We start from the raw sequence: 57,535 nt of genomic DNA on the forward strand, positions 1-57,535 counted from the left end.
CGAAAAGATGCACGGCATTTTTTAGATGCAAGCCACTGATTCTGTGCGATATTGGTGATTATGAAATCTCCAGAACCATTGCAGAATCAACAAAAACCAGCTGAGTCGAAGCCGCTGACGCCGCTGCAGCTGGCGGATTGTAAAACGGGTTTTTCTGGTGGCGCCGCGGGCATGATTTGTGCGCCGCCGTCTGGCGGACATGTGCGCATTGTTGGTGATGCTCAGCACTCCTACTGCTACCACGTGATGAGTCGCACGGCGGGCGGAGATTACCTGTTTGGCGACCAAGAAAAAGAAGCGTTTTTGCGCATCATGTGGCGCATGGCGCGCTTTTCAGGCATAAAGATCCTGACTTATTGTTTGATGGATAACCATTTCCACCTGCTCATTCGCGTGCCTAGCAGGGTGAAATTCAATGCCAAATTTGAAGCCTACGAGTCACACGGTCGGCCAGATGAAAGACCATCGCAAACTAAGCTACAAGGGGAAGAGCGGCTGATCGACCACCTGCGGACGCTGTATAGCAAAGCGTACATCAGCCAGCTACGAGCCGAGCTGGCTCACATGCGCGCCAATGGCATGGAGCGCTATGCTGATGAGCAACTAACTAAATACAAAGAGCGTTTTTGTAACTTAGAAAAATTCGTTAAAGAACTTAAAGAGCGCTACAGCCGATGGTATAACAAAACTCACGGAAGGCGCGGAGCGTTGTGGATGGGGCGCTACAAAAGCGTGTTGGTAGAGTCGACTAACAAACCCGCCGAGCACGAAACCGGTGAAGATTTCACCGCCCTGCATGCTATCGCCGCCTACATCGATCTTAATCCAGTTAGGGCGGGCATCGTTAGCGATCCCAAAGACTACCGCTGGTGCGGTTACGCCGCCGCGCTAGCTGGCAGCAAACGCTGTCGCTACGGGCTCTGCGAGGTGATGCGCGTGGCACAAACTAGCTGGCACAAAAACGCCCATCGCTACCGACTCTGGCTGATAGAAGACGCTGCCGTGACTGATGAAAATGCCAAATCTCAGCTAGAAAATGAACGTGCTAGAGGGGGCAAAATCTCACCCGCCGAGCTGCTACGACACAAAATAAAATACTTCACCGACGGCGTCGCCATCGGCGGCAAAGCCTTCATCAACAATCAATTCAGAACTCACCGCAAAAAATTTGGCAAGAAACGCAAGCAAGGCGCAAAGCCTATCACCTCAGCTGGCCAGCCAGCTAAAACTCCCGCCCAGCTGTACAGTCTCAGACACTTCCATGAGGAAGCCTAAGCAACCGCACTAATTCAAATTCTTGATATCCAGATAACGATAACGCTGCAATTCATCGCGCAGTGTTTTCACCTTCTCAGGGTTTTCATCTGCTAGATTATACTTTTCGGAAACGTCTTGTTGGAGATTAAATAACTCTACATTATCGAGGTGAGTAAATTTATGTTTCTCGGCTTTCTTCATGTACTGTTCCACCATTCTATCTGAGTGTAACAATAGCTTCCAATCCCCCTTGCGGATTCCTACCAACTCGCCCATGAGAGAAAAATAAAGCATGCTATCACGTGGCGATTTCACATCAGCGTCGCCACTCCACAGCGCACTGATATCATAACCATCCAGCTCACGGTCGCTTGGCAAAGTAGCTCCTATCAGCTTTGCAAAAGTAGTATATAAATCTAGGGTTGAAGCCATCTCATCGCAGACTTTTCCAGAAGCCACAATGCCTGGCCCCCACATCACCGTGGGCATACGCATGCCGCCCTCCCATTGGTAAGACTTGCCATCTCTCAGCGGGCCAGCCGTACCCACTTCTTCCGGAGAGCCAGCATAAATCCATGGGCCATTATCCGAGGTGTAAACTAACAAGGTATTCTGATCCACACCAGTGTCGCGCAATGCTTTGAGAATTTCACCCGTGCTCCAGTCGATCTCCTGAATCGTGTCGCCATATGGGCCGTGCGCAGATTTACCAGCGAAGCGCTCGGACAACTCGATAGGCAAATGCGGCATACAATGAGCCACGTATAAGAAAAATGGCTGTTCACTGTTAGCCTTGATGAAATCAACCGCTTTTTCGGTGAACCGCTGCGTCCACAATGTCTGATCAGCTGGAAATTCTATCACCTCGTCCCCCTGCATCAGCACGCCACGGTTTTCAGCGCCCCATCTTTTCTCCAAGAAATCCTCCTTCGTCCGACCATTCCTAAGCACCATATTGCTAGAAACTTTAAGGTGTGAGCTCATCACCATGTCATTGCTATAGGGGGCGCCATAGAAATAATCAAACCCACGATCTAACGGAAGATTTCCCTCGCTATGACCTAGATGCCACTTACCCACCATGCCTGTGGTATATCCCACTTCTTTAAACAAATCGGGCAAGGTCTTGATTCCAGCAGGCAGTCCATGCTCATGGTCTGGGAAAACTACCCCCTTGGAAAATCCAACTCTAGCAGGATATGATCCCGTCATCAACGATGCACGAGATGGCGTACACACAGACGCCGTCACATAGAACTGAGTGAACTTCATTCCCTCAGCAGCCAGCCCATCTATCACCGGCGTTTTGATCGTCTGAGAGCCAAAGCACCCTAGGTCGCCATAACCTTGATCATCAGCCAGAATAATCACCACATTAGGCCTTTTGCTTGCAGCCGCAATTGTCGTCATCAAACTAGCCAAGACGGCGCTCACTATCCATTTATTTATATAATTCCTCATTATCTAGGTTACTACTAAGCTAGTTAACTTCGAGCCGTATTGTGACATACTTCCCCTCACATAATACGAACCGTAGCCCCATCTTTAGCAGCTTCATTCATATTTATTATTAATACAGAACACATCAAATATGTATCGTTTTGTAATAAACCCCACTAATGGCTCCCCTGAAAGCTAGCTATTATCCCGTCGTTACACGAATAGCCACTGTCGTTTCGTAAAAATCACGGCCTAAAAATGCCGTCCATTGAAATTAAACTTGCGTAATCGCGCAGCTCGGACTAAACACTTGTTTGAAACATTTTTCACGCATCTCTTACACAGGTAACTCAATTAGAAAAACATATAAAACAGCCATGCAAACTAACAAAATATCATTATCGAGTTTAGCCATAAGCCTAGCCACTTTTGCTACTCTATCCATGGGGGCTCATGCAGCTGTGACTCTGCAGATTACAGAATACACCAGCTCAGCCATAACATTCACCGTTAGCGGTACTTTAGACGCAGATTCAGAAGGAGCAAGGAGGTCCGGCTTGTTGATTATAGCTCCCTCAGTCGATCTAGGCACACAGTGGTACACTGGCAGCCTGGTCCTTGATACAAATTCTCTCACAGTTGATGGCGTTTTGAGGGATCCTCAAGGATTCGATAATGGGGGAGAAACTGGTGATTCTATTTACTGGAGTGGACAGACGGGCGATAACGGAATTCTCACCTCAGGAACCGTCCTTTCAGGATCAGCCCGTTTGACTGGAACTATAGATGACTCGTTTGATATCTCAGACTTCAGCCTATACTCTGGTCTGAGTTCACTCAAAACACCAAATAGGCTCGAAGCCGTTGCTACTCCTGAACCGACGTCAGCATTACTTCTATGCTTTGGCGCAATTAGCCTTCTAGGAATACGCCGTAAAGCAAGCTGATACCATCTGAGCATCAGGCTTAGGAGATTTGTGTTTAGTTGCTTACCCCAGCTCGAAAAGACTCCTAGCTGTAAGCGAATTAGGTTCAAGGTAGATACGCATCTATATCCATCCTTACCAGTTCAATAATCAAGACCTTGGCGACGGCAATACTGCCAGCAACTAATATTCATCATTCCCATATCTAGTAAGACAGATCAACGAGAAGCATAGGCCAGACAGTCAACTACCCTCAGTCAGCAACTGAGGATTTATAGCCCGCTCGAAATTCATGCAAAATTGGCTTTGGCAATTGACCATCCGTTCCCTACCATCAGCCGCCACATGACTAGCGACTTTCTCGTTATTGGTACAGGCATTGCAGGCTTATCGTTTGCACTGCGCGCAGCTGAGCACGGCACCGTGAATATTATCACCAAGGGCGCCGCGCTGGAATCCAATACAGCTTGGGCTCAAGGGGGCATCGCCTCCGTACTTCCTGAGCCGATGCGTGAGCTGGGCGATACGATAGAAAAACACATTGCCGACTCGCTCGATGCTGGAGCAGGTCTGTGTAAAGAGCCGATCGTGCGCACCATCGTAGAGGAAGGAGCCGCCACCATCGAGGAGCTGGTAGAGAATGGCGTAAAATTTGACCGCACCGGTGATCGCTACTCGTTAGGCAAAGAAGGTGGCCATACACAGCGCAGGATTTTGCACTCTAAGGACATGACAGGCATCGCCATTGTTACCGCCTTGCTAGAGCGCGCCAAAGAACACGCCAACATCCAGCTGATGGAAGATCATTTTGCCATCGACCTCATCACCACCACCAAGCTGGGGTTAGTGACTGACGGTCGTGTGCTCGGCGCCTACGTTTTGAAAAAAGAATCTGGTGAGGTGGAAATTTTCCGCTCAGACCGCGTGGTACTGGCCACTGGTGGTTGTGGTAAAACCTACCTGTACACCACCAACCCAGACAGCTCAACCGGCGACGGCCTAGCAATGGCATGGCGCGCTGGCGCTAACATCTCCAACATGGAATTCATCCAATTCCATCCCACTTGCTTTTACAACCCAACAGCCACTGGAGCGGAGGCCAGATCATTCCTCGTCTCTGAAGCCGTACGCGGTGAAGGTGGCGTGCTGGTAGATGCCAATGGCAAAGAATTCATGCACCAATACGACGAGCGCGGGTCACTAGCACCGCGTGATATCGTCGCTCGAGCCATCGACCACGAAATCAAAAAAACCGGTGCTGACTGCGTCTATCTAGACATCACTCACAAGCCAAAAGGATTTGTCGCTGAGCGATTCCCACACATTTACAATACGCTACTGCGCTACGGCCACGACGCCGAGGTAGATCCAATCCCAGTAGTGCCTGCGGCTCATTACCAATGTGGCGGTGTGGTCACCGACGTCAACGGCCTCACTAACATCCGCGGTCTAGCTGCAGTGGGCGAAGTCGCACACACAGGCCTACATGGAGCTAACCGTCTAGCATCCAACTCCTTGCTAGAAGCCCACGTGCTCGCCCGCCGCGCGCTCAAGCGCATGATGGTCCTCTATCCACCTGAGAAAGAATCACCCAGCACACCAGACATCCCAGAGTGGGAACACGGCACCCGTGCTGCTCCAGACGAACAAGTCGTCATCCACCACAACTGGGATGAAATCCGCCGCATCATGCAGGACTACGCATCCATCGTGCGTACCGACAATCGCCTGCAGCGCGCCGCCATTCGCCTACACAACCTGCGCCGCGAAGTGCGCGAATTCTACTGGGGCCACCGTGTCACTCCGGATATTTTAGAATTGCGCAATCTCGTCACAGCTGCTTCTCTCATAGTCGATTGCGCTATCCAGCGCCAAGAATCACGCGGCATTCACTACACCTTGGACTACCCCAACAAGAAGTCTCGCTTCATGAAAGACACAGTGATGCGTCGGTTCTAATCGGATCACAATCTAGTCATGTTCAAGGGAATCATTGCATTGGTATTTTTCACACTCACACTAGCAGGCGCGCACGCCCAGCTAGACGCAGCCGCCATTGCCAGTGGCCCATCACTCACCGGTAAACCTCGCGTTTCCGCTGGCGGTCCGAGGGTAAGCGCCCCATCAGGTGCCCATCCGGCGAACCCATTCACCCGCTACCGCTACCCGTGGAAAAAGAACATCACCGCCACCATTTTCTGGATTGGTGAAAAACCCACCGCACGAAACCCCACGCCTAACTGCGCCAGCTCGTGGGATACCAAATGGGCCATCAACTACGGCGGCTACGACGACCCAAACCCAGCCGCCCGCATCAACTACCGGCCCAAAGCATTCACCCCCAAGCTCAACCCATTCTACATCGCGCTACCGTACAACGACCGCATCAACTGGAAAGAACACAAACCAGAAGCGTCAAAAGTCATCCCGTGGTTCAAGGCCATGAACCCAAAGCCAGGCAAAACCGTGCTCAAAGGACGCTGGCTGCAAATCGTGCACAACAACCGCGTCTGTTATGCCCAATGGGAAGATTGTGGACCATTCCTCACCGACGACTGGCGCTACGTCTTTGGCAATAGCCAGCCAGCCAACCCACATAATAGCCAAGCCGGCATCGACATCTCCCCAGCCGTACGCGATTACCTAAAAATCCGCTCCGGCGACAAAGTCCACTGGCGGTTCATCCACTTCAAAGACGTGCCTCACGGACCATGGGCGCTCTACGGTACTAACAACCCGTTCATCCACCCTGAGCAAGACCCAGACCTACGCGCCCAGCAACGCTACATGCGCTACCTGCGCGAGGTCAGAGATGGTAAACGGTAAGGTTTTCCGTCGCGGAAAAACCCAGAAATACCCACTTTCCAGCTGGCTCGCCTAGCCAGAAATCCCTGTAAATATAAGGGTTCCAGCCAGCTAGTGATTTCATGCTAGGTAAAAATGTCTGGCATTTTTTTTCTAAAAAACCAGCTAGAAAATTACCAGCTAACTCAGTAGCTCTGCCGAAGGCTTTTGGACTGCGAAGATCCTTCTCCGCTTTCGCGAGCTGGCTGGACTGCCTCGCTACATGCGCTACATGCGCGAGGTCAGAGATGGTAAACGGTAAGGTTTTCCGTCGCGGAAAAACCCGGAAACACCCACTTTCCAGCTGGCTCACCTAACCAGAAATCCCTTTAAATATATGGGTTCCAGCCAGCTAGTGATTTCATGCCAGGCAAAAATGCCTGGCATTTTTTTTTGAAAACCAGCTAGAAAATTACCCGCTAACTCGGCAGCTCTGCCGAAGGCTTTCGGACTGCGGAGATCCTTCTCCGCTTTTGCTAGCTGGATGGACTGCACCGGTTGCTGCCCTCCTGCTGACTGGAGTTCGGCACTTTCTAGCCCCCTTTCAGGGCGCGATCGGCTAGCTCTACCTCCCCATGGCTGAAGCCATGGGCTTTGTTCTTTGTCGCTTTCAGCGCCTGAGCAGCTTGTGCTGGCCAGCTAGATCTGGAAAACAAACAGCCCCCCCAGCTAGACAAACCCCTAACCAGTTAGCAAAAAGCAGCTGGAGAAATAGACAGCTACACGTCAATATCAGCGACTTGAAACAAGCAGCTAAAGAAAAAAGCCAGTACGCTGCGCCATCAAAACTCTAGCTGAAGCGGAGGCATCTAGAAATCTCACTCCTCGTTGCTAGCTATGATTTCCGCCAATAATTCCATCTGCTGATAGGTGATTGGACTGCCCTCAGGTCTACTCGCAAAGGGATCATCATCCGCTCGGGTATCTGCTGGTATGCTTTCGTATAATTCCACCAAGCTGGCTGGATCCTGAGCTCTGAGCCAATCACTAGCAGAAGAGGAAGTCATTCCTGATAGATTCACTAATCCTTCATGCATGCGCAGGTAAGCGATCTGCTGGAGGCGTGGGTCTTGAATTTGCTCAGCAACCTCAGGATTAAGGTCACAGCTAGATCGCATGCCCTGAGGGGTCGCCATGGCGAGCAAGTACTCATCCTGGTAGGATACCTCAATATGATCTGCCACCCACTGAATGGCTGCAGAGGCATCTTGCTTTGCATATTCATTTAATCCAATGCTGAGGTAGTTTTTTTGAGACTGCTGGTCATCAGCCTTCGCCAGCATATGCGCTAATCCAACAGGCGGATCACTTATCATCAAGTGGTAGCCGTACGCAGAATCAAAAGCCTGCTTCATCTCGGCACCCAGATTTTCCGCAATAGGCGCGAGCATCTCCAGCTGTTCTCTGCTGAGAGCCTGTTCAGAATTGCACTCTAAGACAACTTCGAGTACTTTTTGTTGGAAATACAAATCTTCCACTTGCCCTAGATTTTCTATCCAATTGTCTTTCATCTGTGGATTCCTGTGCCAGCCATTAAACATGACCTCATGATACAATTTGCGGCGCTCAGATTGGCTCAGTTCATTAACTAAAGAGATACCCTTATCTGGGTCTTTGATAATAAGGGCAGATGCCAGATTAGCCTTTGTTATTATGTCAGAGAACCAGTCTTTTCGAGCTTCTGGATAGTTAGACGACCATATCCAAGCGGCTTCGGGATCATCGCTCCACCACGTGCGAAATACATCACTTCTAGATAACTTATGCTGCATTGCAGCATAACAAGCGGCCTCGGGATCAACCTTAACCCAGCGCTCCAATAGAAACCCTATCATTTGAAGGTCGGGTTCATGCTCAGCTAGCATCACATCCAGAACTTGTTGAAATTCAGCCGAACTCATACCCTCAGTCATCGCCATCACGCGCGCATTGCGCCTCAAATACTGGTGACCATCTTGGGATTTTGGCAGACGCGTTAGCCAGTTACCTAGCTGCTTCACATGGCTCGGCTTAGCCGCAGCGTCCACAGGCAAAACAGACACCGAGCGCATCTGGCTATCTAAAACCCTCTCCGCTGGATGACTGGATGGCTTTCCAGCCAGCTGGAAACCTATCAATACTCCAACAACTGCGAGGCTAAGCGCTATAAGCGACGATTGGTATTTCACGGTTGTCCCTCCTCGCCAAGTAAGCTTTGCAAGTCAGCCTCTTGCCGGCTCAACCATTGCTCGGCCCCTCTGGGTGATTCTTTAACAAATTGCTGGTAATGTTTCCGGTAAAGTTTCTGCTGTAGAACCGGGTCGTCAATGCGCTCTAGCAAGTGCATACTAAACCCAACATCTCCGCGGTTCAGCTGTTCTTTGATTATATTGACTTCATCCAACTTATCACCGTATTGATCCAGCATCACCATCGCCTCGTCAGGGCTGGAATTCAGCAATGTTACCACTGATATCATAAGTCCATATCCAGCTTGCTCACCAGCTTCCAGCGCAGCCAGCTCTGACTTCATTCCTTCCGCTGATACTAGCCAACTCGATCTGTCAAATTCATCATATAGTATCGAGGATTTTTGCGAACTAGCGCTCACACAAAAATCGTCATCTAATTGCTCAAATGGAGCTAGAAAACTCTCGAACTCGCCCTCAGGCATCAGCCCTGCGGCAACCTCTAGCAACTCCTCAACCTCAGTATCATCGTCATGGCTAAGGATCATTTTTTGCAGTTCTTCGCGGCGCAAAAAAATAGCTGATCTCATCGTCCTTTGCAGATCACTACTTGATTCTGGCTGTTTTAGGCAACGTTGGATGGCTCTAGTCAGATCAGAGTGTACAAGGCCCTCCAAAAGCTCATGATGCAATCTTTCTGCCATTTGTTGAGATAAATTTCCCTGAGCGCATGACTGTATGTACCAAGCTTCCGCCGCATCAAAGTCGTTCTGCGCCCACATATTCATTACTCTATCAGGCCAAATCGATAGATCAACTTGGCTATGAACGAGTGCGTGATGAAATGCCGCTGATGGGTCGATCTCAGCCCATGAACTATACGGCTGAAGCCAAAAGTTAGCACTACAGTTTTTTATCGGCCCGCTAGCTAGCTGGGCCATCAAGGCATCCATTGTTAGCTGGAATTCAGCCGCATTCAGCCCCTCAAATATCATAAGCTGATAGATCATCAGCTCGTTTGTATCGGCCATCGGCTGGGTGGGATTATATTCACTGTAGAGAGCCATGAGCTCGTCCACCGCGAGCTGCACTTTTTGCTCTGAGCTGAGGCCAGATTTTGACAAATGCTGCCAATACTGCCGCGTCACATCCTGAGCGGAGCTGCTCCTTTTTCGCTTGCTTGGTTTTGCTAGCTGCTGGGCATCGCCAGCTAGATTTGATTCAGCCATCTCGCCACCGCGCTGGCTATTCCCTAACCCATAGCCGAGCGCCAAACCACCACAGCTGGCTGCCAGATAGATCCACTTTGCTAGACTCATGGAGAAATAATTAGATTCTTTGTTAGTTCGTGTAAAGCTCGGAACACCCGATTCAAACCTTTGCTCACGAAGATACTTAATTCCACTTGCGCGGTGAGCGATCTGTCGCACCTTGGCGCATGTCAGATTATCCACGAACCTTTTCACACATAGGCATTTCCGTTCCCGATCTCGATGCAGCTGTTAAATTCTACGCTGAAGTGATGGGCTGGTACACCATCATGCCGCCGACCGAAGTGGTGAGCGACGATTCCGCCATTGGCGTGATGTGCGACGACGTCTTTGGCAAAGGCTGGGGGAAATTCCGCATTGCCCACCTGTCCACAGGTGATCGCATTGGCGTCGAGCTGTTTGAGTTTGCTAACAAAGAACCAGCTGAGAATAATTTCCCCTACCAGAAAACGGGCCTGTTTCACTTCTGCGTGCAAGATCCAAACGTCGAAGAGTTAGTTGAAAAAATTGAAGCGGCTGGCGGCAAACGTCGCATGCCTGAACCACGCTATTATTACCCTGGCGAAAAACCTTACCGCATGATTTACGTGGAAGATCCCTTTGGTGTGGTCTTTGAAATCTACAGCCACAGCTACGAACTCCACTACTCAAGCGGAGCCTATCAAGGGTGAAGATTGAAGAGAAAAGAGTGAAAACCAGCTAGCTGAAACCCGGCTAGACAACTCCCAGCTAACTCGGCAGCTCTGCCGAAGGCTTTCGGACTGCGGAGATCCTTCTCCGCTTTCTCTAGCTGGCCCGACTTCTGCGCTTTCTGGCCCCCTTTCAGGGCGCGATCGGCTAGCTCTACCATCCCATGGCTGAAGCCATGGGCTTTGTTCTTGGACGCTTTCAGCGCCTGATCTAGTTCAGGAAACCCGGCGGGACAACCGTTAGGTACATACAAACCAGCTAGGCGAACCCCACCCAGCCAGAGATTAGTTAGAAAAGAAACTATCTACCTGCTACCTGCTGATGACATTGGGCAAAGAAATGAATCTTGCAGCTTGGCGGAGAATTTCATTTATTAGAGATCGTTTCCTATTTCTATCATGCCTGCTCCGCAAAATACCATCGCGCTCGTATACGATTACGACCAAACTCTGAGTCCTAGCTACATGCAGGACGACGTCTTGTTCCCGCAGTTTGGCATCGATCCAAAGTCGTTTTGGGAAAAATGCAATGCCCTGTGCACAGAGGACAACTGGGACGGCGAGCTAGCGTACATGCACACTCTGCTGCACTACCTCGATATGGATCAGGTGAGCAATGCGCGGCTCACCGAGCTGGGCGCTAACCTGAAGTTTTTCCCCGGCGTGGAAGCGTATTTTGAAGAAATAGAAAATGCCGTGCTGCGAGACCACCATCGTGCGGCGGACATTCACCTCGAGCACTACATTGTGTCCTCCGGGCTGAAGGCGCTGCTAGATGGCTCCAAGCTAACAAAATACACTAAGGCGATTTACGGTTGTGAGTTTGGCGAAAATGCTCACGGTCAGATTGCCTATCCAAAACGCACGATTTCCCACACCACCAAAACCCAGTATCTATTTCGCATCAACAAGGGGATGCTGAGCTACGACCAGGACGTTAATGATCACATGCCATCGAGCCTGCGGCCGATTCCATTTGAAAACATGATCTACGTGGGTGACGGTCCAACAGATGTGCCCTGCTTTACGGTGATGAAAAAGACAGGAGGTCGCGCGATCGCCGTCTACAACCCGGATGATCCGTCACGAGCTAGTTTCAAAAAATGCTATCAGCTCTGTGCGCATGCCGACCGCGTCAAACACATCGCGCCAGCTGACTACCGCTGCGGCAGCCACCTTCGATTGATCATCGAGCAGATGATAGGCGAGGTGGCGGACCGCATGCTGCGGCTACAAAAAGACGAAAAAGATCAAGGCACTGTATCTGCGCCAAAATTCTAGTTTCCAACAGCCGCGTATTCTGTTCTGCTTCTGGGCATGAGGAATTTCCATTTTATCGGCATTTGTGGCACCGCCATGGGCTCAGTAGCTGCAGCCATGCAGGCCAAGGGCTATCGCATTACAGGCTCAGACGAAAACGTTTACCCGCCGATGTCGACATTCCTCGAGAGCCAGGGCGTCACCATCACGCCCGGCTACAAGGCGGAGAATATTCCAGCTGACGCCGAGGTCATTGTGATTGGCAATGCCATCAGCCGCGGCAACGAAGAAGCGGAGGCGGCGCTCGACCGCAAGCTGCTCTACGTCTCTCTACCAGAAGTGCTAAAAGAACATTTCCTCAGAGGCAAACGCAATCTCGTGGTGGCTGGCACTCACGGCAAAACCACCACCTCATCGATGCTCGCGTGGTTGCTGAAATCAGCTGGTGTGGATCCTAGCCATATGATTGGTGGCATTCCTAAAAACCTCGGCAAAGGGGCCATCTTCACCGATTCTGAATTCACCGTGTTAGAGGGTGACGAATACGACACCGCCTTCTTTGATAAACGATCCAAATTCCTCCACTACTTGCCGGAGGTGGTAGTCATCAACAACATCGAATTTGACCACGCTGATATTTATAACAACATCGACGAGATCAAACTAACATTCTCGCGTTTACTCAAAGTAGTGCCGCGCAATGGCATTGCCTTTGTCAATGGTGACGATGCTAACTGCCTCGATGTTATCAAAGATGCTCCAGCTCCGGTGCAGACAGTTGGCTTCGCTAACAACTGCGACATCCAAATCACCGACATCGACTATCAGAGCGGTTTCAGCGCATTCACGCTAGCTGGCGAGCGCTATCAGATTCCCATGACCGGTGAGTTCAACGTGCGCAATGCTGCCATGGCTGCCTGCGCGGCTAAATTCTCTGGCTTCAGCGTGGAGCAAATCCGCGACGGGCTAGCTAGCTTTGACGGCATCGCCCGCCGTCAGGAGCTCAAAGGTGAAGTCAATGGCATCAAGGTGATAGACGACTTTGCCCATCACCCGACTGCCATCAAACTCGCGGTGCAGAGCTTGCGTCAAAAATACCCAGACTCACGACTGTGGGTCGTTTTTGAGCCGCGCTCAAATACCACGCGCCGCAAAGTTTTCCAAAACGAGCTGGCTGATTGTCTATCAGCTGCTGACCTCGCGGTGGTTTCCGCAGTGCCTGATCCGGAGAAATTTGCCGCTGACGACAGGCTCGATCCAGCCCTACTGATAGAAACAGTGGCCGCATCTGGCACTCCAGCATGGCACGGGCAAGACGTCGACCACATCATCGACATCATCAGCGCGGAAGCGCAAAGCGGTGATGCCATCGCCATCCTCAGCAATGGTGGATTTGGCGGCATCCACAACAAGCTGCTAGAAAGACTCAAGCAGATCCAGCTGGCTGCCAAATAGCTAGCTGGCTGACGCCACCAGCGAGCTAAAGCATTGTCTCAACGACAATGCCAAGCTCAAGCTGTGCCTATTTTGAGAAATACAAGCAGCTGCTGGCGAGGGCTTTCATCTTCTCTCACCTTTCACGTCCTCACAGCTGGGCAGCCGTGGCTTGCTGTCTGCTAGTCTATCTAATGACTGCTCAAACTCAGGTCGTTTCACACCTTCTCACTAAATCGATTTTATCCTCGCTGAGCAAAATGCCACCACGGCTAGCAAAGCTATAGTTTACGGAAAATCTTTTCAGCTCTTAAGTCAATCTCCCCTAACGGGGATATCCCTTTAGGACACACACCATCAATGATATACATTGACAGCTGAATGAAAAACCGTTTTAAACGATAGGTAGCACCAAGTTACTCTCAATTCCCATGAAACTAATACCCTACTCAATATGTCTAAGTCTATTAGGCATCCAACTAAGTCCCGCAGCCATTGTTTGGCCATCATCTGACGACGGCTGGATAGCGGTTACAGATTCTAACGGCGACTACTACGGCGATCCTGACGACATCAATCCCGCCTCATTAAATATGATAGGCGATGAAGATACGCCGATGCTCTTCTGGCAATACCAACATATGGACAGCGCTGAAATGGAAGACGACCAAATCATCTTTCGTCTGCGCGTTGAAGACATTGCCAAGAACCCCCAATTTACCTGGCAAATTCTGTTCAACACCAAGAGCGAAACAGGCATCGACTTTGTACTAGAATTAAACTTATCCGGTAGTAGTGACGGCATTTATTTAGCCCAAACTCTGACGGATGGGCCTAACTTTGATGACGTCACCTTTGACACATCCACCCCCATAGAAGGTCAAGAAGGTGGCTATCTTTGGTTCACTACAGTTGTACTTGACGAAGGGGAACCAGGTTACGAGGACTACTCGCGTTTTGTAGCCACCGGTGATGGAAACTATTTCGTAGATATCGGCATGAGTTGGGATGCATTTTCCACCGCCACGGGCCTCAGCCTAACTGATGAATTCAGTATTGGAGCATCCACAAGTGCCACCCATACCTCTATCAACAAAGATGTGCCTCTCGGACTGGCTAATACAGCTGGGGTAAATTCTGGCTTCGGATCATCGATCAATGGCATCATCCCAGAGCCATCGGCTTCAGCACTTATCTCTTTTGCGCTGTGCGGATTCATTCTCTACAGGAAAAAATAAACCACCTGAAAAGAGTCCAACAAACAACCACCAAGTAAACCTTAATCCACTTATTAACAATGACTTATTGACTTGAAGGCAAACACGAGCTAAAACATTAGATTAAACAATGCAACCTAATGAAAATATCTAATGCAATCATCTACCTCTTCTTACTCAGCCCTAACCTGACTCACGCAGCAGCTATCTGGCCAACGCTCAATGATGATTGGGTCGCCGTCACCATTAATAAAGGAGCTGGCTACTATGGAGACATAAGCCAGGATGAGAGCCCCACCTCGGTGGACATGGTGGGCAATGATACCACGCCTATGCTTTTTTGGCACTATCAGGACAATGGCACCGTGGATCAGAGCGACGACCAAATACAATTTCGTTTACGTATCGATGATGAGGCCAACAACCCGCAGTACGCATGGCAGATCGTTTTTGATACTGATACAGACGCTGGCATCGACTACGTGCTAGAGTTAGATTACTCAGGAAATCCAGATAAGATCTGTTTCACCTCTACGATTATCGGTGGAGAAGGCATCGATGAAACGATAGCCGATGTTACTTTTGATACCGACAATCCCATTTGGACAACTGAAAATGTCATCGCGTATTCACGTTTTATTACAACGGGTGACGGCATCAACCTCGGCAAAGCTGGCAGTGAAGATTTTTATGTCGATATCGCGATGGACTGGAATACATTTTCCACAGCTACAAATATCGGACTAACGGATACTTTCCGATTCGGAGCGTCTACTAGCGCAACCGACCAATCCATCAACAAAGACGTGCCTCAAGGTCTGGATCCAAGTGATCCGGTCGCTAGCATTTTTGGTGACAGCGTGGTGCCACTGCCAGAGCCATCGTCAGTGAGTCTCTTGGCTCTGGGGTTTTGCGGATTGGCCATGCGCAGAAAACGTTAAACAATCATTGCCATCACTCAGCAGCCAGCTAATCGGTTATCGTTAGCTGGTTTGTTTTATTTTTCCATTTGCATATTTAGCTAAATATTGTAAATCGCTGATATGAAGTCACTGCTGAAGGTCACCAAGTCGCTAGCGGATCGCAATCGGGTACGCATTGTGCTGGCGTTGCTAGAGCACGACGAGCTGTGTGCGTGTCAGCTGATTGAGCTGCTGGGCATCAGCGGCGCGACCGCTTCACGCCATCTTGGCCAGCTGGTTCAAGCAGATTTGATAGAAAGTCGCAAAGACGGACGCTGGGTTTATTACATGCTGGCGGCAGGAGTTCGCCAGCTAGACATCATCAAGTGGCTGAGCGCAGAGGCGACCATCTCGGACGAGTGGCGAGCCGACAGCTGGAAGCTGCGCGAGATACTCAGCACCGACCCGCTAGATTTGTGTAAAAAACAACGCAGCTAGACAGCTACGTAACCACAAAGTCACAGGATAACATTTCCCCTAACTAGATCACAAAGTAGAATCACCAATCACACCCTAATTAACTATGAGCACAGCAAAAATTGCTATTAATGGATTTGGTCGCATGGGCCGCTTATTTTTTCGCGCCGCGTGGGATAGACCCGATTTTGAAATCACACACATCAACGAGCTCAAGGGCGACGTGGCCGCTGCGGCCCACTTGCTAGAGTTTGACTCGGTACACGGCCACTGGGACAAAGAGATCGAAGTCACAGAAGACTCGATGATCATTGATGGTAAAACCGTCACCTTTGGCAACGCCAGCTCGCCAGCTGAGGTGGACATTGATGGCATTGATGTCGTCGTCGAGTGCAGTGGAAAATTCAAAACCGAAGAAGCACTGCAGCCGTACTTTGATAGAGGCCTGAAGCGTGTGCTGGTCTCCGCGCCAGTAAAAGGCAATGCCAAAAACATCGTCTACGGCGTCAACGACCACGAATACGATCCAGCTAGCGATCGCATTGTCACCGCCGCCTCATGCACGACTAACTGCCTCGCGCCAGTGGTCAAAGTCATTCAGGAAAAGTTAGGCATCAAACACGGCTGCATCACTACGATTCACGACATCACCAATACGCAGACCATCATTGATTCACCGCATCCAGACCTGCGTCGCGCACGCGCTTGTAGCCAGTCGCTGATTCCTACCAGCACCGGTTCAGCCACCGCCATCACTATGATTTACCCAGAGCTGAAAGGGAAACTCAATGGCCTAGCGGTACGAGTCCCTCTGCTCAACGCCTCGCTAACAGACTGCGTATTTGAAGTAGCACGCGAGACCTCCACTGAGGAAGTCAACGCGCTGCTCAAGGAAGCTTCTGAAACATATCTCAAAGACATCCTCGGCTACGAAGAGCGTCCGTTAGTTTCTATCGACTACAAAGACGACGTGCGTTCATCTATCATCGACGCGCTCTCTACCATGGTGATCGACGGCACCCAGGTGAAGATCTACGCGTGGTACGACAACGAAATCGGCTACGTCAACCGGATGGCGGATCTATGTTGTAAGATCGTTGAGGAAAACTAAGTCTTAGGATCCTTATTCATCATAGGGTGAGACGGGCTAAGTTGGTTAGTTTTCAGTGTTCAGTTTTCAGTTCTATCAAAATGAACAAACTGGCCACTACCAACTCGCCCTGCAAACCTGAGATCCCGCCACCAGACATCAGCTTTTTCGCTTCTGAAAACTGAACACTGAAAACTAGCCTACTACCTCTCTCATGCTCAAAAACTACGCTATTGTCACGGGTGCCTATTGGAGCTTTATGCTTACTGATGGCGCGCTGCGCATGCTGGTACTGCTGTATTTCCACGAGCTCGGCTACTCGCCGCTGACGCTGGCGATGCTATTTTTGCTGTACGAGTTTTTTGGCATTGTGACCAATTTATTTGGTGGCTGGCTGGCGACGCGCTGCGGGTTGAAATCGACGCTGGTGGGCGGGCTGGTTTTACAATCACTAGCGATGGTGATGCTTTCCCAGCTGGATACTAGCTGGCCAGAAATGATGGCGGTCGCCTACGTGATGGCCTCACAGGCGCTCTCGGGCATCGCTAAAGATCTCACCAAAATGAGCTCAAAAACGGCGATCAAATTCCTCATTCCCGAGGATCAAAGTTCGAGTTTGTTCAAGTGGGTTTCGGCGCTTACTGGATCGAAAAATGCCATCAAAGGCATTGGCTTTTTTGTCGGAGCCGCGCTGCTGTCGTGGTTTGGATTTGCCAACTCGCTGTGGATCATGGCGGCGGGAATTTTCACTGTGCTGATCAGCTCAATCGTCGCGCTACCGCAGGAAATTGGCCGAGCCAAAAGCAAACCCAAGCTGCAGGCATTGTTCAGCCAAGGGCGCGACATCAACTGGCTGTCATTCTCCCGCATCTTTCTCTTTGGCGCGCGCGATATCTGGTTTGTGGTTGGTTTGCCCATTTTCCTCACGAGCCAGCTGGACTGGGATCACCCGCAGACGGGTACTTTCATGGCCAGCTGGGTGATTGCCTATGGCATCGTGCAGGCATTTGCGCCCAAGATCATCAAAAACCGCCTCCACGGTAAGGCACCTGACGGCAAAACTGCCATCGAGCTAGCTGGATTTCTACTCGCCAGCATGGTGGCCATGATCATTGCGCTGCAGACTGCGCTGCCAGCCACCATCGCCATCATCGGCGGATTGTTTATTTTTGGCGCCATCTTTGCGCTCAACTCCAGCGTGCATTCCTTCCTCATTCTGGAATACGCCGACGGCGACAAAGCGGCGATGAATGTCGGGTTTTATTACATGGCCAATGCTATGGGCAGACTGCTCGGCACGCTGCTTTCTGGATTGCTTTTCCAGCTGGGTGGGCTAAATGCCTGCCTAATTGGCTCCGCCACCTTCCTGCTCGTCACCACACTGAGCTCGTTCAAGCTGCCACGCCACGCGAGTTAATCTACCAGTGGGAATGAGCTAGCTGGAAGTCAGGGCTTAACGTCGCCCCTTTGTGATCGCATGACGATAAATAACCACGGCCTCGGCGATACCACGCGCCAGGCGTTGCTGGTAAGCATTTGTGTGCACCATGCGGCTTTCACCAGGGTTGCTGATAAATCCTCCTTCTATCAATACGGTGGGAATGCGAATCCCTGAAAGCACATTGTAGCGCGCATGTTTGATACCTCGGTCCTCTTTGTTGCCGGTGTACTGCAAACTACGTGAGTGCACAGCGGTGGCGAGCGCCATGCTAGCGGAGTCGACATAGTTACCCGGTACGGCTTTTTTATCACGCGCCTGCAGTGAGCGTCCATAGTGAGTCACCCCAGGAGGCGATACACAGAAAGTTTCGATGCCTGTAGCACTGGAGTTCTTAGCTGAGTTAAAATGGATGCTGATGCAGACGGCATCGCGGAACTGGTTGGCAATCTGCACCCGGCGCTCAAGACTGACGTAAGTATCACTATCGCGAGTCATCACCACTTTGTATCCAAGCCGTCGCAGATGGTCGCGCACCATGCGCGCCACACGCAAAGTATAGTCGGCCTCAAATCCGTGATGGCCACGCGCGCCGCGGTCTTTGCCACCGTGACCGGGGTCGAGCACTACGGTGCCAAAAGCTTTGGCATTGTTAATGAAATTTGGCCGCAGCACTGGATCAATCAGCTTTTCTAGGTCAATGCGGGAAATCAAATATTTACCAGCATGAGAAACAATCGGGAAGGCTAGGTTGAAATGCACGTTATTGAGGTAAGCGCTGCGTGAGCCAACCTCGCCACGGATAAGGTAGTGGGCATTTTCCATTAACAGCATTTTCCCATTACGCGTCATGGTCAATTTATAGTGCTTACTCACACTCTGCAGAGTGATATAGGTGCCGCCCTTGTATTGGACCTGCTCCCATGATGAGGCTCTCGCTTCAAGCGTGTGCACAGAGCCCAGCACCAATGCGAGGGCCAAGATAATCGCTGAGTAGATAGACCTTAGTGATTGCATAGAAGTTATTAATGAGGATTGCATAGCAGCTAGCAGATTTACTCGCCCCATACGATGGGAAAATTAGCCTGTTTCCCCCTCTGATGGCAAACTGATTTTTCCAGCTGCCATCTATGAGTGTTTGGTTCGTAATACTTTAGCCCATGAAACAAAAGTTTTCCAGCCAGCTGGGATTTCGCCAAATCAGTAGAAAAAACGTCCCCTGAACTGCTGCCAGCTCAGAGGACATGGTTAATCAATGATCACCTGAGGTGATTACGCTTTGTTTTTACGTCTCAAGAGGTAGATCAACATCGCCACTCCTGAGAGCATAGGTACGTGTGGTTCTGGAACTGGTGGTGGCTCATCATCTGGACCAGGCCCTCCAACAGTATCTGGACGTAGAATGTGGAAGTCTACAGAACCATTGCGAATGGCATCTTCTGGATCCGTATCGAATTCAGTAAAACCCATGTTGTAGAGGAAAACCTCGTTACCTCCGTCAACACCGTCTTTGGCATACATGTCTCCCCATACCGCTTTGCGATCTGAGACGATGGTAATATCAAAGATGGTTGTATCGCCTGGGTTATCAAGTTTCAACGCGGTAAACCCGCTTGGTAAGCCTGGGTTTGATCCACCCTGTGAGCCTAATGCAAAATAATCGAGACTCAATCCCTCTGAACTTCCGTCCAGAATATTGGCTTCAGCAAATAAATCAGAAACCTCAATCACCATATTACTAATGTCTTTGCTCTGAACCGATAAAGTATAGTTGTAAGTCCAAAGCCCACTATGCGTTTCATCATAGTCGACATTCCAACTGAAGGTGGCTCCACTTGACCACGCTTCTGTTCCGAACAAACCTTGCGACGCTTCTAAATTAGCGTCGACATCAGTTGTCAGGAATCCTGAGTAGCTCACCGCTTGTGCGGATCCTGCCATCAGTGCAGCGCATGCGAAGATGCCTGCTATTTTTTTTGTTTTCATCTGGGGGGTCTTTCTATCGCCGCTCAAAGCTTGCCAGCACAGTCATCTGACCACTGCCAACATACTCATCACCGCGCGCAATCAAAACAATGGCTTCTATCCACACCTCCATGTGGCTGAAACAAAAAACCAACCGCTCCGCCAAGACCGCCAGAAATGGCGCCTCGATAGCTAGTTGGCTTACATTGGTCAAATTGCATTGGGGGTTAAATGGGAGTTTTTGCTATTACGCAATGATCATTAAAGCACTCTGAGACCTGTCATACAAGACATTCAGAGATCTTTGCATCATTTGGTTAAATAAAACCTGATCCCACAAACCATTCATTAGACTCTCTTCAGCTAGGATTATGATTAAGGTTGATTAACCAAGCTGCAAAACCCTGCAAATAAATGTAATAATGACACAGCCAATCACTTGCCAGCTGGACGCTCAGCTGCTTGATTGCCCATCATGGATCCCACACCCGTCACCTGCCCGCATTGTTTTGAAACCTTCTCCATCATTGCGCCACCAGCTGACGAATGCCCGTGCCAGCTGGATTACGATTGCGAAATCTGCTGTCGTCCGATGCTCATCAGCTGTGCTAAAGATGGCTACGCTGAGGCATCCAGCCTCGACGATCTCAGCTGATCCCCCGCAGCCCAACACCCACCACCATGTCCATTGCCGTCACCTGCCCGTACCCGCTCGATAGCCAGAAAGGCAATGCCATCTCCGCGCTGCGCATCGTTCATTTATTACAAAGTTGTGGCCAGCCAGCTACCGCCGTTCACCAATGGCAAGCCGATGGATCCAGCCCGCTGCCAGAAGTACTCATCGCCCTGCACGCGCTGAAAAGCTCCGCCAGCATGATCGCCTACCGCGCCGCCCAGCCAGCTGGTAAAATCGTGCTCTACCTCACCGGCACCGACATCTACGGAGGCCAAGAAAAATCCCCCGCTCTATTCCAGCAGATGCTGGAAATCGCCGATGTTTTGGTCATCAGCCAGCCAGCGTCACTAGATGCCATCGCGTCCCATTTCCACCCCAAAGTCCACATCATCTATACCAGCGCCGAGCTCGCTGAGCCCGCCGACATCCAGCTACCATCACGCCCGTACGCCACCGTCATCGGCCACCTGCGTGAGGTGAAAAATCCATTCCTCGCGGTGAGAGCACTCCAGCTGGTTGCAGATTTACCGCTGGAAATCCACCACCTTGGCGCTGCTCTGGATGATGAAATGAAATGCCAAGCGCTAGACTGGCAGCAGCGCGATCCACGCTACCATTGGCATGGCAATGTCGACCGCCCAGCGCTCACCAGCTGGCTGAAAAATAGCCATTTCACCATCAATAGCTCGTGGCAGGAAGGCGGCGCCAATGCCATCTCCGAGGCCATTGTTTGTGGCACTCCGGTGCTCGCCAGCCACATCCCCGCCAACTGCGGCATGCTGGGTGAACACTACGCAGGATTCTTTGATCCCTGCTCAGCTGAAGAGCTCAGCCAGCTGATGAAAAAATCCCTACAGCCAGCTGGATCCATTAGCCAGCTGCGCCAGCAAATAGGCGCCAGGCAGCCATTATTTTCCTCACAAACGGAAGCAAATGCTTGGTTAGCGGCTGTTGGGAAATCTGACGAATCGAGCTTGTCATGACCCGTGCTCAGCTGTACCCAATGAGCAGTCCCTCGAGTCACCAATCAAAATTCACTTATGTCACTTCTGGTCAAATACCACGCCGCCAAGATCTCATCTATGGCGCTAGCTAAAGTCGGAAACCCAACCCGTAACGAAACCCTTAAGACCTCTAAAGAGCTCTGCCGCGTAGGCGAGCGCGACAGCGAAGTGCTTACATTCGCCTTCCTCAAGCCATTCAAAAACCTTGAGCGCCAGCACTTCCACCACCACAGCGACGTTAGCCAAAACGAAATCCACCGCAGCGTCACCGCTGTATTCAAGCAGCCAGCTGCCCTGCTCGATAGCGGCCGCCAGATCGCCCGCCACCTATTCTCCAAGTCCAACCACCCGAACATCAAATCCGGTGACCTCTGCGTATCCATCGTAGAAGACGTCATGGTAGAAGGCATCAAACACCAAGCCATCTGCATCATCAAATCTGAGAGCCGTGTGCCCTTCCTAGAAATCTCAGACCAAGACGGTGACCTCAAGCTCACCACCCACAATGGCATCTACCCAGAGAAAATTGATAAAGGATGCCTGATTATCGACCGCGATGCAGAAGACGGATATCTCGTCTACACCTTCGACAAAAGCAGCGGTGAATCTCAGTTCTGGGTGCGCGATTTCCTCGCCCTCAGACCTAAAAAAGACGCCGCCTTCATGACCAAGCAATACGCAGAAATGTGTGTTTCTTTCGCCGAGGAAGGTCTGCCAGAAGACATGGCTCAGGAAGAAAAATTCCAAGTAGCCAACAAAGCACTCGCCTACTTCGACGAAAAAGATGAATTCGACGAAGGTGCCTTCAAACAAGAAGCACTCACCGAGCCAGCCATCATTGAGAAGTTCGACGAATACAAATCCAACTTTGTAGACGAAGACGGCAAGCCGATTGATAACCAATTCCCAATCGAGAAAAAAGCCGCCAAAAAAGCCAGCAGCAAACTCAAAAGCCTGCTCAAGCTAGACACTGGCGTCACTCTGCGATTCACACCAAACTTCGTCGACGAAGCCGAGAAGTGCTTCGAGCGCGGCATGGACGAAGAAAAAGGCATGAAGTTCATCAAGATCTACTACAACGAGGAGATCTAAGCCTCAATTTTCATAAGTCATAAAAAGGCCCTGCTAGAGTGATCTAGCAGGGCCTTTTTTTTGCACGAAATTTTCGCTGTATATATCCGCTGTAGGTATCCAGCTAGTTGGCCTAGCAATCATCTCCCCAGCTCATCTCAGCTAGCGGCAATAACAAATCTGTCATTGCTAAGATTTTGCACTCGCCCGCCATCAGCTAGACTGGCTAGATTACTCCCCAACAAACACTGTTATGAAAAAACTGTTCGCACTAAACACCCTTTTCCTAGCTAGCGCCTGCGCCAGCTTCGCCGGTAGCGCCAGCACTGAGATCGCTCCGGTGATGGAAGTTGCTCCACCAGCTGATCCATGGGAATTCAAAATCGCCCCATACGCCATGTTGCCCACCCTCAGCGGTGAGTTCAACCTAGACGGCAGCAGCGGCGGCGGAGGTGGTGGCATTTCCCTCCCCAATGGCAATGGCGATACTGAGTGGCAGTTTGGTGTGCCGCTCGCATTCGAATTTGGCCGCGACAAATGGGGCATCGGCTTTGAAGTTTTCTGGCTCAACTACAGTGGTGAAGGCGACGTCAACATCCCTATCGTTAAAAGATTCATCGATACCGTCGGCTTCGACCTCGACCTACTGCATACCAAAACATTCCTCTACTACAACCTGTACCAAAACCCACAAAGCAAGCTCGACCTCTACGCTGGTGCCAACATCATCCACGTCGACCTCGAGCTCGGCTACGACGGTCGTATTTCTAACTCAGGTCAGACAGACAATACTTGGGTCGACCCAATGATTGGCCTGCGCCTCGCCCACCAGATCCACGGCAAATGGTTCCTCGATGCGCGTGGTGAAGTAGGTGGTGGCACTAGCCGCTCAGGCGTCACTTGGGATGTCACCGCAGCCATCCGCTACCAGCAGAACCAATGCTGGTCATACATGGCTGGCTACCGTAGTATTCGTCTAGATTTTAGCTCAGACAGCTTCCTCTACGAAGTCGACATGAAAGGCCCGGTACTCGGCGTTCAGTACATCTTCTAATCTCCAGCTATGCAAAAAATCCCCTAATTTCCCCCATCTCTACACCTACCATCCCACCCGTCATGAATTTCCAGCCAGCCCTTATCACCGCCGTCAGCCTCGCACTGCCCACATTCGCACTAGCCGAGGAAGTCAGCTATTCCTTCACCGCGCCCAAGCTAGCCAAAGGGCAAGTAGTGCAAATCACCAGCGAGTTCAGCGCTCCTACTGGAACGATCACCACCAGCTCCAATGGCAGTGAAAAACAAGGCACCATGACGCTGCTGCACAGCTGGACCATGCACCGTGAAGTGCTCGAGACATCAGGCTCTCAAGAAACCAAACTGCGCTACTACATCCCCTCAGACATCGTCACCAGCACACTCACCATCGACGGTGAAACTCACACAGACACCACCGAAGCCGCCCTCTCCGGCATGGAAATCTTTGGCGACCGCAACCTCTCTGGCGGCTGGGATTTCTCACTCGATGCCAAAATGCCCAGCCCTGAGCAGCAACAAGAAATCCTCGAAATCTCCGACTACGAAAACCGCGATTGGCTGCCAAACACTCCCGTGAAAATTGGCGACAGCTGGAAATTCTCACCCAAATACATCCAACGCGTTGTCGAGAAAGACCTGCACAATGCCACCAGCTCAGGCACCATGACATTGCTAGAAGTTTCAGAAAAAGCAGGCAAAAAGACCGCTACTCTCCGCTGTGATATTATCAGTGATGGCTTCGAGAACGACCAAAACGGCTTCAGCGCCGGCGCTCGTTTTCGCTGCACAGGCACCATCCAGATCGACCTCGACACCATGATCGAGACCAAAACCTTCCTCGATGGTACCCTCGTCACTGGCGCCCAAGAAAACGGCCAGCGCAGCGTCGTCACCCTGCCGCTGACCATTCGTACTGATAAAAAAATCATCTCCGCAGCCAGTAAAAAATAAACTCGCGAGCCGCTAAACCACCATCCGTCCGCCGCTGCTCGCCATCCAGCTAACTACCTATGAGTCCTACTAGAATCGCCGTACTCCTCGCACTTTCCGCTCACCTGCCATTGGTGGCCAAACAAGCTGAAAATCCACCCGTCCAGCCAGCCAGCGAAGTCAAACAAGCTGAAAAAGTAGACCCAGCAGGCAAAGCCGACCAGCCAGATCAAAAAGCCGAGGAAAATCCTGCCGCTCAACCAGCAGACAAAAAACAACCGTCAGCTGCCAAACAAGAACAAGAAGAACTCGCGGAAAAAAATGCCCTCGCCGCCGAAAAACTCAAACTCGAGCTCGCCGACCTCAGCGCCCAAGTCGCTCGCCTCAAGCTAGAAAAAGAAATGCTCAGCGAGCAAGCAGCCATTGAAAAGCTCAAGCTCGTCAATGCCGATGAAGCCGCCTCCAAGCAATACCAGCAAGAACTGCTCGACATCACCCGCGAATCAGAACTCGCCAAAGCCAAAGCGCTGCACATCACCAACCAGCTCAAAGCCGAGCAAGCCATGTGGGGCATGAAAACTGCCCAGCTCAAAGCCGAAGTAGACGAGCTAGAAATGCTCAAAAAACGCCGCGAGTACAGCAACTCAGATCCCGTTTACCTAGAAAATCCGCTCAAAGAAGACGGCACGCTCGTCATCTCAGATCGTCGCATCGCCCTCAACGGCCCGATTTCCTACGGCACCGCCGACTACATCACCGAGCGCATCAACTACTACAATAACCAAGACGCCGACCAACCCATCTTCATCGTCATCGATACCAGCCCAGGCGGCTCCGTCATGGCTGGCTACCGCATCCTCAAGGCCATGGAAGGATCCAGCGCGCCCATCCACGTCGTCGTAAAATCATTCGCCGCCAGTATGGCAGCCTCCATCACCACACTGGCAGAGCACTCCTACGCGTATCCAAACGCCATCATCCTGCACCACCAGATCAGCTCCACATTCTTCTTCCAGAAATTCAACCTCACCGAGCAGAAAGAATTCTACGAAGACATGCAAAAATGGTGGCAGCGCCTCGCCACCCCAATAGCGGCCAAAATGGGCATCACCACAGACGAGTTCATCGAGCAGATGTACAAAAACTCATCCAAGGGTGATTGGAGCGAATTCGCCGAAGACGCACAAAAACTCAAATGGGTCGACCACATCGTCGAGCGCCTACAAGAGACCTCACTCATCAAAGACCCTAACGCCAAAGCCGAACCCACCAAAACCGCCTTTGGCCAGCTAGAACAGCAAATCGACGAATCAGGAAAGCCATTCGTCCAGCTGCCAAGACTTACCCCCAAAGACTTCTACTTCCTCTACAGCCCGGACCAATACTACCGCGCGTATTAATTTCCCAAACTCAGTAACTCGGTGGCCCACATCCAGGGCCACCGATTTTTTTTGCCGCCAAAGCAAAACCACCCATTCCCAGCTGGATGAGCGAATACTCATGGAGCCAGCTAGACGGCGCCCAAAAATCTATCATCAATGATTTCTGGGAAAAATTCCCTCCCCTCTCCAGCTAGAAATCCGGTTCACTAACAAAGGTGATCTTTTCCTCGCTAGGTGGGTGGTGATAGGTCTGAACTTGACAGCTCGCACCATTCTAGCAGGATGATAGATACACATGAAAAAATTTCTCGGCTTAAGCCTATCTATCATCGTCCTGTCAACTAGCCAGCTGCTAGCGGAGGCGCCCAAGTATTCAGTGCAATCAGCTTCAGCTATCCTCGTAGAATTACAGGACAGCAAATACGAACCTCTGCTCAAAGAATGGCTAAAAACTCATCACCCAGCTATCTTCGCAAAGCTCAGCCCTGAATTAGCTGAAACCCAAAAGCCTGCAGCTGAAGACGATAGTCTCATTCAGATAGCTAGTGAACTCAACGCAGCCGTTGCCGACAAACAGGCCATCCTGCTAGACTATTACATTAATACTAAATGCAATGATGGCTGGGAGCTTTTCTCCATGTCGGAGAAGTTCATTGTCTTCAAGCGAGTTGCTAAAAGTAATTAGCAAAAAACTAACGGATCTTCCAATCTAGCTAATAATTCTTTCAGTTTGTCTGTCTACTCGTTTCATAGCACAGAATCAGTGAGTTACCTTCAAAAGATTCGTGGAATCTTTATTGGCTAGCCAGATCTTCGATCATGCCTAGGAGGTCAATTTTATGACGCTTACCTTGAAAAGCAAGGATGTAGATCATCATGATCTCTCTTAAATGTTTTTTTTCCCGAAAAACACGAGGCCTCAATTTTTAATATTTCTGCTTCGCTCAACTTTACGACCCACCGATTCTTTACTATAGGGATAAATTCAATATCTTCATTATAATAATAATTAAACCAAAGCCTAGGATGAGATATACGCGGCAAACTCTCACAGAGGTCTTCTATATTTGAGAATTTAAACATCATCTCCCTCCTCGGATTAATTGGGTATGGGTCGAAAATATAATAATGCTGTCCATCTTTACTCTTCCCAAAGATGGAGCCATTTGCATAAAGAAGCCACGGCTCATCCTCAGCACAAGAAGCATTCGAACAGCTCCCAAATATAATTATCAGAAATATATATAAAACAGTTTCTACTCTCCTTTTTTCAAACATATCACAAGGCAAGTTTGGCATTGGACTAGCAGGGAAAGCAATGCCTAATCGCAATACTTTGTTAGTTCAAATCGCTGAATTCTATCCCAAATGTGAATTTAACATTTCAGCTAGATTCTAGCTGGTATTACTTCCAACAAAAACGCAGCTCTCCGACACTCCCTCTCTAGCTAGAAATCCGGCTCGCTAACAAAGGTGATCTTTTCGTCGCTGAGCGGGTGGAAGAAGCTGAGTTCGGCTGCGTGCAGGCGCAGTCGGCATTGCCCTCTAACTCCATTGCCGTAGAAAACATCTTCAACGATGGGAATGCCTAAGCCTTTGGCGTGAGCTGCGTGCACACGCAGCTGGTGGGTGCGGCCAGTGACAGGTCTGAACTCCACTCTGGTCCAGCCATTTTCCACACCTAACTTACGCCACTTGGTGATGCCCATTTTGCCGTGGACTTCGTCGTAGATCTGGATTGGGCGATTATCAATATCCAGCCGGAATGGCAGCTCGATGATGCCTTCGTCGTCGATTTCTTCAGCCAGCTCACCTTCTAGCAGAGCAATGTATTTTTTCGCGGTGACGCGGTCTTGAAATTGTTTCTGAATCAGCCGCTTGCACTCGACGGTGCGGCACATGACAATCAGGCCAGAAGTATCCATATCCAGCCGGTGCGCCTCTGGCTGAGCTGGGCAGCCAGGGTACATCTGGCGCACGCGAGCGGCCACACAATCAGCGCGCTCCGGCCCCTTACCAGGCACAGAAAGCATGCCGGGCGGTTTATTCACCACCACAAAAAACTCGTCCTCATGGATGATATCAAGTAGTGGCTTAGCGGGCATGATAGAAAAATGACGTTCATCAGCCTATAGTAGTCATAGGCTGATGTGAGGTGTTTGCTAGTGTTCAGTTGGCAGTTTTCAGACTGACCATTGCAAACTCATAGAAATCAGCCAGCTCAGCCTCGTGCGTGCACACTGAAAACTGAACACTGAAAACTAACAAACTTCCTTTATAAATTCTCCTTCAACCACTCAGCAAGTGCAGCTTCGTCAGGAGCCATTGGAGTCGCTACCTTTTCGCGCTCTGCTAGGATAGCGAGGCGCTCAGGAATCTCAACAGATCCAGCACCTAACTCTTCTTCCATGATGTCGATAAACTTCGATGGGTGAGCGGTTTCCAGAATCACCGTATGGTCGCCAGGATGCTCGGATTTCCACGCTTCTGCAGCCAGCCAACCAACAGCGCCGTGTGGGTCGATGGTGTAGCCGTAGCGTTCTTTCACCGCGCGGATTGCCTCACGAGTTTGCTCGTCGTTGTAGGTATAGCCAGAAATGTTGGCTTTCATATCTTCCCAGCTATTGCCGTAGATTTCTTCCATCCGGGCAAAGTTGCTAGGTGCACCTACATCCATCGCGTTAGAGATAGTTGGCACTGACGGACGTGGCTGGTAATCACCACTGTCGAGGTACTGAGGAACCACGTCGTTAGCATTTGTAGCGGCTACAAAATGCTTCACTGGCATGCCCATCTGAGTAGCGATCAATGCCGCTGTGAGGTTGCCAAAGTTACCGCTAGGAACCACAAATACCAAATCGTCGCCAGCTTTGCGCACGGCATCGAAGTAGTACAACATCTGTGGCACCAGACGTGAAATATTGATAGAGTTAGCGCTAGTTAGCGTTTCGTTCACCTCATCATTGAGGAACGCAGCTTTCACCATGCGCTGGCAGTCATCAAAGCTACCGTCGATCTCCAGAGCGGTGATATTGCCACCCAGAGCCGTGAGTTGTTTTTCCTGCAACAGGCTCACTTTTCCTTTTGGATAGAGGATGACTACGCGAGTGCCCTCGACACCCAAAAAGGCATCAGCGACGGCACCACCAGTATCACCAGAAGTAGCTACTAACACGGTGAGATCACTTTCGTCATCTTTGGTGAGATAAGCCATCAGGCGCGCCATGAAGCGAGCGCCAAAATCTTTAAATGCCAGCGTAGGTCCGTGGAAAAGCTCAAGGATAGATGTGGTCTCGTCCAGCTGCACAGTAGGCGCTTCGAAGTTGAGCGCATCCTTCACTAGTGCATCGAGATCAGCAGCTGGCACGGCATCGGCAAACAAGGTTTTCACCACGGCTGCGCCCATTTCAGCAAACTCCATGTCCTTCCAGCTAGCCCAAAATTCATCGCTCAGCTGGTTGATTTTTTCCGGCATGTACAGGCCATTATCAGCTGGCAGTGAGCGAATCACCGCTTCCTTGATATCGACAAATTGGTCCGGGCTTTTGGTACTGTAAAATTTCATGATCAATTACTTATTTTCGCCTTCGATCACATGCACGCCGTGCTTGTTGATTGGAGAAACGTAAAGTTGGTTGTTGAGCTGGATTTTATCAAAAACTTCAGAGATTTTAGCGCCTACCTTGCGGGCAGACTCTTCACCTTCACAGAGAGCAAATACTGACGGGCCAGCACCAGAGATGCTGAAGCCAAGCGCACCCGCGCTCATCGCCGCACGCTTTGCATTGTAAAATTCAGGGATCAATTTCTGGCGGCGTGGCTCAGCGATCACATCGTGGATCGACCGGCTAATCATGCCATAATCTTCCTGAATGATACCGCAGATCAGGCCACCGAGGTTGCCAGTCTGCTGGGTCGCATTTTCCAAAAGGATGCTCTCCGGCAAGATCTCGCGAGCCACCTTAGTGAGGATCTCAATGTCTGGGTGCACCACGGCAGCCCAGAGGTTTTTTGGTGGTTCCAGCTGGGCAATGTCGAGCTCTTGGTTGCTACGGATGAAAACGATGCCACCAAGCAAACATGGGCCAACGTTATCCGCGTGCCACGCACCATCGGCGCTGGCTTCACCGGTCATCGCAAATGGCAACAGCTGCTTTTTAGTCAGCGGCTCACCAATCAACTTATTCACCGCATAAACACCAGCTACAGCTGATGCCGCGCTAGATCCCAGCCCGCTACCAAATGGCATCTTCTTGTGAATCTCCATCTCAATGCCGCGGTCCTGCATGCCCAAATGCTTAAGCAAATCCAGAGCCGCCACACCGGCGGTATTTTTCTCAGCAGCCAGCGGCAATCGGCCGTCGTCTCCGGTCACCTTGGTAATGCGCAATCCTGGCTTTTCAGAAAATCGTACCACGACCTCGTCACCCGGCGCATCAATGGCAAATCCGAGCACGTCATATCCACAAGCCACGTTTGCAACGGTGGCTGGCGCGAAGACTCTTACTTCTTGCTGCTGACTCATAACGCCGCGGTCATAGGCAATTTATCCCATAATTGCCAGCATTATACGCCCAGCTGGAAAAATTTGCCTGCCTGAGCATTAAACTTAGCAATAGGTCATCAACTCAAAATGAGTTTTCACCATAGCCAAGCAACTTATGCAATAGACCGACTAACAAGTCGCCAAGCCCATGCAATCCCTGCAACTCATTATAGAAGAATAACTAAAGATTGGTGAGCACTCTTTAAAAAGTTGACTACCTAATAAGAAGATGGAATAATTTCACCCTTCACAAATAAAATAAAAATGAAAAATACCATGAGATTCCTAACTATTGCTGCCACCTCTCTGGCCTCAATTATTTCAGCCAATGCGGCGACCTTGTCATTTACTAACGACTGGTTCGGAGAAACTGGCCTAGGCAATGTATCACCTCCAGCCGACACCGTCATCACTGACGCAGAAGGCTTTGTCTTCACCCTCAGTTTGAATACTGCGGAAACCACTATCCGAGTCTCAAATATAGGGTCAAACTTTGGCATCGGCTCAGGAAACAATGCAGCCAACGCCTCGTTCAACGATGGAGACTCCGCCACATTCACTCTATCAGTGGTAGCGCCAGCGGGCTACCAACTCGACTCCATTAGCTTTGGCGACTTCCGACTAGTTTCTTTCGACACAGCTGCTGATGTTGCCACATTTACAAACACGGGAGGCGGCGGTAATTCGTTCGTAGCCACGGGTGCTATTACCACTAACGCCCAGCTAACTGGAGCCGGCTTGCAAGAACTCTCTCTAGCCACTTTAAACACATGGGACCTAACCTTAACGGCTAGTGATGTCTCCACTGATAGTGCTGATTTCAAAGTTAACCGTATCGACTTTGAATATACCACAAGCCAAATTCCAGAGCCGTCAGCTGCAGCTCTACTTGGCCTAGCTAGCATTGCTCTGCTTAGCCGCAAGAAGCGCTAGAAATAATACCGTAAATTCAATTTCAAGAGCAGTGACCGGTGCCACCCAGCCACACGCCCTCTACATATAGAAATTACTGAATCCAGCCTATAAGAGCTGCTCATTAGAGCTCTATAGGCTGATTTTTTTTACCGCTCGCTAGAGCCGAAGACATGCTCCACGAGGCGGAGATCATTGAATTCGTATTCATAGAACTTTAACAGATGTACTTCACTAGTAGCTTTAGGTTTGATAGATTCTAATCACACCCTATGAAACTACCGCTACTCCTCTCCCTCACCCTAGCCATTTCCCCTCTCACCGCAGCTGCGGAAAACCTCAACGCCGAGGCGCTTGAGGTCATCCAGATGGTCATCGATGCCGAAAAGCTGCAAATTCCAGCTGAGAAGTTTCTAGAAAAAATGCAGGAAGAGGAAATGCTCGAGCTCGATGAAAAAGCTGCGCTGGCCATCCGTGACGGCAAACCCGTGCGCCCTGAAAACGACTACCAAGCCGTCGCCGCCAGCTTCAAAAAAATGGCCGCCGAGCAGCCAAAGGAAAAGGCGCCCAACATCCCCGAAGTCATCCAGCTAGTGGAAAACCCAGCTGCCGATGCTAAAAAACGTGAAGCTGCCACTCGCTTCTTGGAAGTCACCCTTGGGCAAACAAAACGAACCGCCACCCAGCGCATCCTGCTAGGCAATCTGACCAGCGGCAAACAACTCGCCGTCAACCTGCAGCTCAATGAATGTGAGAAGCTCGCCGATTTCCCTAACTACAAAAAATACCCATTCACCTCGCCCGCTGACGGCAGCCAAATGGACTGGCTATTTAACAAAGATGGCTTTGGCCAGCACGAAGACAGCCAGATCATGCTCATCTCACCCGTCGCCTGGGAAGACCAATATACCATCGTCTGGCGCACCGGCGCCGCCAAGCTGGTCAACAAAAACGACATCCCTGAAATCCTCAAAGCCGCTGGATTAACAAAATGATTACTAGCAGCTAAGCGACGTCTATCCCAGCGGTGCTCGATATGAGAAAAAATCCAGCCACTCTTAAGCAGCGATTCAAGTCTGGCTAACCGATCACCTCTTGATTAAGGCTCACATCAGCTAGACCTAGCAGGTCTAGCTGGATAAAAGCCTACAATTCCTCCACGGTCACCTGATGGGGCACGCCGTCGATGGTTAGAGCGAGCTCACGTTTGCTACCTTTGGCGACTAATGGTTCGGCTTTGCTTTCAGCTGGTTTTTTAATCAGGTTTTTCCCTTTGCGGTCGCTGTTGAAATAATCTTCCAGCTGGCTTGGGAACATGGCGTGGATGACACAATGTTCGTCGTCATCAGGCATGCCTTTCTCACGCAGCTCAGCGCGCAGCTGGTCCATCATCGGTTCTTTGAGATCAGCGGGTCGGCAAGTGATAGGTTCTTTGCCCGCTTGTTTGGCAGCGAGTTTTTGCACCTCGGGGTCGACTGGCGCAGGCGTGGTGCCGTAGTAGCCGAGCGCGATGTCCATCGCCTGCGGCGAGAAGTTTTTCCAGCGGCCAAATTTCACGTTAAGCATCGCCTGCACACCCACAATCTGTGAGGTTGGAGTGACTAGCGGAATCCAGCCAAGCGCCTCCCTAACGACAGGGATTTCAGAAAATACCTCTTCAAACTTATCTTCCATGTTTTGCTCTTTGAGCTGGTTGCGGAAGTTGCTGAGCATGCCGCCGGGCACTTGGTATTTCAGCGTATCACTGTCGACAATCTCGTTGCGGTGCGAGGTGAAATCTCCCAGCTCTTCGTACACTTGGGTGAAATGCGTGCGCAGCTCGTCGAGCACGTCGAGGTCAAATTCTGGTTTGCGCGGGTGACCGTCTAGCGTGGCTAACATGCGCAGCATATCTGGCTGGCCAGTACCGTTAGCAAATGGAGTGATAGAAACATCAATGGCGTCTACACCGGCGTCCACTGCTGCTAGATAGGTCGATGACCCCAGCCCTGCGGTCTCGTGAGTATGCAGCCAGACGGGGATTTTTACCCGTGCTTTGAGGCCAGAAATAATGGCTTTGGCAATCATCGGTGGGATCAGCCCAGCCATGTCTTTGACCACAATGGCGTCTGCTCCCATTTCTTCTAACTCAGCTCCCAGCTCGATGAAGCTTTCCACCGAGTGCACTGGGCTAGTGGTGTAGCAGATCACGCCGTGGGCTTGTTTTCCAGCTGCCTTGGTGGCATCGATGGCGCACTTCATGTTGCGCGGATCATTGAGCGCATCAAAGATGCGGAAGATGTCCATGCCGTGTTTGGCTGAGGTGTGGATGAATGCTTCTACCACATCGTTAGGGAAATGCGCATACTGCACAATGTTCTGGCCGCGCAGCAGCATCATATGGGGTGTTTTGGGACACGCCTTTTTCAGCGCGTCTAACCTATCAAATGGAAATTCATTCAAAAACCGCAAGCCAGCATCAATAGTGGCGCCACCCCAAGTTTCTAATGAACCGAAGCCCATGTTGTCTAACTTTTCACAAGCAGGTAACATCTGCTCGGTACTCATCCGGGTAGCCGCTAATGATTGATGGCCATCACGCAATACTAAATTATTAAAAATAACAGGACTCTCACTCATATATTCGATAGGTTAGCAGCGCTTCGTTTGATAGAAAAATAAGACAACCATTGCCTCGCGACGACGAAACACCTATTAAGTTAAGAATCTCACACGTTTGATTAGTCGACTCAAGCATGGATTCTAATGAAATCATAATTTGCGGATTCAATTAGAGAATTTGCTGAGTCGCGCCAACCCTAACGAAACCCATGCCACTTTACCTGATCGCCCTGATTTGCTTAGCCCTCCATGGTCTCATGGCCTGGCTGTTATCTCCAGCGGCTAACATCCAAGTCTATCTGATATTTGGTTTGGGTTTTGAACCATTCACTCACGGACGTGTTTGGCAACTCTTGAGCTACGCCTTGCTGCATGCAAATGCGTCACACTTATTCACCAATGTGATCATGTTGGTCTATTCTGGCAGAAAAATTCAGCACATATTGGGCCGCCGTCGATGTGCTGAATTCATCTTAGTGGGCGCGCTAGCTGGTGGGATTTTTCACCTCGGTGAGAGCTGGCTACTGCACGCCAATGGCGCGCCATCGACGACGCTAGTTGGCATTTCAGGGGCGGTCTTTGCGCTGCTATGTGGCTACTGCACGCTGTCGCCAACATCACGATTTTTCCCGCTGCCGGTGAAGGCGATCAACTTACGCAACGGCATCATCATCGCGTCTAGCTTGCTCATGCTGAGTCACCCGCAGCTGGCAATTCCAGGCATCAGCCAGCTGGGAAAATGGTTTTTCCAGCACACACTACAAGACGTTTACATGATTTCTCACAGCTGCCACCTCGGCGGCGCGCTAGCTGGCACATTTCTTGCGAATTGGAGCCAGCGTATTGCTCTGCCAGCTAGGCTGAAAACTCGGCAAGCTGATCGATGACAATACATTGCACATACATTCCTTCTTGCTTTGAGGAATTTTTCTTCTAGATTGGTAAAAAAGTGATTCCCATATCACACAGATCTCACTAGCTTCGCACTTAATCATGATATTGTCATATTCACAATCGCGCTCACGACTGCTGCGCCCGGCCTTCACATTGGTCGAGATGATCGTAGTCATCAGTATCATCACCGTCCTTCTCTCTGTAGGCGCCATGTCGCTACAAAACATGACCGAATCCAAAGGGGTAAGCTCTGGCATCCCTATCGCTGAGGGATTATTTGCCGAAGCTCGCACGCTCGCCATGAGCAAGGGCACTAATGCCCGTGTGTATATTCACGCTGAAACTACCAGCCGTGAGCAACAAGATCTCGCCCGCCGCCTTCGCTACATGTCTGTATTTTACGAAAATACCGATGATGAAGGCAATGTGATTACTGGTGAATGGATTGCCAGCTCACGAGGTGAATCTTTACCTCAGGGTGTCTTTTTCGACCAACAGCTCAGCGAGCTGAATGGGCCAATCATTCCACAAGATACGGCAACCCTACCGGGCAACCGCACGCCAAAAACTTGTTATTATTACGAATTTAATGCCGAGGGCATCATCTCAGATCCCGGCCTATCTCAGGGCTCCGAGCAAACTGCACGTTTTGTACTGCGCAGCGGTTCACTGCCTCCTGGCGCCTCAGCTCCTATTGCTGGAAAAAATAAACGTGACGTGGGTGGTTTTGTCATCTGGCCATCTGGTCGCACCTCACTTTTCCGCAGCCCAAACCAAATCGACTCATCTCTGTAATCAAACGCTATGAAACTCACGCACCGCAAAGCTAAAAACGCGTTTACCCTGGTAGAAACGGTGATTGCCATGGGCATCATCACCATCATGCTTACTGGTTTTTTGGCCGCATTTGCCCCAGCGGTAAAAGGCATCAAAAACTCCATCGGCGCCAAAGAAGCCAACCGCCTAGCTACTACGCTTGAGCAAGAGCTGGCATCGCTGCGACCAAACGAGACCAGCCAGTACGACAATGCTTTTGAAAAAGCCTACGAGTGGATTCAAGATTCTCACAACTCAGGCGACAGCATCCTCATTTACCAATACAAAGGTGATACCAATGGATCTGCTAATTCAGATGGCTCGCTACCAGCCTACACTGGCAATGACGGCATTCCTGGCCGCGACTACATCATCCAGTCTGTAGCGCGCAAGCAAACGGATACGCTGGTCAGCTCTGAGCTGCAGCCGGGCGTTGTGCAAGGGCGTGTATTTGTCGCTCGTCTCACCCAGATGATTTACGACCAAAGCAATGGCGGCCTGATTGTCAGCTCCAATCCAACACAGATTGTTGATCCCTACACTGGCTCAGCAGCCTCTGATGCAGCTAGCTACCCAGAGGCAGTGATTGCGCTGCAGATGGAAGTTTTCATCCTGCCAAACAGCCTCTACGCCTACGTTCGCAACTTTGAAATTGCCGACGTGATCACCAATAACAGAACGGGCAATACCTACCCGAGAGCTACTGGTCCAACCATCTTCACCCGCAACATGGCCGTTCGCCGCTAAGCATCCATTTACTGTAATTTTTCCATGAAACTTCAACTCAATAGACGCGGCTTCACCCTCATCGAGCTCTTGGTCGCCATGACCATCACCATGATTTTGGTGGCTACACTCATGTACATGACCGGCATCTCGGTAGATACTTACAAAAAGAGCCGCGAAGAAGTGCGCGCCAACCGTCTCGCTAAAGAGGCGCTGGAAACTATCGCCAAAGATCTCGAAGGGCTCGTCGCCCAGCGTGACGGCAATAATTTTGAATGGTTATACTGCGCGAATGAAAGCAATCCAGAAGGTCCTAGTAAGCGCGAAATCACCAATGCTTCGCAGCTGATTTTCTTCACCGCAGCTACCGACCGCTACGACGGTCAGATTGGCCAAAGTGGTGTGGACAATGGTGGTGATGTTTCTACCGTTGGTTACCGCCTCGTTTACCGCGACCAGATCACCAATAGCACTGACGGCGAGTACGATGTATTTGCCCTCTACCGCAACCGCGTGGAACCTGATGAAACCTTCCAAGACCTACTCGCTGAGGAAGATCTTGAAGCCGCTTACACCAGCTCACAAGGGTCCAAAGAGCTCAGCTCACGTAGTTTCCTTGTAGAAAATATTTACGAGCTCACCATCACCTTCTTGGTAGAATATTCTTCCACCTCAGGGACAACGACAACAACGACTGTTGAGCGTGTGACCATGGGAGCTGGAGCTACACCAACGGAAACATTCAGCCTGAAAGGCAATGGCATCGAGCTGACACCAGCGAACTCAAACCTGACATCTGGCCAGCTGATTGGCGCTGAGATCTCCATCACTGTGCTTACCGATCAAGGGCTCGAGCTAGCCAAGCGCGTCTCCGCATATACTCAGGAACGCCTCGTGCGCGAACACGGCTACCATTTCACCAAATCAGTGATCTTGCCACGTTCATAAACACCGACGATTCATTCATAAAAACGCGCCGCTCACCAGCTGCGCGTTTTTTTTGTGCCCACTAGCCAGCTAGAAAATCTATGCCTGCCAGCTAGAAATTCACACTCGAGCTATGATGGAGACGCATTCACGCTTCGTGTCTTGATGATAATTTGAAGTTGCCATTTAAGATAAATGAACCAAAATGCCGCGCATGAAGATCGCGCTAGCCATTACCACCGTAGCTTTATGCCTCGTCAGCACCTCATGTAATACATTCATTGGCATGGGTAGAGACATTCAAAGCGTAGGCAAAGGCCTTAGCAATACCGCTGATAAAACGCAAAATAACTAATTAGCCAAATCACCAATAACCATTGATCAGGATTATGAATAAGCGCCACCTCATCCTCGCCATTTCAGCCCTAGCCTGTCTCGCCACATCATCATGCAATACCTTCATCGGTATGGGCAGAGACGTGCAACGCCTAGGACAAGGAGTTGAAAATACCGCCTACAAAACCGCTCCTCAGAAAAACAGTGAGCAGAGCGAATAGTTCCGCTAATCAACTCAACATAAGCAGCTCGTAACGAGCTGATCATTTACTTAGCCTTTGGCCTCACCGATTGAATCGTGAGGCCAATTCTTTTGTCGCCACGGCGCACGGTGAGTGTGGTCACGTCGGTAGCGAGCGACTCACTCAGGCGCTCGTAGAAATCCAGCACATCCGTCACCCAGCTATCATTGATAGCGAGTACGATGTCGCCAGTTTCAATAAATGGCTCCAAGTCACCGCCAGGGATGACTTCATCAACGACGATACCCATCAATCCCATCGCGCGCTCTTGGGCATTCACTGCTCTGACCAGCACACCCAGTCGGCGCACACGTTCCGTTTCGCTTTCGCCATCGCGTGGTTTGGTAGGAATCACCGAAGCGACTGATTTTTGGCGTTCGCCCACGGCAGCGCGCAGTTTATGTGCCTGGCCATTGCGCCAAACTCCCAGCACCACTTCGTCGCCCACCTTCGATTTGTGAATCAGGTCAATCAGGTGATCCATATTAAGCACGCGGCGCCCTTGGTAGCTGATGATGATGTCGTTTGGCTGCAGGCCCACTGCGTGAGCAGGCGAGCGAGGCACCACATTTTTCACAATCACGCCGCCACGATCTTGATAATCCAGCTCGTTTTTGGTGAAGCGGTTGAGGTTATCCATGCCCAATCCGAGGTACCCGCGCACAGCTGGCACATCACCTAAGATCATGCGCAAGCTATGCAGCGCATCGTTGGAGGGAATGGCAAAACCAATGCCAATAAACCCGCTCGTCTGGCTGGAGCTGCCTGACTGCTGGGTATTGCCTGAATAAATTCTCGAGTTGATGCCAATGATTTCGCCCAAATAATTGACCAATGGGCCGCCGGAGCTGCCTGGGTTGATGGCGGCGCTGGTTTGCAAAAGATCCACATCACTATCACTAAAGGCACGCTTTTTTGCAGAAATGGCGCCGTAGCTCACACTGCCACCAAGGCCAAATGGATTACCCACCGCAAATACGCGGTTACCCACACGGATGTCATCAGAATCGCCAAACTTCAGCGGCGGATATTTCACGTCGCCAATGATTTTGAGCACCGCCAAATCAGACGATACATCAGCGCCAACAATCACCGCCTCGCGAACGGTGCCGTCGTGGAAAGTCACTTTGATGCGCTCTTTACCCGCCACCACGTGGTTGTTGGTCATCACGTGACCTTCATGAGTGACGATCACCCCTGATCCTTGACCTTTTACCGTCTGGCTATGGATGCGGAAAAAATTATCAAACTCACCATCCACGGTGCCGCGCGTATCGATGCTCACCACAGATGGCAGCACCGCATTAGTCAGAGTGGCGCTCTCGCGATCCAGCTGGGCCAAAATCTCCACATCGCTCAAGTTGAGCTTAGACTTTTGCAAAAGGCTATAATCACTCCCAGCAGCTAGGCGGTCGCTATCGTCGGTCCAGACATCCTCCCACGGATCTGTCTGTTTATAAAAACGAATGCCCAGCACAACAAAAAAGGCCATTGCGAAAACAAACAATAGGATAAAAATTCGACGCAAACCTTCAGTCATGATTCTTGTGGGTGGGTGAAATGGGCAACAATAGGCACGAGCTACTCAGCTGGTGCTTGGGTGTCGCCACCTGCAATGACACCCATTAGCCTATTCTTCAACTCTTTGTGTTGGTTTTTCGCCGATAGCAACGAGACATTGGCATCTGAGCTGGCGCGATAATCACCACGACGTGCCCGTTTGGCCAGACGAGTAATCGAATCCAGATCGCGGATAAGCCCATTAAATTCAGCCATGAGCTCTTGATCGCGTTCGACGTATTCGCCGAGTTCCTTCACCGCCTTCTTAAATTCATCCAGCGTATCTTGCGACGCCGGGCTGCTAAAGCCAAACACACCGCCCATCAATACAGGGGTCAACTTTTCCAGCTGGCCATCGAGCTTCAGCGCCACTGTGCCTTCGGAGAGTTTGCTAGGACGTTGGTACAAATTCCCCTGAATCAACAACATCTGTGCTGATAAATGGTTCGGCTCCAGCTGCAGGATTTCGCGCAAGCGCGTTTGCACATGCACATTTGCAGCCATGCGAGCGGCATTACCACCAGCGCTCACCCGCTTCACATCCTCAAAGATTGTGCGGGCTTTGGCTAAATTTTCATCTTTCAGCACAGCGCCAGACCGGCTCATGGCTTCTTCGACGTTATTGACTTCAATCACTTCCCATCTGGCAAAAAAATCAGGATGGCCCATGACTAGAACATCTTTCAGCTGGTCTTCTGAGCCCGCGCCCACCAGCAGCACGCCTGAGCTCTCCCCCTCCATCAGAGACTCCAGCTGCAGCCATAGACTTGGTGATTTTTTCAAACTATCATCGGCCTGTAAATTCGCGCTGATATGCAGGTTTTCATTCAAGCTTTCTCCTGCAATCAATGACTCAACAAACAAAATCATGGGCAGGGCCACAGCCTCGCCATTGGATGAGCCGTATGCACGATCCATCATCACCGTCAGCTTACCCTGCGGAAGACCTTCATATCTAGGTTTCACCCAGTCGACCAAGCGGCTGCCAATTTTCTTAGCCAATCGGCTTTCCGTATCTGGGCTAATCACCACCAGCAGCGGCCCCTTTTGATAGCCTGTGTTGATATTGATGTCGCTCACCGCAGCTGCCGAAAGCGTCACCTGCCGCATGCCACGAGCGGTATATTTCCTCGTTGGTCTCGCTACCCCTAAAACATCCTTGCCCGCGCCCACTACCCACTCGAGCGGTAACTTCACCTGCCATTTTCCAGCTGGCAGCTGTGGTCCTTTTTCCTCCACCACCGGCTCCACTTCCACCGGCTTGTCCGCCAGCTCAGGGAAAATATCAGTCACATCCAAGGCCGCAGCGCTCTTTTCTTCCTTAGCTGGCGCAGAAAATTCATCCAGCGTGGCGATCACACCCTTCCAGTTAAAAGCTTCATCAATGGGCAATTGGTCGATGTCTGCAATCACATCGCGCAAGCCCAGAGCTAGATTATTTGACGAACGCCCAGCGGCTTCATCGGCGAGCCAAAGCATCATGTGCATCACCTCACCCTTAGCCATATCAACGATGTCAGCAGAATGGCTGCCGAGGATCTCCCCCTTAGCCATGTGAGTCTGCAGGCTATCAATGTACGATTTGTCTGCTCCCAGCCGGCTAGCTAGAGCAAAAAGCTTGGCATTCACCCGCAGCTCATAGGCCGATGGTTCGTGCGGGCGCTCAGATAGAATCACCAAGGCTCCTGCTAAATCAGCCATCTGCTCGACGGTCAGAGCCACCCGCTCGACACGAAATAACTCAGGGCTATCTAATGGCCGCTTGTATTCCGCCTGGGCCCACGTAGACATTGCGCCCAGAGAAGCGATGATCGCTAGCGTTTTCACCATTTGCATAGTACAAATGCTCACCAAATCTTCTTACAATTTCAAGGATCATTTTTCCTCCTGCTAGAATGAAATCATTTCATCCAGCGCCGCGGCCTAACCTAGAGCCAGTATTTAGAGAAAATTATGCCACGGAATTTCTCTGCACAACTAGCTGGCTCCCCAGTCCACCCTTGCCAATCCCCTTACGGGCCAATAAGCTACGCGTCTAATCATGTCTCCAGCTAGCCCATCCCGAACCCGAATCTATCAGCTCATGGTGCGCCATTTTGGCAATGCCAACGACACCAACCTCGTCAATGGATCCATCGAGGAAAATGGCTGTGGTAAATTCGACGATATTAATGATGCCGCACTCAGCCAGCTGGCCGCCACTGGCTATTCCCACATCTGGCTCACCGGCGTGCTTGAGCAAGCCAGCGCCACCAGCTACCCACATCGCCCCGCTGACGACCCCGCCATTCTCAAAGGACGTGCTGGCAGCCCCTACGCCATCCGCGATTATTTTGACCTCTGCCCAGATTATGCCAACGACCCCGCTGAGCGATTTTCCGAGTTCGCCCAGCTGATTGCCCGCATTCACCGCCACGGCATGAAAGTGCTCATCGACTTTGTGCCCAACCACGTCGCCCGCAGCTACGCCAGCGACGTGCAGCCAGATCATTCATTTGGCGTGGGTGACCAGACCGCTACCTTTTTCCACCGCGACAACCATTTTTTCTACCTCCAGCCAGACGCAGCTGGTCCGCCTCTAAAACTGCCCGTCGATGGCGAAGTTTACCCACCAGAAGCTGAAATTGGCAAAGTGACTGGCAACAATGCCGTCAGCTGGCAGCCGTCGATCACCGATTGGTACGAAACCGTCAAACTCAACTACGGCCACGATTTCACTACCGGTCGTGATACCAGCCACCTGCCAGCGAGCCACGCCCAGCTAGATGAAGTGCCTAAAACCTGGCGCACTATGGACCGCATTCTCGGCTGGTGGCAGGAAAATGGTGTTGATGGATTCCGCTGCGACATGGCTCACATGGTGCCTATCGAGTTCTGGGCATGGGCCATCCAGCGCGCTCGCCAGCGTGTCGATGGTTGTTATTTTGCCGCCGAAGCCTACGACGGCGACCCCGCCAAGCTCACCGACGACAACGTGCTCGAAGCGCTGCTCACCGCTGGTTTTAATACCATCTACGACGGCGATACCTACAAAACCGTCAAGGCCATCTACGACGGTGGCGGCTGGGCCAACGACATCGACCGCCACACCCACAACGACTCCAGCGTTTTCCAAAACTCACTGCGCTACGCTGAAAACCACGACGAAGTACGCATTGCCGCCGACGGCGAATGGGGATCCGCTGGCGCCAGTGTAGGCCAGCCAGCCAGCGCATTATTATTTGCCCTCAGCCGCGGCCCCATCATGATCTACAACGGCCAGGAAGTTGGCGAAGCCGGACTGCAGCCAAATGGATTTGGCGGCGGCAACCAGCGCACCAGCATCTTCGACTACGGATCACTGCCTGAACTCAGCAAATGGACCAACCAGCAGAAATACGATGGCGGCCAGCTGCAAGAAAACCAGCTAGAACTCGCCAGCTGGTACCGCCAGCTCGTTCTCGCCAGCGCCCACCCCGCCTTTGCTCATGGAGACTTTTACGGCCTCAATCACGCCAACTTGAGCAACCCAAACTACGCCCGCCACGATGGCGAAACCACCAGCGGCCACTGGCTCTACAGCTGCCTGCGCCGTGATCCAGCTAGTGGCAAAACCATCCTCGTGGTAGTGCATTTCCACCCAGTCTGGCCCACAGGTGAGGTCATCATCCAGATGCCACAGCACGCGCTCGAATGGATCGCACTCGATCGCTCAGCCAGCTGGCAATTCACCGACATCCTCGATGGCAAAAAATCCATCACCACGCCAGCCAGCCAGCTCGCCACCAAGGGGCTCAACATTGGCCCACTACAAGCGTGTGATGCGCTGTACCTCGAAATTACCGCCAGCTGAAAAATTTCCCGCTTTGACTTTGTGCAAATTCGTGGCAATTCAATACCAAGCTTATGTCTACTACGCCTACTGCCGATAAACGATTCAACGAGTTCCTCATGCTGCAAATGCAAAATGCTGGCCTATTCCTTGGCCAGATCGAGCACCCCACCACTGGAGAGAGATCCATCAACCTACGCGCCGCCAAAAGCGTGGTCGACTCACTCGAGATGCTCAAAAACAAAACCGTTGGTAACCTTACCGATCAGGAAGCAACTATCCTCGACAAAGCCATCGTCAACATCGGCGGCCTGTACAAAAACATCGCCGCATCACAAGATGAGGACGATTGCGATTCAGACAAAGTCTAACTCATTAAATGACCCCCTGAAAAACTCATCAGCTCTATACTTGCGCTGACTCCCGCAATTAATAATATACGCACAATGAAACAATTCTTACTCAGCATTCTCGCCATCTCCGCCACACTTTTCTGCGCACACGCCGAAGAGCCAGCTGCTACACCAGCCAAAGTGAGTGACATCCGCATCGTCATGACCACCACTAAAGGCGACATCGAGGGAACTATCTTCGCCAGCAAAGTGCCAATGACCGCAGCCAACTTCCTCAACCTCGCCAAGCGTGGTTACTACAACGGCATCGCCTTCCACCGCGTCATCCCTGATTTCATGATCCAAGGCGGCGACCCAACTGAAAGTGGCACCGGCGGCCCAGGCTACAGATTTGCCGACGAATACCACCCGTCACTCAAGCACAGCAAGCCAGGTCTTTTCTCCATGGCCAATGCTGGCCCAAATACTAACGGATCACAATTCTTCATCACTCACAAAGCCACACCATGGCTCGACCGCGGCGGCAACCCACGCAACGCAGCTGCCATGCACACCGTATTTGGTGAAGTGACTAAAGGACAAGACGTCGTTGATGGTATCATTGGCAAACTGCAAGGCCGCGGCATGAAAGGCAACGGCGTTGGCGATAAAATCGTTAGCATCAAAATCCTTGATTCTACCGACGCCCTCTTTGCTGCTCAGAAAGTCAACCTCGACAAGTGGAACGCTATTCTCGATAAAAAATAACCCGACGCGATAGAACCATGTTCGAAATTTACCAAGATGCTAATGGATTTTTGTTCCGCCTCGTCGACGAGCACAACGAGCTCCTGCTAACCAGCGCGCCGCAAAGCTCTCCAGACGACTGCGAAAAAAGCATCGAGACCGTTCGCAAAAACTGCAACGACCTCACCAAATACGAACTCAAGTGCAATACGGACAACAAGCCGTTCTTCATCCTCAAAGATGCCGACGGCCAGACCATCGCACAAAGCCCAGCATTCCAAGTAGAATCTAACCTACGCAAAGGAATGTCATCAGTGACCAAACTAGCCAAAAAGGCGGAAGTCAAATACGTCTAGTTCTCATTAGATAAAATCACTTTAATAAAAAACCATTGGATAGAATCTATCCAATGGTTTTTTTGTTCCCTGAAATAATAGGACAATTACGATTCTAGCGCGGCCTCAGGTTCCTCTGCGATTTTCTCTGGCACTGGTTTGCGCTGGCGATAGGCCATAGGAGATTGGCCTACCGAGTTGCTAAATGCGCGGCTGAATGCCTGCAGCGACCCGTATCCACACAAATCAGCCACTTCTGCAATTGGCAGCTGGCTGTTGCGCAGCATGCCCATGGCGCGGTTGAGACGATAATTACGCAGGTACTCACCTAAGGAAACCCCCGCCTGCTCGCGGAAAACAGCGCGCAAACGAGACTCAGACATAGACAGTGCCTCGGCAAAATCCGTCAGCAAAGTTACTTTGCCTGCTCGCTCCATCAACAAGCGGTTGATGTCATTCAAAATCCCTGAGCCAGTTTCCCCCTGTTGTTCTACCAGCGCATGATCCACGCCGAGTTGCTGTTTCAGCATCATCAAAAGAATCCGCTGCAGCTGTGCTTGGAGCAAAAACTCTTCTACGTAGTTCACTTTCTTCTGTCCGACAGATGCCAGATAATGGGCGACAAAACTCTTTAAAATCTCTCTAGCCTGTCTCGGTAAATCTAGCACAGAGTATTTTAATGACACTAACGAGTCCTCCGGCTCGAATTCAAAAGTAATAAATAGCCAGTCAAATTTACTCCTATCAATTCCGGAATAGTAGTGGAATTGATACGGGTGAATGAGCAATGCTTCACCCGGATTCACCGTCAATCCGCGGTGGTTAACATGTACTGTACCTGCTCCCTCAACCGCAACCAGTAATACAAATCTATGGTGCGATTTATTTGCTAAAGCCTGCTGCTGAAGCTCTTGCACATCGTGACGAGCAAATAGCAACAGGTTCTTAGGTGAGGGAAAACTCCCACTCCCAACACCTGAAAAGTAATCGTCGGGTTCCGACAAGTAGTCCACTAATTTACGTAAATCTCCGTCCATTTAACTTATCTATAATACCACCACCCCCCCATAATCAATCATTAATGTTAAATATTTCTCCCCATTGAAAACATTTACACATCGTGTAACGACTCTCTGTGTATCTATTATAGTTGGTAGCAAAACTTTTAATCATGCCAGTCGAAATGATATCTGAACCAGCCAACGCTACTTTGAGAAAGAATATTCACGTCTCAGACAGTGCCGCGAAAGCAGCCGTTGCTATCGCCCGTAAGATCAGCAACGCTATCAAGCAACACCAACTGATAGGCAAAACTTTCCGTCTTGGCCTAGCCACCGGTGCTACTCCAGTTCCACTTTATAAAGAGCTCATCAAACTCTACCAACAAGGTGACGTTAACTTTAAAAACGTACACACCTACAACCTAGACGAGTACGATGAAATTTCTTTTGATAACCCAAACAGCTATCACGGATTCATGCGTGAAAATCTGTTTGACCACATCAACATTCCACTAGAGCAAACTCATTTCCCTAGCGGAGATGATCCAGCTGCCTACGACAGAGAAATCGCATCCGTTGGTGGTCTAGACCTACTCATCCTCGGCATCGGCAGCAACGGCCACATCGCCTTCAACGAGCCAGGATCTGAAAAAGACTCACCTAGCAGACTCATCGAGCTCGATGCCAGCACCATCGCTGACAACAAACAATACTTCCCTGACGGTGACATGCCAACACGCGCTATCACTATGGGCCTGAAAACGATTCTGGACACCAAAACACTCGTGCTCATGGCATGGGGCGACAGCAAAGCCTCTATCATCGCCGAAAGCCTCAGCTGCACACCGTCCGCTGATCTTCCTGCATCTTTCCTCCAAGACCACCCCAATACCCTATATTTCCTCGACCACGGCTCAGCATCAAAACTTAGCTAACTAAATTCAAAAAACTAATACCAAAATGAAGTCTATCATCGAAAAAATTAATGACCTCGCCAAACCATTAGTTACTCCAGGTTTGGACCCTAACTTCATCCCCGCAATCAAGTGGATTGAGGCGTACGACTCACTAGCAAAAGAAACTGCTGGTAGCCGCGACGTCATCATCGACCTGCTACGCCCAGACGGCACAGGTAAGCGTGAGTCACTTGTTCTCTTCCCAGATCTTCCAGAATACACAGCCGCAAGCTTCTTGCGTGTTGAACGTCTCATCAAACAACTGCTCTGGCAGGTTGGTGGATCCAACATCCTCATTGATGGCGCTGACGAATTCAAAGCCCAGCTAGAAGCTCACTTCGCAGCTGACGGCGCAGGTCATTTCGACAACCTAACGATTGCACAAAAAGTGTACTCATCACCTATCAGCATCGAGAACAAAGCTCTCGCTGGTACCGCTGAGCCACAACTCAGCAAGGCTGACATGGGTGGTCACCTCGAAGGATACCGCATCGGATTCGACCTCGGTGGCAGTGACCGTAAGTGTGCCGCTGTGATCAACGGTGAAGTTGTATTCTCTACTGAAATCGCTTGGTCTCCATACTTCGAAACTAATCCTGAGTACCACTTCAAAGGCATCCAAGACAGCTTAGAAAAAGCCGCTGAACACCTTCCGCGCATCGACGCCATCGGCGGCAGTGCAGCTGGAATCTACGTGGACAACCAGCCACGTGTAGCCTCACTCTTCCGCGGCCTCAGCCCAGAAGATTTTGATGCACAAGCAAAGCCAATCTTCGAAGCCATCCAGAAAAAATGGGACAACGTGCCAATGATTGTGGTCAACGATGGTGATGTTAGCGCGCTGGCCGGAGCTATGGCTGGTGACTGCGACTCACTCCTCGGTATCGCTATGGGCACTAGCCTAGCAGCTGGTTACGTTGACGAGCAAAAGAAAATCACAAGCATGCTCAACGAGCTGGCATTTGCCCCAGTTGACTTTGCCGAAGACGCCGCTGTCGATGAGTGGTCACACGACAAAGGTTGTGGTGTTCAGTATTTCTCACAGCAAGCCGTTCAGCGCCTCAGCAAAGCTGCTGGCCTCGAATTCCCAGCTGACATGAAAGCTCCTGAGATCCTGGTAGAAGTACAGAAGCTGATGGAAAAAGAAGATCCAGCCGCCGTGCAGATCTACGAAACTATCGGTAGCTACCTCGGCTACACACTCGCTCTCTACGCCAAGTTCTACGGCCTCAAAGGCATCATGCTGCTAGGCCGCGTGATGACTGGTCAAGGTGGTGAACTCATTGTCAAAGTAGCTGACGAAGTGCTCGCCAAAGAATACCCAGAAGTAGCTAAGCAACTGCGCACTGTGACTCCTGACGAAAAAACTAAGCGTCACGGCCAAGCCATCGCTGCAGCCAGCCTTCCTCAACTCGGATAGAATTTTTTACCATGGACATTTACATTCCAGATTCACTAGACCGCGATCAGGCTCTAGCAAGAACAACACACCTAGGCATTGGTGCCCACCAAGACGACTTGGAATTCATGGCAATGGACGGCATTCTCAAATGCTTCCAGAAAAAAGACCAATGGTTCGCTGGCATCACTTGTACTAACGGCGCGGGTAGCGCCCGCTCTGGTGCCTACGCTGAATTCACCGACGAAGAAATGGTGCTTTGCCGCCAGCAGGAACAGCGCACCGCTGCAGACATCGGCCAGTACGCCTACATGTCCCAGCTCATGCTTCCTAGCAGCGCAGTAAAAAGCAACAACGACGAGTTTGTTAGCTCGCTAGCAAAACTCATCGAAGACAGCCAAGCTGAAGTCATCTATACTCACAACCCTGCTGACAAACACGCCACTCACATTGGTGTATTTGCCGGCGTGCTTAAAGCGATTCGCTCGCTGCCAGCAGACAAGCGTCCTAAGCAACTCATCGGTTGTGAAGTGTGGCGCAACCTCGATTGGCTCGATGATGACAAAAAAGTTGTCATGGACTTGACCGCCCATCAGAACCTAGCAGCCGCTCTAAACGGAGTCTTTGATTCTCAAATCTCTGGCGGCAAGCGATACGATTTAGCCGTGCAAGGACGCCGTGCCGCTAATGCTACGTTTTTTGATTCACACTCTACTGACGACGCCGAGTCTATCGCCTTTGGCATTGACCTCAGCGCTCTAATTAGCGATGAGTCTATCGACCCTAAAACATATATTGCCAGCCTTATCAACGACTTCAAAAATGACGTCGATGACGCGCTAAGCAATTTCTTCTAAACTAACACTCACAACACAAACACTAACATGCCTCTAGGAATACTAGACTGGGGAATCATTGCTGGATTCTTCATCGTCTCATTAGGAATCGGCGTCTGGGCTTCTCGCTCAGCCGGAAAAAGCTCTAAAGAATTCTTCCTCGGAGGCCGAAGCATGCCTTGGTGGTTGCTCGGCGTATCGATGGTGGCGACCACCTTCTCAACAGATACACCTAACCTAGTAGCTGGTCTTGTACGCTCAGATGGCGTATCAGGAAACTGGTGCTGGTGGGGCTTCCTGTTATCGGGCATGCTTACAGTGTTTGTGTTTGCCAAGCTCTGGCGTCGCTCGGAAGTACTCACTGATGTTGAGTTCTACGAGCTGCGCTTCAGCGGCAAGGCAGCTGCGTTTTTACGTGGCTTCCGCTCACTCTACCTCGGCCTCGTCTTTAACGTGCTCATTATGGGTGCGGTTAGTTTGGCTGTAGTAAAGTTTGGTGAGACTGTACTTAGTATCCCCGGCTGGCAAATGCTCTTAGCTGCTGGTCTGGTAACGCTTGGTTACTCATCACTCGGTGGCCTCAAAGGCGTTATTTGGACTGACTTTGTACAGTTCATCCTCGCCATGATTGGTTCATTCTGGGCCGCCTACTACATCATCAGCCTAGATGCAGTGGGTAGTATCAGCACGCTACTCAATCACTCCGAGGTATTGCCAAAATCCAACATCTTCCCTGATTTCACAGATCCTAGCAGCTGGATCCCTATCATCTTAATTCCTGTTGCCGTGACTTGGTGGGCGACCTACTACCCAGGTGCTGAGCCAGGTGGTGGTGGTTACATCGTCCAGCGTATGCTCTCCGCCAAAGACGAGAAAAATGCGATTGGTGCCACTCTCTTCTTCAACATCGCTCACTACGCTCTGCGCCCGTGGCCATGGATTCTCATCGCTCTAGCATCTATCATTCTTGTTCCGCTTAAGATTGATCAGGACTATACCAAAGGGCACCTGCGCCCACACGAAAAGACCGTTGCTAAAATTGAAGCTGAGCTCAATCCAGCCTCACACGCAAAGATGGTTGAGACTCTCACTGCAGACCTTGAAAAACTTAAAGCTGGTGGCAATGAAGAGAAAATTGCGAATGCTCAAAGACTGCACGACATTGTTAGCTCGAACCCAGACTCTATCGAAATCAAGGCTCTTGCTTACCTCTGCCAAGTAGAATCTACCATCAACTTGGACGGCAGCTGCACTCCGCTAGCTAAAGAATCGTTGGTTCACATGTATCTGGCTAACGACATTTCAGTCGACAAGTTAGGGCAAGACCTTGGTTACCCAACCATGATCAAGCTGCTGCCAACGGGTCTGCTCGGTCTGGTATCCGCCTCATTGATTGCGGCATTCATGTCTACCATGTCTACACAGGTCAACCTTGGCGCCTCCTATTTGGTCAATGATTTCTACGCACGCTTCATCCACAAGGATTCTTCTGAGAAGCACTTAGTGATGACTGGCCGCCTCGTTACCGTGCTCATGATTTGCATGGGTTCAGGTTTAGGTCTCATCCTAACGGATGCAAGCCAAGCATTTAAGCTGATGCTTCTGATTGGTGCGGGCACTGGCCCAGTATACATTCTGCGCTGGTTCTGGTGGCGCGTGAGTGCGATTTCAGAAATCACAGCGATGGTTTCTGCGCTAGTGATCTCAGGTTTCACTACCTTCTACATGGAGAGATTCGTGGGCGCTCAATTCATGAAAGACCACGATTGGTCCATCATGTTAGTCGCAGCGCTATTAACTACAGCGATCTGGATCATCGTCACTATCCTAACTAAGCCGACCGAAGAAAAAACACTTCTCTCATTCTACCAAAAAGTACAACCTGGTGGAGCTGGCTGGAAAACAATCCGTCAGAAAGCTGAAGATAAAGGCCTTGAGCTCGATCCTAACTCAGCTGGCTGGGATGACATCCCATACGGCATCCTCTGTACTCTGTTCTCCTCAGCTGGTGTCTACACCGCGCTGTTTGCTACAGGCGAGTGGATCTTTGGCAACGTTGCGCCGGCTAGCTGCTACACACTCATCAGTGTAGTCTCATTTGGCCTCGTCATGAAGTTCTGGAAAAAACTCAGAATGGACTAAGCACAACTCACATAAATATCTAAAAATGACCTGGTGGAGCCCGCTCCATCAGGTCATTTTTTTTCAGCTAGCTAGAAATATTTCACCACTAGCTAACAAGCCCAGCTAGAGACAAGCTATTCCTCGCCCTTGGCGGCTTCTTCAGCCGCCTCTTTTTCCATCTCAGCGCGGATTCTCGCTTCCAGCTTTTGTTGTTTTTTACGCGCTCTGGCTTCGCGGAAAAACGTCTGCAGGATCACTCGGCATTCATCTTCACAGATTCCGTGGGCAGTTTCACAGCGATGGTTCAGCGGTGGGTTAGAATCTAGCAAGTTGATCCAACCACCAGCGGCGCCACCAGCTGGATCAGGCAAACCAAAGACCACACGATCTGGCCGACAATGCACCAGCGCACCCGCACACATCGGACACGGTTCTTTGGTCACATAGACCGTGCACCCTTCCAGCCGCCAGTCGCCAGTGGCATTTTGCGCAGCTGTTAGAGCGAGCATTTCAGCATGAGCAGTAGCATCTTTGAGTGTCTCTACCTGGTTCCACGCCCGCGCAATGATGCGTTGATCTTTGACCACCACCGCACCAATCGGCACCTCTTCTGCTTTGTACGCTTTGCGCGCCTCGCGCAGCGCCTGCTGCATGAAGTACTCGTCATCAAATAGCTCTAGGCCAGCTGGCTGGTCGTGTTCGCTCTCACTCATGCGCCTATTGAATGTGCATTTCCCGTACAAAGCAAATGTCAAAAATTGGCATCGCCAGTTCCAGCTATCTTCGTTAAAAACACAGCCATGAACACTTGGACACCAGCAGACCGTCTCATCGCCCCGTCACTTCTCGCCGCCGACTTCGCCCGCGTCGGTGAAGAAACCAAACGCGCCGTAGCTAGCGGAGCTGACTGGATGCACCTCGATGTGATGGACGGCCACTTTGTGCCTAACATTTCATTTGGCCCGTCAACCATCGATGCAGTCAACCAAACCGATGACGTTTTCCTCGACGTTCACCTGATGATCTCACGCCCAGACGTCTACCTCGACGACTACATCAAAGCTGGCGCAGACATGATCACCGTGCACGTAGAGGCCGACCACGACGTCAACGAAACCCTCGACCGCATCCACGCAGCGGGTCTCAAAGCTGGCGTAGTCATTAACCCAGCCACCCCTCTATCAGCAGCCGAGCCCTATTTTGATAAAATCGACATGCTGCTCGTGATGACCGTCGTGCCAGGCTTTGGCGGCCAATCATTCATGCCAGAAACCATGCCTAAGGTCACCGAAGCCGCCAAAATCCGCGACCAGCGTGGACTCAACTTCCACATCCAAGTCGACGGTGGCATCGACGCAAAAACCGCACCTATCGCCATCGAAGCAGGGGCTAACGTGCTCGTAGCTGGCTCATCCACTTTCCGCGCCCCCGACATGGCCGCTGCTATCAGCCAGCTGAAAGCCATCTAACTTTCAAGCAGTACCGCCTACCGTTAGGGAAGGAAATCATTTTCCCAAAAACACCTCGCCACTAGCTGGCGCGGTGTTTTTTTTAGCTACAAAACCTCTACCTAGCAGATCTGTATAATCACATAAGCCAAATTACTAACACTCTAGCAAAACTCCAACCGAAATCTAGCTTGCCTACGTTTGTTTACTCACGTAATCTGACGCAAAACAAACACGCCCTTCGAGCAAGGGTTCACAAAACAATAATATGAAAGCTAATCTCATCCCCCTAGCTGGCAGTCTCTTTTTCACCTTATGCCTCTCGGCATTTGCCTCAGATTCTATCCAGCTCAAAAACAAAGAAGGTAAATCCGTGCACGTCACCCTAGTCAAGCTCGAGCACGGCACCGTATATTTCAAATTCAACGGCAAAACAGGCAAATACAAACTCACCGACTTACACGAAGATAGCCAAAAAGAAGTCAAGAAATGGAAGGAAAATGGCGGCGGTGGATCCACATCTATCAGCATCACCTTTGCCTCCGGCAAAAAGAACCGTGGCGACAACCTCGGCGACTTTGACGACCGCAAATTCTACATCGCCCCCACCATCAACTACCAAAATACCGACACTCAGCTAACAACTAGCCAGCTGAAAAGCCACGTTGTCCTGCTCGGTCGCCCAGTGAATAACAAAAGCCTCTATCACGTTCTCAAAGTACAAAAAGACGAGATCAAACCCATCCAGGCGCGCAGCAACAAAGAGATCTCAGTGAAGCCAATCACCGTGCAATACGACGACCGTGGCTACGCCACCTTTGGCTCCAAATACATCGGCTACGCCATCCTGCTCACCGATAAAAATAACAACATCATCGCCAGCAAATCCGTACCATCCACACTGGCCGACAAATTTGGCCCCCTCCTCATTGATGTCAAACAAGACAAATTCTATGACAAGTACCTCGAACTCGTAGAATACAATGAACCGCGTAAGGCCATCATTCATCATTAGGGGAAAAGATAGTTTCTAGTTTCTAGTTTCTAGTTTCTAGTTTTCAGTTTTCAGTTTTCAGTTTTCAGACCTTTGCATTGAAACCTGTTTGCACTACCACGCCTAAATAGACTGTCTTATCATTACATAGAAATCCCCGCTAGCTGGCATTCACCATTCTCTCCTCACCACTCTCTATTCCAGCCCGCAGGGCTGAGGGACTTTAGCCGCGGGTCAGCGAGCCCAGCGAGCGCCACCCGTGGATAGCCAACCCCACAGAAGGATTTCCCGCAGGGAAATGGACCCACCCGCTAGCTGGAATTCACCATTCTCTCCTCACCACTCTCTATTCCAGCCCGCAGGGAAAATGGAACCACACGCTAGCTAGAACCACCTTCTAGCATCGCTCATGTATCGTAGCCACGGAGTGGCGGTCGTTCGCAGCCCTAGGCATCGCCTAGGGAATGAGATACAGAAAAAGGAAAAGCCACATCGTGGCGGCCACCCATCAACCGACAGCAAGGCTCCCAGCCAGCCCAAATTACAGCCACTCGGTTTCAATTCTTCCGACCTCCAATTGGCTGGCTAGCCCGCAGGGAAAATGGAACCACCCGCTAGCTAGAGCCACACGCTAGCTGGCATTCACCATTCTCTCCTCACCACTCTCTATTCCAGCCCGCAGGGAAAATGGAACCACCCGCTAACCGCTAGCTAGACAGAGCGGCCTATCATGAGGCCGCGCCGAAGGTGCATAAGAACAAAGCCCGGGGCTTCAGCCCCGGGTCAGCTAACCAAAACAACCGTGTCCTGAAAGGACACCAGAAGCCTCATCTACCACCAAACAGCTACGGTCCGTATCATCAGACTGATGATGATCATCGTGCACATCAATTGAGTTATGGGTCTTTTGTAAACACCGTATTACGCCTTCATACTCATCGCGTACTCAGCACAGCCTGTATGCTCACAAACGTGTTCGTTATCGACCTTAAACCCTTGCGCAAGATAGAATTTATACGTTGCCTCATTGTCTTTATAGACGTTCAAAGTTAGATCTGAGCATTGCTGCTTTGCATGGGCCATTAGCTGTTTTCCAATTCCTTTTCCTTGGCACTCTGGAGATACAAAAATTGCAGCCAGTAAGTTTTCGTTTAATGAATAAAAACCAACGACCTGAGAATCATCCTCAAATACGAAGCTTTTAGAGGCGGGTAGATAGATGTCTCGCATCGCGGATATTTGCGACTCCCAGAACTCTGGTGCAACAAAGTCATGGGCTTTGATTGAGGCGGTGAGCCAAATATCTAAAACAGCTTCGGCATCTTGCGCTGTGTATTTTCTAATCATTTTCTTATTCTACTACGTGTTGAAACTGAATCATAGAACAATGATTATAACAACTTATCGCCTGAATGGTTGAACTTTTCCAACCATTTTTACTAATTACTACTAGCTCCACAACAGTTAACCACTCAGCCACAACTGGAGGGCGAGCTTTGATTAAATTGATAGGGATTTCCAACTATCTAATGAAATAGTTAGAAAGCTAGTCACCCTCCCCTTCAGGGAAGAGTGACCGGGGTAGAGAGAAGTGTTAATTTCTAGCTAGATAACACTTGCCCCTATTTAACCAATTCGATGGTCTCCATGGGAACGATCTTCCCGTCAATCACTGCTTGCGACGGGGTATAGTGGCGCATCGCAGCGTTCCAGCTGCCAGTTTTGTTTTTGATCGGAATGTTGTTCACTTTCCCTTCACAGCCGAAATGAACGGTATAGCTTCCGTCGTCATTCTTGATGGCGGTCTCAGAGTTGATATTCGCTACATCGTCGAACATAAATCCATCTTTGTCGTAGACTGTGACGGACCAGAATCCTCCTGTGTTTTTAGGGTCTTGGAAGGTTGTTGATCGTCCCTCAAACCCTTCAAAGAACTTCGAGAATTGGTAGATATTGTCCTTCCAAGTGGCGCCCCCCCAACCAATGGCTGTGCCCATGAGGTAGCGGTCTGGATCTACATAATCCTCGGTACCGAACATTTTCTCAGTATCCAGCAATCCGGATTCGGCAAACTTCTTGAGGATGCCGTGGTGGGTCTGATCGTATGACTCCTTGTCGAAAGAAATCGGCTCGAAGGGGGTTGAACTCTTGGCTTCGAGTTTGATTTGATCCTGGATCTTGTGAATCTCAGCAAGGTCTTTTTCATCACCTGATTTGATGCCAATACGCACCAACGCATACATGTGAGGAGTATGTGCCGGAATCTCGTATTCTTTTGGCTCATAAACCATATCGTAAACTCGATGGTTCTCGTCCAGATACATCAGCGAGATATACCTCCCCCCAGTGTCAGGGAGCGTAATGGTGGCGCCCTTGGATGCATCCACAATCGCCATGGAATAAAGTGTGTCGCGGTTCATCCGAATCACGGGTTGATTGTCGGTGGGAGGCACCGCGCGCTTGTGTTCGAATTTGTTTACGCCACCGGCATTCTTTTGAGTGATGCCCATTTGCCTATGGGTTTCAATCAACGGATAATTCTTTTCATTGACGATGACTGGCTTGCTTTCGTCTGCCGCAAGTGGGATTGCCCCCAAAGCGAGGCTGGATAGGGCGGCTAAGAGTGCTCTTTGTCTTTTCATAGTTTGGGTAATTTAATAATGAACTAGATTGAAACTTAATACGTTTCTTAGGGCTATTTGGACGTGAACATTTTTTGCAGATCAGTATTAGGTCCTAATAATGGTAGAGTGATTTAACCTGCCTTTGGCGAGATTAGCCGAGGCTACTATCATGGACTTTGCTAGCCTAGCTGAAATCTAGTTTGATTATATTCCAGCCTACGGAAAGTCACTCGATAGAAGTTAATGCAAACTGACTAAGGATTGATAGAAATTTCTAATCAGTCAACAAAATAGATGATAGAGCCAGAAACCCCTGCGGGATTGAAGAGTGATGGGAGAAGGCTGAAGAGTGAGTTCCTGACTGATGAAACTTTTGTGCTGCGCGACATCTATCAGGGAACCGTGGAAAACTGAAAACTGAAAACTGAAAACTGAAAACTGAAAACTGAAAACTGAAAACTGAAAACTGAAAACTGAAAACTGAAAACTGAAAACTGAAAACTGAAAACTGAAAACTGAAAACTGAATTCTAATTTCCGAATTTTCCAGCTGAGGGCACAAAAAAGCACCTTACCGGTGATGGCGAGGTGCTTTTAGAAATTGGTTTTACTCCCAGCGGGATGGAAGTGCGAATGGTGAGGAGCGAGGTGTGAGTTCCAGCTAGATGAAATCTACCAGCTAGCTGGATTTATGGGCTTTCACTCTTCTGCTGCGCTGGGAGCTGTATCGCTCTTTCAGAGCTTTTCTTCTGGCTGGCATTTACCTTGGGTTGCGTTGCCCCTTTGGGGCTGCCTTACCCAAGGCTAGGCTATTTCACGCCTTTGGCGTTTACCGGAAAGATGGCGAACCTTCACCCAGCGCCATCTGGAGCACCTTAGGCCGCAGGCCATAC

General features: G+C 50.5%; 54 protein-coding genes (1 of these 54 cut by a window edge). 38 read left to right on the top strand and 16 right to left on the bottom strand.

The window, feature by feature from the left end; all coding sequences use genetic code 11:
• Positions 1-60: 60 nt before the first annotated feature.
• Positions 61-1,275 (top strand): transposase, encoded by a 1,215-nt coding sequence (locus JIN82_RS14395; RefSeq protein ID WP_200312364.1) that lies wholly within the window; start codon positions 61-63, stop codon positions 1,273-1,275.
• A 9-nt stretch (positions 1,276-1,284) separates the two neighbouring features.
• Here JIN82_RS14395 and JIN82_RS14400 read toward each other — a convergent pair whose 3' ends face one another.
• A complete protein-coding gene (locus JIN82_RS14400) occupies positions 1,285-2,718 on the bottom strand; it encodes a sulfatase family protein (protein WP_234042062.1) in 1,434 nt (477 codons plus the stop codon).
• A gap of 356 nt (positions 2,719-3,074) precedes the next feature.
• Between JIN82_RS14400 and JIN82_RS14405 the strand changes: the two genes are divergently transcribed.
• From JIN82_RS14405 to JIN82_RS14415, 3 genes are all read left to right on the top strand, one after another.
• A complete protein-coding gene (locus tag JIN82_RS14405) occupies positions 3,075-3,644 on the top strand; it encodes a PEP-CTERM sorting domain-containing protein (protein ID WP_200312366.1) in 570 nt (189 codons plus the stop codon).
• 324 nt (positions 3,645-3,968) lie between these two features.
• Positions 3,969-5,582, top strand: a complete 1,614-nt coding sequence (gene nadB / locus JIN82_RS14410; protein ID WP_200312367.1) for an L-aspartate oxidase — start codon at positions 3,969-3,971, stop codon at positions 5,580-5,582.
• Between the two features lie 18 nt (positions 5,583-5,600).
• Entirely contained in the window at positions 5,601-6,449 is an 849-nt protein-coding gene (locus tag JIN82_RS14415; RefSeq protein WP_200312368.1) for a hypothetical protein, read from the top strand.
• A gap of 836 nt (positions 6,450-7,285) precedes the next feature.
• Here the strand turns inward: JIN82_RS14415 and JIN82_RS14420 are convergent.
• Positions 7,286-8,635, bottom strand: coding sequence for a hypothetical protein (locus tag JIN82_RS14420; protein ID WP_200312369.1), 1,350 nt, complete (start codon positions 8,633-8,635; stop codon positions 7,286-7,288).
• A complete protein-coding gene (locus tag JIN82_RS14425) occupies positions 8,632-9,954 on the bottom strand; it encodes a hypothetical protein (RefSeq protein ID WP_200312370.1) in 1,323 nt (440 codons plus the stop codon). The genes JIN82_RS14420 and JIN82_RS14425 overlap by 4 nt, the downstream gene beginning before the upstream one ends.
• A 119-nt stretch (positions 9,955-10,073) precedes the next feature.
• Here JIN82_RS14425 and JIN82_RS14430 point away from each other — a divergent pair, with 119 nt between their 5' ends.
• The 8 genes from JIN82_RS14430 (at position 10,074) to arsJ (ending at position 18,392) form a co-directional block, all read left to right on the top strand.
• Positions 10,074-10,577: a lactoylglutathione lyase family protein gene (locus tag JIN82_RS14430; protein WP_200312371.1), complete on the top strand. Its 504-nt coding sequence runs from the start codon at positions 10,074-10,076 to the stop codon at positions 10,575-10,577.
• A 417-nt stretch (positions 10,578-10,994) separates the two neighbouring features.
• Positions 10,995-11,876, top strand: coding sequence for a haloacid dehalogenase-like hydrolase (locus JIN82_RS14435; protein WP_200312372.1), 882 nt, complete (start codon positions 10,995-10,997; stop codon positions 11,874-11,876).
• A 36-nt stretch (positions 11,877-11,912) separates the two neighbouring features.
• Positions 11,913-13,310 carry a UDP-N-acetylmuramate:L-alanyl-gamma-D-glutamyl-meso-diaminopimelate ligase gene (gene mpl / locus JIN82_RS14440; protein ID WP_200312373.1) on the top strand — a complete coding sequence of 466 codons (1,398 nt, stop codon included), beginning with the start codon at positions 11,913-11,915 and terminating at the stop codon, positions 13,308-13,310.
• Positions 13,311-13,720: 410 nt separating this feature from the next.
• The gene (locus JIN82_RS14445) at positions 13,721-14,527 is read left to right on the top strand and encodes a hypothetical protein (RefSeq protein WP_200312374.1); all 807 of its coding nucleotides are present in this window, start codon (positions 13,721-13,723) and stop codon (positions 14,525-14,527) included.
• Between the two features lie 119 nt (positions 14,528-14,646).
• Positions 14,647-15,447 (top strand): PEP-CTERM sorting domain-containing protein, encoded by an 801-nt coding sequence (locus JIN82_RS14450; RefSeq protein WP_200312375.1) that lies wholly within the window; start codon positions 14,647-14,649, stop codon positions 15,445-15,447.
• A gap of 102 nt (positions 15,448-15,549) precedes the next feature.
• Positions 15,550-15,906, top strand: a complete 357-nt coding sequence (locus tag JIN82_RS14455) for an ArsR/SmtB family transcription factor (RefSeq protein WP_200312376.1) — start codon at positions 15,550-15,552, stop codon at positions 15,904-15,906.
• An 85-nt stretch (positions 15,907-15,991) separates the two neighbouring features.
• Entirely contained in the window at positions 15,992-16,996 is a 1,005-nt protein-coding gene (locus tag JIN82_RS14460; RefSeq protein ID WP_200312377.1) for an ArsJ-associated glyceraldehyde-3-phosphate dehydrogenase, read from the top strand.
• A 193-nt stretch (positions 16,997-17,189) separates the two neighbouring features.
• Positions 17,190-18,392, top strand: a complete 1,203-nt coding sequence (arsJ, locus tag JIN82_RS14465; RefSeq protein WP_200312378.1) for an organoarsenical effux MFS transporter ArsJ — start codon at positions 17,190-17,192, stop codon at positions 18,390-18,392.
• Between the two features lie 36 nt (positions 18,393-18,428).
• Here the strand turns inward: arsJ and JIN82_RS14470 are convergent, their stop codons facing one another.
• Both JIN82_RS14470 and JIN82_RS14475 read right to left on the bottom strand, forming a co-directional pair.
• Entirely contained in the window at positions 18,429-19,430 is a 1,002-nt protein-coding gene (locus tag JIN82_RS14470; protein ID WP_234042063.1) for an N-acetylmuramoyl-L-alanine amidase family protein, read from the bottom strand.
• A gap of 255 nt (positions 19,431-19,685) precedes the next feature.
• Positions 19,686-20,399, bottom strand: coding sequence for a hypothetical protein (locus JIN82_RS14475; RefSeq protein ID WP_200312380.1), 714 nt, complete (start codon positions 20,397-20,399; stop codon positions 19,686-19,688).
• 454 nt (positions 20,400-20,853) lie between these two features.
• Between JIN82_RS14475 and JIN82_RS14480 the strand changes: the two genes are divergently transcribed.
• From JIN82_RS14480 to JIN82_RS14510, 7 genes are all read left to right on the top strand, one after another.
• Positions 20,854-21,033, top strand: a complete 180-nt coding sequence (locus JIN82_RS14480; RefSeq protein WP_200312381.1) for a CPXCG motif-containing cysteine-rich protein — start codon at positions 20,854-20,856, stop codon at positions 21,031-21,033.
• Between the two features lie 26 nt (positions 21,034-21,059).
• Complete coding sequence (locus JIN82_RS14485) at positions 21,060-22,037, top strand: glycosyltransferase (protein ID WP_200312382.1); 978 nt, start codon at positions 21,060-21,062, stop codon at positions 22,035-22,037.
• Between the two features lie 57 nt (positions 22,038-22,094).
• A complete protein-coding gene (locus tag JIN82_RS14490; protein ID WP_200312383.1) occupies positions 22,095-23,150 on the top strand; it encodes a nucleoid-associated protein in 1,056 nt (351 codons plus the stop codon).
• 232 nt (positions 23,151-23,382) lie between these two features.
• Positions 23,383-24,183 carry a porin family protein gene (locus tag JIN82_RS14495; protein ID WP_200312384.1) on the top strand — a complete coding sequence of 267 codons (801 nt, stop codon included), beginning with the start codon at positions 23,383-23,385 and terminating at the stop codon, positions 24,181-24,183.
• A 62-nt stretch (positions 24,184-24,245) separates the two neighbouring features.
• The gene (locus tag JIN82_RS14500) at positions 24,246-25,115 is read left to right on the top strand and encodes a hypothetical protein (RefSeq protein WP_200312385.1); all 870 of its coding nucleotides are present in this window, start codon (positions 24,246-24,248) and stop codon (positions 25,113-25,115) included.
• A gap of 59 nt (positions 25,116-25,174) precedes the next feature.
• Complete coding sequence (locus JIN82_RS14505; RefSeq protein ID WP_200312386.1) at positions 25,175-26,494, top strand: ClpP family protease; 1,320 nt, start codon at positions 25,175-25,177, stop codon at positions 26,492-26,494.
• Positions 26,495-26,771: 277 nt separating this feature from the next.
• Complete coding sequence (locus tag JIN82_RS14510) at positions 26,772-27,161, top strand: hypothetical protein (RefSeq protein WP_200312387.1); 390 nt, start codon at positions 26,772-26,774, stop codon at positions 27,159-27,161.
• Between the two features lie 161 nt (positions 27,162-27,322).
• Here the strand turns inward: JIN82_RS14510 and JIN82_RS17365 are convergent, their stop codons facing one another.
• From JIN82_RS17365 to JIN82_RS14525, 4 genes are all read right to left on the bottom strand, one after another.
• Positions 27,323-27,775: a hypothetical protein gene (locus JIN82_RS17365; protein ID WP_234042064.1), complete on the bottom strand. Its 453-nt coding sequence runs from the start codon at positions 27,773-27,775 to the stop codon at positions 27,323-27,325.
• Between the two features lie 149 nt (positions 27,776-27,924).
• Positions 27,925-28,581 carry an RluA family pseudouridine synthase gene (locus JIN82_RS14515; protein ID WP_200312388.1) on the bottom strand — a complete coding sequence of 219 codons (657 nt, stop codon included), beginning with the start codon at positions 28,579-28,581 and terminating at the stop codon, positions 27,925-27,927.
• A gap of 170 nt (positions 28,582-28,751) precedes the next feature.
• The gene (gene thrC / locus JIN82_RS14520; protein WP_200312389.1) at positions 28,752-30,041 is read right to left on the bottom strand and encodes a threonine synthase; all 1,290 of its coding nucleotides are present in this window, start codon (positions 30,039-30,041) and stop codon (positions 28,752-28,754) included.
• Between the two features lie 6 nt (positions 30,042-30,047).
• On the bottom strand, positions 30,048-31,001 hold the full coding sequence (locus JIN82_RS14525; protein WP_200312390.1) for a homoserine kinase: 954 nt from the start codon (positions 30,999-31,001) through the stop codon (positions 30,048-30,050).
• A 285-nt stretch (positions 31,002-31,286) separates the two neighbouring features.
• Here JIN82_RS14525 and JIN82_RS14530 point away from each other — a divergent pair, with 285 nt between their 5' ends.
• Positions 31,287-31,955 carry a PEP-CTERM sorting domain-containing protein gene (locus JIN82_RS14530; protein WP_234042065.1) on the top strand — a complete coding sequence of 223 codons (669 nt, stop codon included), beginning with the start codon at positions 31,287-31,289 and terminating at the stop codon, positions 31,953-31,955.
• 251 nt (positions 31,956-32,206) lie between these two features.
• Positions 32,207-32,929, top strand: coding sequence for a hypothetical protein (locus JIN82_RS14535; RefSeq protein WP_200312392.1), 723 nt, complete (start codon positions 32,207-32,209; stop codon positions 32,927-32,929).
• Between the two features lie 151 nt (positions 32,930-33,080).
• Here JIN82_RS14535 and JIN82_RS14540 read toward each other — a convergent pair whose 3' ends face one another.
• A complete protein-coding gene (locus JIN82_RS14540; RefSeq protein WP_200312393.1) occupies positions 33,081-34,553 on the bottom strand; it encodes a pyruvate carboxylase subunit B in 1,473 nt (490 codons plus the stop codon).
• A 239-nt stretch (positions 34,554-34,792) separates the two neighbouring features.
• Between JIN82_RS14540 and JIN82_RS14545 the strand changes: the two genes are divergently transcribed.
• The 6 genes from JIN82_RS14545 to JIN82_RS14570 all read left to right on the top strand — a co-directional run bounded on the left by JIN82_RS14545 (position 34,793) and on the right by JIN82_RS14570 (position 38,455).
• On the top strand, positions 34,793-35,422 hold the full coding sequence (locus JIN82_RS14545; protein ID WP_200312394.1) for a rhomboid family intramembrane serine protease: 630 nt from the start codon (positions 34,793-34,795) through the stop codon (positions 35,420-35,422).
• A 106-nt stretch (positions 35,423-35,528) separates the two neighbouring features.
• On the top strand, positions 35,529-36,224 hold the full coding sequence (locus JIN82_RS14550) for a pilus assembly FimT family protein (RefSeq protein WP_200312395.1): 696 nt from the start codon (positions 35,529-35,531) through the stop codon (positions 36,222-36,224).
• Positions 36,225-36,233: 9 nt separating this feature from the next.
• Positions 36,234-36,992 carry a type IV pilus modification PilV family protein gene (locus JIN82_RS14555; RefSeq protein ID WP_200312396.1) on the top strand — a complete coding sequence of 253 codons (759 nt, stop codon included), beginning with the start codon at positions 36,234-36,236 and terminating at the stop codon, positions 36,990-36,992.
• Positions 36,993-37,016: 24 nt separating this feature from the next.
• The gene (locus JIN82_RS14560) at positions 37,017-37,919 is read left to right on the top strand and encodes a prepilin-type N-terminal cleavage/methylation domain-containing protein (protein ID WP_200312397.1); all 903 of its coding nucleotides are present in this window, start codon (positions 37,017-37,019) and stop codon (positions 37,917-37,919) included.
• Between the two features lie 193 nt (positions 37,920-38,112).
• Complete coding sequence (locus tag JIN82_RS14565; protein WP_200312398.1) at positions 38,113-38,253, top strand: entericidin A/B family lipoprotein; 141 nt, start codon at positions 38,113-38,115, stop codon at positions 38,251-38,253.
• Between the two features lie 34 nt (positions 38,254-38,287).
• Complete coding sequence (locus JIN82_RS14570) at positions 38,288-38,455, top strand: entericidin A/B family lipoprotein (protein ID WP_200312399.1); 168 nt, start codon at positions 38,288-38,290, stop codon at positions 38,453-38,455.
• Positions 38,456-38,501: 46 nt separating this feature from the next.
• On the opposite strand, the gene JIN82_RS14575 is transcribed toward JIN82_RS14570, so the two are convergent.
• Positions 38,502-40,016: a trypsin-like peptidase domain-containing protein gene (locus tag JIN82_RS14575; protein ID WP_200312400.1), complete on the bottom strand. Its 1,515-nt coding sequence runs from the start codon at positions 40,014-40,016 to the stop codon at positions 38,502-38,504.
• Between the two features lie 41 nt (positions 40,017-40,057).
• Positions 40,058-41,827 carry a hypothetical protein gene (locus JIN82_RS14580; RefSeq protein ID WP_200312401.1) on the bottom strand — a complete coding sequence of 590 codons (1,770 nt, stop codon included), beginning with the start codon at positions 41,825-41,827 and terminating at the stop codon, positions 40,058-40,060.
• 292 nt (positions 41,828-42,119) lie between these two features.
• Here JIN82_RS14580 and JIN82_RS14585 point away from each other — a divergent pair, with 292 nt between their 5' ends.
• The 4 genes from JIN82_RS14585 to JIN82_RS14600 all read left to right on the top strand — a co-directional run bounded on the left by JIN82_RS14585 (position 42,120) and on the right by JIN82_RS14600 (position 45,282).
• The gene (locus JIN82_RS14585) at positions 42,120-43,868 is read left to right on the top strand and encodes an alpha-amylase family glycosyl hydrolase (protein WP_234042066.1); all 1,749 of its coding nucleotides are present in this window, start codon (positions 42,120-42,122) and stop codon (positions 43,866-43,868) included.
• Positions 43,869-43,921: 53 nt separating this feature from the next.
• Positions 43,922-44,218 carry a DUF1844 domain-containing protein gene (locus tag JIN82_RS14590; protein ID WP_200312403.1) on the top strand — a complete coding sequence of 99 codons (297 nt, stop codon included), beginning with the start codon at positions 43,922-43,924 and terminating at the stop codon, positions 44,216-44,218.
• Between the two features lie 75 nt (positions 44,219-44,293).
• The gene (locus JIN82_RS14595) at positions 44,294-44,947 is read left to right on the top strand and encodes a peptidylprolyl isomerase (protein WP_200312404.1); all 654 of its coding nucleotides are present in this window, start codon (positions 44,294-44,296) and stop codon (positions 44,945-44,947) included.
• Between the two features lie 17 nt (positions 44,948-44,964).
• Complete coding sequence (locus JIN82_RS14600; protein WP_200312405.1) at positions 44,965-45,282, top strand: YegP family protein; 318 nt, start codon at positions 44,965-44,967, stop codon at positions 45,280-45,282.
• 86 nt (positions 45,283-45,368) lie between these two features.
• Here the strand turns inward: JIN82_RS14600 and JIN82_RS14605 are convergent, their stop codons facing one another.
• A complete protein-coding gene (locus tag JIN82_RS14605) occupies positions 45,369-46,298 on the bottom strand; it encodes a helix-turn-helix transcriptional regulator (RefSeq protein WP_200312406.1) in 930 nt (309 codons plus the stop codon).
• A gap of 146 nt (positions 46,299-46,444) precedes the next feature.
• Between JIN82_RS14605 and JIN82_RS14610 the strand changes: the two genes are divergently transcribed.
• The 4 genes from JIN82_RS14610 to JIN82_RS14625 are packed head-to-tail and all read left to right on the top strand — an operon-like array spanning position 46,445 to position 51,595.
• Positions 46,445-47,197 (top strand): glucosamine-6-phosphate deaminase, encoded by a 753-nt coding sequence (locus tag JIN82_RS14610; RefSeq protein WP_234042067.1) that lies wholly within the window; start codon positions 46,445-46,447, stop codon positions 47,195-47,197.
• Between the two features lie 25 nt (positions 47,198-47,222).
• Positions 47,223-48,638 (top strand): ROK family protein, encoded by a 1,416-nt coding sequence (locus tag JIN82_RS14615; RefSeq protein ID WP_200312408.1) that lies wholly within the window; start codon positions 47,223-47,225, stop codon positions 48,636-48,638.
• An 11-nt stretch (positions 48,639-48,649) separates the two neighbouring features.
• A complete protein-coding gene (locus JIN82_RS14620; protein ID WP_200312409.1) occupies positions 48,650-49,474 on the top strand; it encodes a PIG-L deacetylase family protein in 825 nt (274 codons plus the stop codon).
• 27 nt (positions 49,475-49,501) lie between these two features.
• Positions 49,502-51,595: a sodium:solute symporter family protein gene (locus tag JIN82_RS14625; RefSeq protein WP_200312410.1), complete on the top strand. Its 2,094-nt coding sequence runs from the start codon at positions 49,502-49,504 to the stop codon at positions 51,593-51,595.
• A gap of 116 nt (positions 51,596-51,711) precedes the next feature.
• Here the strand turns inward: JIN82_RS14625 and tadA are convergent, their stop codons facing one another.
• A complete protein-coding gene (tadA, locus tag JIN82_RS14630; RefSeq protein ID WP_234042068.1) occupies positions 51,712-52,290 on the bottom strand; it encodes a tRNA adenosine(34) deaminase TadA in 579 nt (192 codons plus the stop codon).
• 87 nt (positions 52,291-52,377) lie between these two features.
• On the opposite strand from tadA, the gene rpe reads away from it, so the two are divergent.
• Entirely contained in the window at positions 52,378-53,046 is a 669-nt protein-coding gene (gene rpe / locus JIN82_RS14635) for a ribulose-phosphate 3-epimerase (RefSeq protein ID WP_200312411.1), read from the top strand.
• Between the two features lie 247 nt (positions 53,047-53,293).
• A complete protein-coding gene (locus JIN82_RS14640) occupies positions 53,294-54,040 on the top strand; it encodes a hypothetical protein (RefSeq protein ID WP_200312412.1) in 747 nt (248 codons plus the stop codon).
• 900 nt (positions 54,041-54,940) lie between these two features.
• On the opposite strand, the gene JIN82_RS14645 is transcribed toward JIN82_RS14640, so the two are convergent.
• A complete protein-coding gene (locus tag JIN82_RS14645; RefSeq protein WP_200312413.1) occupies positions 54,941-55,366 on the bottom strand; it encodes an N-acetyltransferase in 426 nt (141 codons plus the stop codon).
• Positions 55,367-55,641: 275 nt separating this feature from the next.
• On the bottom strand, positions 55,642-56,661 hold the full coding sequence (locus tag JIN82_RS14650; RefSeq protein WP_200312414.1) for a DUF1254 domain-containing protein: 1,020 nt from the start codon (positions 56,659-56,661) through the stop codon (positions 55,642-55,644).
• Positions 56,662-57,412: 751 nt separating this feature from the next.
• Between JIN82_RS14650 and JIN82_RS14655 the strand changes: the two genes are divergently transcribed.
• A protein-coding gene (locus tag JIN82_RS14655; RefSeq protein WP_200312415.1) for a hypothetical protein crosses the window boundary here: on the top strand, positions 57,413-57,535 show its 5' end (the start). It continues 267 nt past the right edge of the window; the window shows 123 of its 390 coding nt (coding positions 1-123); its start codon is at positions 57,413-57,415; its stop codon lies beyond the right edge, outside the window.

It is taken from the genome of Persicirhabdus sediminis (assembly GCF_016595495.1).
Lineage (GTDB): Bacteria > Verrucomicrobiota > Verrucomicrobiia > Verrucomicrobiales > Akkermansiaceae > Persicirhabdus > Persicirhabdus sediminis.

What these genes read in the sequence shown, in the direction of transcription:
- JIN82_RS14395 (WP_200312364.1), top strand. Translation starts at nt 61, where the DNA reads ATGAAATCTCCAGAACCATTGCAGAATCAACAAAAACCAGCTGAGTCG.
- JIN82_RS14400 (WP_234042062.1), bottom strand. Translation starts at nt 2,718, where the DNA reads ATGAGGAATTATATAAATAAATGGATAGTGAGCGCCGTCTTGGCTAGT.
- JIN82_RS14405 (WP_200312366.1), top strand. Translation starts at nt 3,075, where the DNA reads ATGCAAACTAACAAAATATCATTATCGAGTTTAGCCATAAGCCTAGCC.
- nadB (WP_200312367.1), top strand. Translation starts at nt 3,969, where the DNA reads ATGACTAGCGACTTTCTCGTTATTGGTACAGGCATTGCAGGCTTATCG.
- JIN82_RS14415 (WP_200312368.1), top strand. Translation starts at nt 5,601, where the DNA reads ATGTTCAAGGGAATCATTGCATTGGTATTTTTCACACTCACACTAGCA.
- JIN82_RS14425 (WP_200312370.1), bottom strand. Translation starts at nt 9,954, where the DNA reads ATGAGTCTAGCAAAGTGGATCTATCTGGCAGCCAGCTGTGGTGGTTTG.
- JIN82_RS14430 (WP_200312371.1), top strand. Translation starts at nt 10,074, where the DNA reads ATGTCAGATTATCCACGAACCTTTTCACACATAGGCATTTCCGTTCCC.
- JIN82_RS14435 (WP_200312372.1), top strand. Translation starts at nt 10,995, where the DNA reads ATGCCTGCTCCGCAAAATACCATCGCGCTCGTATACGATTACGACCAA.
- mpl (WP_200312373.1), top strand. Translation starts at nt 11,913, where the DNA reads ATGAGGAATTTCCATTTTATCGGCATTTGTGGCACCGCCATGGGCTCA.
- JIN82_RS14445 (WP_200312374.1), top strand. Translation starts at nt 13,721, where the DNA reads ATGAAACTAATACCCTACTCAATATGTCTAAGTCTATTAGGCATCCAA.
- JIN82_RS14450 (WP_200312375.1), top strand. Translation starts at nt 14,647, where the DNA reads ATGAAAATATCTAATGCAATCATCTACCTCTTCTTACTCAGCCCTAAC.
- JIN82_RS14455 (WP_200312376.1), top strand. Translation starts at nt 15,550, where the DNA reads ATGAAGTCACTGCTGAAGGTCACCAAGTCGCTAGCGGATCGCAATCGG.
- JIN82_RS14460 (WP_200312377.1), top strand. Translation starts at nt 15,992, where the DNA reads ATGAGCACAGCAAAAATTGCTATTAATGGATTTGGTCGCATGGGCCGC.
- arsJ (WP_200312378.1), top strand. Translation starts at nt 17,190, where the DNA reads ATGCTCAAAAACTACGCTATTGTCACGGGTGCCTATTGGAGCTTTATG.
- JIN82_RS14470 (WP_234042063.1), bottom strand. Translation starts at nt 19,430, where the DNA reads ATGCAATCACTAAGGTCTATCTACTCAGCGATTATCTTGGCCCTCGCA.
- JIN82_RS14475 (WP_200312380.1), bottom strand. Translation starts at nt 20,399, where the DNA reads ATGAAAACAAAAAAAATAGCAGGCATCTTCGCATGCGCTGCACTGATG.
- JIN82_RS14480 (WP_200312381.1), top strand. Translation starts at nt 20,854, where the DNA reads ATGGATCCCACACCCGTCACCTGCCCGCATTGTTTTGAAACCTTCTCC.
- JIN82_RS14485 (WP_200312382.1), top strand. Translation starts at nt 21,060, where the DNA reads ATGTCCATTGCCGTCACCTGCCCGTACCCGCTCGATAGCCAGAAAGGC.
- JIN82_RS14490 (WP_200312383.1), top strand. Translation starts at nt 22,095, where the DNA reads ATGTCACTTCTGGTCAAATACCACGCCGCCAAGATCTCATCTATGGCG.
- JIN82_RS14495 (WP_200312384.1), top strand. Translation starts at nt 23,383, where the DNA reads ATGAAAAAACTGTTCGCACTAAACACCCTTTTCCTAGCTAGCGCCTGC.
- JIN82_RS14500 (WP_200312385.1), top strand. Translation starts at nt 24,246, where the DNA reads ATGAATTTCCAGCCAGCCCTTATCACCGCCGTCAGCCTCGCACTGCCC.
- JIN82_RS14505 (WP_200312386.1), top strand. Translation starts at nt 25,175, where the DNA reads ATGAGTCCTACTAGAATCGCCGTACTCCTCGCACTTTCCGCTCACCTG.
- JIN82_RS14510 (WP_200312387.1), top strand. Translation starts at nt 26,772, where the DNA reads ATGAAAAAATTTCTCGGCTTAAGCCTATCTATCATCGTCCTGTCAACT.
- JIN82_RS17365 (WP_234042064.1), bottom strand. Translation starts at nt 27,775, where the DNA reads ATGCCAAACTTGCCTTGTGATATGTTTGAAAAAAGGAGAGTAGAAACT.
- JIN82_RS14515 (WP_200312388.1), bottom strand. Translation starts at nt 28,581, where the DNA reads ATGCCCGCTAAGCCACTACTTGATATCATCCATGAGGACGAGTTTTTT.
- thrC (WP_200312389.1), bottom strand. Translation starts at nt 30,041, where the DNA reads ATGAAATTTTACAGTACCAAAAGCCCGGACCAATTTGTCGATATCAAG.
- JIN82_RS14525 (WP_200312390.1), bottom strand. Translation starts at nt 31,001, where the DNA reads ATGAGTCAGCAGCAAGAAGTAAGAGTCTTCGCGCCAGCCACCGTTGCA.
- JIN82_RS14530 (WP_234042065.1), top strand. Translation starts at nt 31,287, where the DNA reads ATGAAAAATACCATGAGATTCCTAACTATTGCTGCCACCTCTCTGGCC.
- JIN82_RS14535 (WP_200312392.1), top strand. Translation starts at nt 32,207, where the DNA reads ATGAAACTACCGCTACTCCTCTCCCTCACCCTAGCCATTTCCCCTCTC.
- JIN82_RS14540 (WP_200312393.1), bottom strand. Translation starts at nt 34,553, where the DNA reads ATGAGTGAGAGTCCTGTTATTTTTAATAATTTAGTATTGCGTGATGGC.
- JIN82_RS14545 (WP_200312394.1), top strand. Translation starts at nt 34,793, where the DNA reads ATGGCCTGGCTGTTATCTCCAGCGGCTAACATCCAAGTCTATCTGATA.
- JIN82_RS14550 (WP_200312395.1), top strand. Translation starts at nt 35,529, where the DNA reads ATGATATTGTCATATTCACAATCGCGCTCACGACTGCTGCGCCCGGCC.
- JIN82_RS14555 (WP_200312396.1), top strand. Translation starts at nt 36,234, where the DNA reads ATGAAACTCACGCACCGCAAAGCTAAAAACGCGTTTACCCTGGTAGAA.
- JIN82_RS14560 (WP_200312397.1), top strand. Translation starts at nt 37,017, where the DNA reads ATGAAACTTCAACTCAATAGACGCGGCTTCACCCTCATCGAGCTCTTG.
- JIN82_RS14565 (WP_200312398.1), top strand. Translation starts at nt 38,113, where the DNA reads ATGAAGATCGCGCTAGCCATTACCACCGTAGCTTTATGCCTCGTCAGC.
- JIN82_RS14570 (WP_200312399.1), top strand. Translation starts at nt 38,288, where the DNA reads ATGAATAAGCGCCACCTCATCCTCGCCATTTCAGCCCTAGCCTGTCTC.
- JIN82_RS14575 (WP_200312400.1), bottom strand. Translation starts at nt 40,016, where the DNA reads ATGACTGAAGGTTTGCGTCGAATTTTTATCCTATTGTTTGTTTTCGCA.
- JIN82_RS14580 (WP_200312401.1), bottom strand. Translation starts at nt 41,827, where the DNA reads ATGTCTACGTGGGCCCAGGCGGAATACAAGCGGCCATTAGATAGCCCT.
- JIN82_RS14585 (WP_234042066.1), top strand. Translation starts at nt 42,120, where the DNA reads ATGGTGCGCCATTTTGGCAATGCCAACGACACCAACCTCGTCAATGGA.
- JIN82_RS14590 (WP_200312403.1), top strand. Translation starts at nt 43,922, where the DNA reads ATGTCTACTACGCCTACTGCCGATAAACGATTCAACGAGTTCCTCATG.
- JIN82_RS14595 (WP_200312404.1), top strand. Translation starts at nt 44,294, where the DNA reads ATGAAACAATTCTTACTCAGCATTCTCGCCATCTCCGCCACACTTTTC.
- JIN82_RS14600 (WP_200312405.1), top strand. Translation starts at nt 44,965, where the DNA reads ATGTTCGAAATTTACCAAGATGCTAATGGATTTTTGTTCCGCCTCGTC.
- JIN82_RS14605 (WP_200312406.1), bottom strand. Translation starts at nt 46,298, where the DNA reads ATGGACGGAGATTTACGTAAATTAGTGGACTACTTGTCGGAACCCGAC.
- JIN82_RS14610 (WP_234042067.1), top strand. Translation starts at nt 46,445, where the DNA reads ATGATATCTGAACCAGCCAACGCTACTTTGAGAAAGAATATTCACGTC.
- JIN82_RS14615 (WP_200312408.1), top strand. Translation starts at nt 47,223, where the DNA reads ATGAAGTCTATCATCGAAAAAATTAATGACCTCGCCAAACCATTAGTT.
- JIN82_RS14620 (WP_200312409.1), top strand. Translation starts at nt 48,650, where the DNA reads ATGGACATTTACATTCCAGATTCACTAGACCGCGATCAGGCTCTAGCA.
- JIN82_RS14625 (WP_200312410.1), top strand. Translation starts at nt 49,502, where the DNA reads ATGCCTCTAGGAATACTAGACTGGGGAATCATTGCTGGATTCTTCATC.
- tadA (WP_234042068.1), bottom strand. Translation starts at nt 52,290, where the DNA reads ATGAGTGAGAGCGAACACGACCAGCCAGCTGGCCTAGAGCTATTTGAT.
- rpe (WP_200312411.1), top strand. Translation starts at nt 52,378, where the DNA reads ATGAACACTTGGACACCAGCAGACCGTCTCATCGCCCCGTCACTTCTC.
- JIN82_RS14640 (WP_200312412.1), top strand. Translation starts at nt 53,294, where the DNA reads ATGAAAGCTAATCTCATCCCCCTAGCTGGCAGTCTCTTTTTCACCTTA.
- JIN82_RS14645 (WP_200312413.1), bottom strand. Translation starts at nt 55,366, where the DNA reads ATGATTAGAAAATACACAGCGCAAGATGCCGAAGCTGTTTTAGATATT.
- JIN82_RS14650 (WP_200312414.1), bottom strand. Translation starts at nt 56,661, where the DNA reads ATGAAAAGACAAAGAGCACTCTTAGCCGCCCTATCCAGCCTCGCTTTG.